The organism is Paraglaciecola mesophila KMM 241 (assembly GCF_000315015.1).
GTDB classification, from domain to species: domain Bacteria; phylum Pseudomonadota; class Gammaproteobacteria; order Enterobacterales; family Alteromonadaceae; genus Paraglaciecola; species Paraglaciecola mesophila.
Window position 1 is genome coordinate 57672 of record NZ_BAEP01000023.1, and the last position, 57671, is coordinate 115342.

48 protein-coding genes and 2 pseudogenes (1 of these 50 only partly in view) are annotated in these 57671 nt (G+C 44.3%); 22 read left to right on the forward strand and 28 right to left on the reverse strand.

Annotated elements, in window-relative coordinates:
• Nucleotides 1-25 precede the first annotated feature (25 nt).
• The 4 genes from GMES_RS05230 to GMES_RS05245 all read left to right on the forward strand — a co-directional run bounded on the left by GMES_RS05230 (nt 26) and on the right by GMES_RS05245 (nt 3641).
• Entirely contained in the window at nt 26-205 is a 180-nt protein-coding gene (locus GMES_RS05230; protein ID WP_006991546.1) for a hypothetical protein, read from the forward strand.
• Between the two features lie 140 nt (nt 206-345).
• Nucleotides 346-1701: a DUF2254 domain-containing protein gene (locus GMES_RS05235; protein WP_226990251.1), complete on the forward strand. Its 1356-nt coding sequence runs from the start codon at nt 346-348 to the stop codon at nt 1699-1701.
• A gap of 227 nt (nt 1702-1928) precedes the next feature.
• Nucleotides 1929-2735, forward strand: a complete 807-nt coding sequence (gene dkgB / locus GMES_RS05240) for a 2,5-didehydrogluconate reductase DkgB (RefSeq protein ID WP_006991548.1) — start codon at nt 1929-1931, stop codon at nt 2733-2735.
• A gap of 339 nt (nt 2736-3074) precedes the next feature.
• Nucleotides 3075-3641 carry a BON domain-containing protein gene (locus GMES_RS05245; protein WP_006991549.1) on the forward strand — a complete coding sequence of 189 codons (567 nt, stop codon included), beginning with the start codon at nt 3075-3077 and terminating at the stop codon, nt 3639-3641.
• 98 nt (nt 3642-3739) lie between these two features.
• On the opposite strand, the pseudogene GMES_RS22780 reads toward GMES_RS05245, so the two are convergent.
• The 3 genes and pseudogenes from GMES_RS22780 to GMES_RS05255 form a co-directional block, all read right to left on the reverse strand.
• Nucleotides 3740-3855, reverse strand: a pseudogene (locus tag GMES_RS22780) (IS982 family transposase); the annotation flags it as partial.
• Nucleotides 3856-4002: 147 nt separating this feature from the next.
• Nucleotides 4003-4281: a helix-turn-helix transcriptional regulator gene (locus GMES_RS05250; RefSeq protein ID WP_006991550.1), complete on the reverse strand. Its 279-nt coding sequence runs from the start codon at nt 4279-4281 to the stop codon at nt 4003-4005.
• On the reverse strand, nt 4274-5605 hold the full coding sequence (locus GMES_RS05255) for a HipA domain-containing protein (protein ID WP_006991551.1): 1332 nt from the start codon (nt 5603-5605) through the stop codon (nt 4274-4276). The genes GMES_RS05250 and GMES_RS05255 overlap by 8 nt, the downstream gene beginning before the upstream one ends.
• Nucleotides 5606-6108: 503 nt before the next feature.
• On the opposite strand from GMES_RS05255, the gene GMES_RS05260 reads away from it, so the two are divergent.
• From GMES_RS05260 to GMES_RS05270, 3 genes are all read left to right on the forward strand, one after another.
• A complete protein-coding gene (locus tag GMES_RS05260; RefSeq protein ID WP_006991552.1) occupies nt 6109-6612 on the forward strand; it encodes a hypothetical protein in 504 nt (167 codons plus the stop codon).
• 154 nt (nt 6613-6766) lie between these two features.
• Nucleotides 6767-6997 carry a hypothetical protein gene (locus tag GMES_RS05265; protein ID WP_039986670.1) on the forward strand — a complete coding sequence of 77 codons (231 nt, stop codon included), beginning with the start codon at nt 6767-6769 and terminating at the stop codon, nt 6995-6997.
• Nucleotides 6998-7083: 86 nt separating this feature from the next.
• Complete coding sequence (locus GMES_RS05270) at nt 7084-7329, forward strand: hypothetical protein (RefSeq protein WP_226990252.1); 246 nt, start codon at nt 7084-7086, stop codon at nt 7327-7329.
• Between the two features lie 157 nt (nt 7330-7486).
• Here the strand turns inward: GMES_RS05270 and GMES_RS05275 are convergent, their stop codons facing one another.
• Nucleotides 7487-8194: a cupin domain-containing protein gene (locus GMES_RS05275; protein WP_006991554.1), complete on the reverse strand. Its 708-nt coding sequence runs from the start codon at nt 8192-8194 to the stop codon at nt 7487-7489.
• 44 nt (nt 8195-8238) lie between these two features.
• The gene (locus GMES_RS05280; protein ID WP_006991555.1) at nt 8239-8859 is read right to left on the reverse strand and encodes a glutathione S-transferase family protein; all 621 of its coding nucleotides are present in this window, start codon (nt 8857-8859) and stop codon (nt 8239-8241) included.
• Between the two features lie 448 nt (nt 8860-9307).
• On the opposite strand from GMES_RS05280, the gene GMES_RS05285 reads away from it, so the two are divergent.
• Together GMES_RS05285 and GMES_RS05290 are read left to right on the forward strand one after the other, a co-directional pair.
• The gene (locus tag GMES_RS05285; RefSeq protein WP_006991556.1) at nt 9308-9853 is read left to right on the forward strand and encodes a TetR/AcrR family transcriptional regulator; all 546 of its coding nucleotides are present in this window, start codon (nt 9308-9310) and stop codon (nt 9851-9853) included.
• Nucleotides 9854-10134: 281 nt separating this feature from the next.
• A complete protein-coding gene (locus GMES_RS05290) occupies nt 10135-11322 on the forward strand; it encodes an MFS transporter (protein WP_006991557.1) in 1188 nt (395 codons plus the stop codon).
• Between the two features lie 85 nt (nt 11323-11407).
• Here the strand turns inward: GMES_RS05290 and GMES_RS05295 are convergent, their stop codons facing one another.
• From GMES_RS05295 to GMES_RS05305, 3 genes are read right to left on the reverse strand one after another with little or no spacing between them, the layout of a single operon-like run.
• Nucleotides 11408-12790: an efflux transporter outer membrane subunit gene (locus tag GMES_RS05295; protein ID WP_006991558.1), complete on the reverse strand. Its 1383-nt coding sequence runs from the start codon at nt 12788-12790 to the stop codon at nt 11408-11410.
• On the reverse strand, nt 12783-15962 hold the full coding sequence (locus tag GMES_RS05300) for an efflux RND transporter permease subunit (protein ID WP_006991559.1): 3180 nt from the start codon (nt 15960-15962) through the stop codon (nt 12783-12785). The genes GMES_RS05295 and GMES_RS05300 overlap by 8 nt, the downstream gene beginning before the upstream one ends.
• A 10-nt stretch (nt 15963-15972) precedes the next feature.
• Nucleotides 15973-17220, reverse strand: coding sequence for an efflux RND transporter periplasmic adaptor subunit (locus GMES_RS05305; RefSeq protein WP_006991560.1), 1248 nt, complete (start codon nt 17218-17220; stop codon nt 15973-15975).
• A gap of 417 nt (nt 17221-17637) precedes the next feature.
• Between GMES_RS05305 and GMES_RS05310 the strand changes: the two genes are divergently transcribed.
• A complete protein-coding gene (locus GMES_RS05310) occupies nt 17638-18252 on the forward strand; it encodes a TetR/AcrR family transcriptional regulator (RefSeq protein WP_006991562.1) in 615 nt (204 codons plus the stop codon).
• A gap of 508 nt (nt 18253-18760) precedes the next feature.
• A complete protein-coding gene (locus GMES_RS05315) occupies nt 18761-19723 on the forward strand; it encodes a carbohydrate kinase family protein (protein WP_006991563.1) in 963 nt (320 codons plus the stop codon).
• Nucleotides 19724-19858: 135 nt separating this feature from the next.
• On the opposite strand, the gene GMES_RS05320 is transcribed toward GMES_RS05315, so the two are convergent.
• The 7 genes from GMES_RS05320 to GMES_RS05350 form a co-directional block, all read right to left on the reverse strand.
• Entirely contained in the window at nt 19859-20818 is a 960-nt protein-coding gene (locus tag GMES_RS05320) for a sugar-binding transcriptional regulator (protein WP_006991564.1), read from the reverse strand.
• Nucleotides 20811-21533 carry an HAD family hydrolase gene (locus GMES_RS05325; RefSeq protein WP_006991565.1) on the reverse strand — a complete coding sequence of 241 codons (723 nt, stop codon included), beginning with the start codon at nt 21531-21533 and terminating at the stop codon, nt 20811-20813. Before GMES_RS05325 ends, GMES_RS05320 begins: the two co-directional genes overlap by 8 nt.
• A 241-nt stretch (nt 21534-21774) precedes the next feature.
• Nucleotides 21775-22791: an ABC transporter ATP-binding protein gene (locus GMES_RS05330; protein ID WP_006991566.1), complete on the reverse strand. Its 1017-nt coding sequence runs from the start codon at nt 22789-22791 to the stop codon at nt 21775-21777.
• A gap of 10 nt (nt 22792-22801) precedes the next feature.
• On the reverse strand, nt 22802-23632 hold the full coding sequence (locus GMES_RS05335; protein ID WP_006991567.1) for a carbohydrate ABC transporter permease: 831 nt from the start codon (nt 23630-23632) through the stop codon (nt 22802-22804).
• Between the two features lie 2 nt (nt 23633-23634).
• Nucleotides 23635-24507: a carbohydrate ABC transporter permease gene (locus GMES_RS05340; RefSeq protein ID WP_006991568.1), complete on the reverse strand. Its 873-nt coding sequence runs from the start codon at nt 24505-24507 to the stop codon at nt 23635-23637.
• 68 nt (nt 24508-24575) lie between these two features.
• On the reverse strand, nt 24576-25901 hold the full coding sequence (locus tag GMES_RS05345) for an ABC transporter substrate-binding protein (protein ID WP_006991569.1): 1326 nt from the start codon (nt 25899-25901) through the stop codon (nt 24576-24578).
• A gap of 109 nt (nt 25902-26010) precedes the next feature.
• The gene (locus GMES_RS05350; protein ID WP_006991570.1) at nt 26011-27426 is read right to left on the reverse strand and encodes a hypothetical protein; all 1416 of its coding nucleotides are present in this window, start codon (nt 27424-27426) and stop codon (nt 26011-26013) included.
• A 664-nt stretch (nt 27427-28090) separates the two neighbouring features.
• Between GMES_RS05350 and GMES_RS05355 the strand changes: the two genes are divergently transcribed.
• Complete coding sequence (locus GMES_RS05355) at nt 28091-30136, forward strand: putative bifunctional diguanylate cyclase/phosphodiesterase (protein WP_006991572.1); 2046 nt, start codon at nt 28091-28093, stop codon at nt 30134-30136.
• 23 nt (nt 30137-30159) lie between these two features.
• Here GMES_RS05355 and GMES_RS05360 read toward each other — a convergent pair whose 3' ends face one another.
• The 8 genes and pseudogenes from GMES_RS05360 to GMES_RS05395 form a co-directional block, all read right to left on the reverse strand.
• Complete coding sequence (locus GMES_RS05360) at nt 30160-30576, reverse strand: type 2 periplasmic-binding domain-containing protein (RefSeq protein WP_006991573.1); 417 nt, start codon at nt 30574-30576, stop codon at nt 30160-30162.
• Nucleotides 30576-31775: a hypothetical protein gene (locus GMES_RS05365; protein WP_039986675.1), complete on the reverse strand. Its 1200-nt coding sequence runs from the start codon at nt 31773-31775 to the stop codon at nt 30576-30578. The genes GMES_RS05360 and GMES_RS05365 overlap by 1 nt, the downstream gene beginning before the upstream one ends.
• A gap of 97 nt (nt 31776-31872) precedes the next feature.
• Entirely contained in the window at nt 31873-32289 is a 417-nt protein-coding gene (locus GMES_RS05370; RefSeq protein WP_006991575.1) for a hypothetical protein, read from the reverse strand.
• The gene (locus tag GMES_RS05375) at nt 32289-33488 is read right to left on the reverse strand and encodes a hypothetical protein (RefSeq protein ID WP_006991576.1); all 1200 of its coding nucleotides are present in this window, start codon (nt 33486-33488) and stop codon (nt 32289-32291) included. Before GMES_RS05375 ends, GMES_RS05370 begins: the two co-directional genes overlap by 1 nt.
• Nucleotides 33489-33755: 267 nt before the next feature.
• Nucleotides 33756-34175, reverse strand: a complete 420-nt coding sequence (locus tag GMES_RS05380) for a hypothetical protein (RefSeq protein WP_033185047.1) — start codon at nt 34173-34175, stop codon at nt 33756-33758.
• Nucleotides 34175-35375: pseudogene (locus tag GMES_RS05385) on the reverse strand (porin). The gene GMES_RS05380 and the pseudogene GMES_RS05385 overlap by 1 nt, the downstream one beginning before the upstream one ends.
• A 205-nt stretch (nt 35376-35580) precedes the next feature.
• A complete protein-coding gene (locus GMES_RS05390) occupies nt 35581-36000 on the reverse strand; it encodes a hypothetical protein (protein ID WP_006991578.1) in 420 nt (139 codons plus the stop codon).
• The gene (locus GMES_RS05395; RefSeq protein WP_006991579.1) at nt 36000-37196 is read right to left on the reverse strand and encodes a hypothetical protein; all 1197 of its coding nucleotides are present in this window, start codon (nt 37194-37196) and stop codon (nt 36000-36002) included. The genes GMES_RS05390 and GMES_RS05395 overlap by 1 nt, the downstream gene beginning before the upstream one ends.
• 432 nt (nt 37197-37628) lie before the next feature.
• On the opposite strand from GMES_RS05395, the gene GMES_RS05400 reads away from it, so the two are divergent.
• Nucleotides 37629-38387, forward strand: a complete 759-nt coding sequence (locus GMES_RS05400; RefSeq protein WP_006991580.1) for a sulfite exporter TauE/SafE family protein — start codon at nt 37629-37631, stop codon at nt 38385-38387.
• Nucleotides 38388-38457: 70 nt separating this feature from the next.
• On the opposite strand, the gene GMES_RS05405 is transcribed toward GMES_RS05400, so the two are convergent.
• The 3 genes from GMES_RS05405 to GMES_RS05415 form a co-directional block, all read right to left on the reverse strand.
• Entirely contained in the window at nt 38458-39324 is an 867-nt protein-coding gene (locus GMES_RS05405; protein WP_006991581.1) for a hypothetical protein, read from the reverse strand.
• Between the two features lie 276 nt (nt 39325-39600).
• Nucleotides 39601-40839, reverse strand: coding sequence for a type II toxin-antitoxin system HipA family toxin (locus GMES_RS05410; protein WP_006991583.1), 1239 nt, complete (start codon nt 40837-40839; stop codon nt 39601-39603).
• Between the two features lie 12 nt (nt 40840-40851).
• Nucleotides 40852-41166, reverse strand: a complete 315-nt coding sequence (locus tag GMES_RS05415; protein WP_039986680.1) for a helix-turn-helix domain-containing protein — start codon at nt 41164-41166, stop codon at nt 40852-40854.
• Nucleotides 41167-41833: 667 nt separating this feature from the next.
• Between GMES_RS05415 and GMES_RS05420 the strand changes: the two genes are divergently transcribed.
• From GMES_RS05420 to GMES_RS05445, 6 genes are all read left to right on the forward strand, one after another.
• On the forward strand, nt 41834-43594 hold the full coding sequence (locus GMES_RS05420) for a class I SAM-dependent methyltransferase (RefSeq protein WP_006991585.1): 1761 nt from the start codon (nt 41834-41836) through the stop codon (nt 43592-43594).
• A gap of 556 nt (nt 43595-44150) precedes the next feature.
• Nucleotides 44151-44384: an HVO_A0114 family putative DNA-binding protein gene (locus GMES_RS22995; protein WP_006991586.1), complete on the forward strand. Its 234-nt coding sequence runs from the start codon at nt 44151-44153 to the stop codon at nt 44382-44384.
• Nucleotides 44374-45666, forward strand: coding sequence for a DNA cytosine methyltransferase (locus GMES_RS05430; RefSeq protein ID WP_006991587.1), 1293 nt, complete (start codon nt 44374-44376; stop codon nt 45664-45666). Before GMES_RS22995 ends, GMES_RS05430 begins: the two co-directional genes overlap by 11 nt.
• 12 nt (nt 45667-45678) lie before the next feature.
• The gene (locus tag GMES_RS22785; RefSeq protein ID WP_006991588.1) at nt 45679-47910 is read left to right on the forward strand and encodes an McrB family protein; all 2232 of its coding nucleotides are present in this window, start codon (nt 45679-45681) and stop codon (nt 47908-47910) included.
• An 85-nt stretch (nt 47911-47995) separates the two neighbouring features.
• Nucleotides 47996-50587, forward strand: coding sequence for a restriction endonuclease-like protein (locus GMES_RS05440; protein WP_006991589.1), 2592 nt, complete (start codon nt 47996-47998; stop codon nt 50585-50587).
• A gap of 160 nt (nt 50588-50747) precedes the next feature.
• Complete coding sequence (locus tag GMES_RS05445; RefSeq protein WP_006991590.1) at nt 50748-51254, forward strand: hypothetical protein; 507 nt, start codon at nt 50748-50750, stop codon at nt 51252-51254.
• Between the two features lie 47 nt (nt 51255-51301).
• Here the strand turns inward: GMES_RS05445 and GMES_RS22010 are convergent, their stop codons facing one another.
• Both GMES_RS22010 and GMES_RS05455 read right to left on the reverse strand, forming a co-directional pair.
• The gene (locus tag GMES_RS22010) at nt 51302-52471 is read right to left on the reverse strand and encodes a HupE/UreJ family protein (protein WP_006991591.1); all 1170 of its coding nucleotides are present in this window, start codon (nt 52469-52471) and stop codon (nt 51302-51304) included.
• A gap of 20 nt (nt 52472-52491) precedes the next feature.
• The gene (locus GMES_RS05455) at nt 52492-54441 is read right to left on the reverse strand and encodes an adenine deaminase (protein ID WP_006991592.1); all 1950 of its coding nucleotides are present in this window, start codon (nt 54439-54441) and stop codon (nt 52492-52494) included.
• A gap of 481 nt (nt 54442-54922) precedes the next feature.
• Here GMES_RS05455 and GMES_RS05460 point away from each other — a divergent pair, with 481 nt between their 5' ends.
• The 3 genes from GMES_RS05460 to GMES_RS05470 form a co-directional block, all read left to right on the forward strand.
• On the forward strand, nt 54923-55339 hold the full coding sequence (locus GMES_RS05460) for an MAPEG family protein (protein WP_006991594.1): 417 nt from the start codon (nt 54923-54925) through the stop codon (nt 55337-55339).
• 336 nt (nt 55340-55675) lie between these two features.
• On the forward strand, nt 55676-56755 hold the full coding sequence (locus GMES_RS05465) for a hypothetical protein (protein ID WP_226990253.1): 1080 nt from the start codon (nt 55676-55678) through the stop codon (nt 56753-56755).
• Between the two features lie 2 nt (nt 56756-56757).
• Nucleotides 56758-57671, forward strand: the beginning of a protein-coding gene (locus GMES_RS05470) for a hypothetical protein (RefSeq protein ID WP_006991596.1). It continues 1657 nt past the right edge of the window; only the first 914 of its 2571 coding nucleotides appear in the window; it begins with the start codon at nt 56758-56760; its stop codon lies off the right edge, out of view.

The following is a 57671-nucleotide window of genomic DNA, read 5'->3' on the forward strand; positions in this document are numbered from 1 at the left end:
CTAATAGAGCCTAGGAGTGTGCAAAATGTTGATGCAAATCACTATCGTGTTTTTAATTATCGCAGTCGGTGCCATTGTTGCCTTGTCGGGTGCAATGAGCGGCGGCTTTCTTACTACTTTTTTTATCGCATTTGGGCTTTTTGTGGTCGTAGCCCTAGGCGCAGCAATGGTGGCAGCAAAAAAGAAAAATACAAACAATCAGTAACCGCTGGGGCGGGTAAATGGCCGGAGCGGGTTAAAAGCTCGGCCGCCGATAATCGCTCCAGCGTATCAAAAGCCCAGAACGACAAAGACGCAGCTCTGTTTGGCGCTCGGTAACCTCTCATCAAAATAGGTACACATTGGATGTCAGTACATATGAACACACGGATCATCACGCTATGGGAAACCATCCGTACTAGCTTTTGGTTCGTGCCATCAATTATGGCGCTTATTGCCATTGGGTTGTCGCAAGCTGGCCTCGCTTTTGACCGTTTCGGCGCTGACAGTGAGTTAGAGATACTCGCCGATTTCTATCAGACCACCCCTGAATCAGCCCGCGCTTTGTTAACGACCATTGCTACCGCCATGATAACGGTAACCAGCATTGCCTTTTCGATTACTGTTGTGGCATTGACTTTAGCCTCTTCGCAATTCGGCCCTCGGCTTATTCGAAACTTTATGATGGATACAGGCACCCAATGTGTATTGGGCTTTTTCTTGTCTACGTTCATTTATTGCCTACTGATTATCCAGGCCACCAAGTCTTTTGAGCAACAAGAATTCGTACCTGGCATCAGCATTCTGACCTCTGTGATACTGGCAATCGTCGGGGTAGGGGTATTGATTTATTTCATTCATCATGTGGCAAGGGCAATTCAAGCTGACAACGTTATTGATAACGTTTATCGTGAGCTTAACGACATCATTGAACGTTTATTCCCGAAAATTGAAGAGCAAGATGAGGTTGATACAACTGCAGAACAGGGCGTCAACACACCTCCAGATTTCACCCAAATTTACCTTAATAGCCAAGATATCGAATCAGCGAGCAGCGGATACGTGCAAACTCTCGACATGGGCCAGCTGCGTGCCTTAAGCGAAAATAGTGATATGGCGCTGAGCGTACAATACATGCCAGGGGATTTTGTGGTGCGGGGCTCTGTGCTCGTCACCGCCTATTTCAATGGTGCAACCCTGCCATGTGAGTCACAAAAAATTGCCGAGCTGGTGCGCCTAGGCTCTCATCGGACACCCGTGCAAGATGTAGAGTTTGCTATTCGACAATTAGTTGAAATTGCAGTAAGAGCATTATCTCCCGGTATTAACGACCCGTACTCAGCTGTTACCGTGGTAGACAAGCTTAGCGCAGTGCTGTGCACCTTGACTGATAAACCGTTTCCCCCTTCGACATATGAGGATGTCCAAGGAATTATTCGGCTTCAATGTAAGCCGGTTGCTTTCACAGGACTAGGTGAGGCGGCATTTAATCAGATCCGCCAATATTCCAAAGGTAGCTTAGCGGTCACTATTCGGTTATTGGAAGGGCTAAGCAGTATTTTGCGTTTTAGTCGCAGCCCAGAGCATAAACAGTTCGTTCGTCAACAGGCTGCTATGATCGAACAAATTCAAAGCAGTTCAAAGCTAGGAGAGCGCGATTGGCAGGATATAAAGCGCCGCTTAGATGACATTAAGCGCAATCTAGACAGTGACAACAACTAATTGAGCGTGACATTAATTAGCAGAGCATTATGAGGGGTAGGTAGTCAGTAATGGCTGCAAATAGCGTTGAAAATATTTCATGTTAATTTGCTTCGTCTCACATTACTCATTATTTATTCTATACATATCAACTGGTTACTTTGTGGCATGGTATTCGAATAGATTAGTCCACATGCTCACTGCGTTTACTTGCAATAAGTTAACGCCATCAACAGAAGGACTCATTTATGCACTCTTTAACACTACCTACGCCGGGGTTCGGTACATACCGCTTAAAAGGTGATGACGCCAAACTGGCGGTAGAGAACGCGCTTGATGTGGGTTACCGTCACATTGATACCGCACAAGCTTATGAAAATGAAGCAGAAGTCGGCGATGCCATTTCCGCCTCTAAGATCCCTAGAGGTGAGCTTTTCGTCACCACTAAGGTGTGGTTTGATAACCTCAGTGCCGACAAATTCATCACCAGCGTGCAAAACAGCCTGACTCAGCTCAATACGGACTATGTGGATCTGCTACTTATTCACTGGCCGTCACCCGACAACAAGGTGCCTATGGAAGAATATCTGCACGAGCTAAAGGCCTGTAAAGAGCGAGGTTTAACTGAACATATTGGCGTATCTAACTTTACCCAAAGCCAGCTCGATCAGGCGCTGTCTATTTTAGGTAAAGATCATATTCTGACTAACCAAATAGAAGTGCACCCTCATTTTCAAAATAAAGAACTAGTGGCTTACTGCCAACGTAACAATATTCAGGTTACAGCTTATATGCCCTTAGGAGTGGGTAAAGTGATGGAAAACGATGTGTTAAATGATATCGCCAGTGCCCACGATACAACACCATCCGCAGTTACCTTAGCGTGGTTAAGTCATAAGAAAATCGTGGCGATCCCTTCATCTACAAATGTGAACCACATGCGTGACAACCTCACTGCCAAGCAGATGATGTTAACCGCCGAAGAGATCGAGAAAATCGATGCGATTGAACCGCAAGAACGCATTGTTGACCCTGATTTCGCACCGGACTGGTAAGAGAAAACAATATGCAAGTACCGTTAATCCTAATTACAGCCTAGGGCTATTGAAGCGGTAGTTCAATTGCACCAGCGCCTCTGCCTCTTGTGAGTCAGAGGCGTTTTTATGTGTGTAGCGGTTGTACTTTTATCATTTGAGCGCAAACCAAGACAGCACTTACACGCATTATAAATCGCAATATTATTGAAGAACTATTTACAACTCTCTGGTAAGAATTTTCACGAGTGAATCAGATGAAATCTATCTTTATTAACACAAAACCCTTATTTATCAACATTTTATTTGATTGGCATTGAACTAGCATTAACCACTGTGAATCTTAAAAAGGAGATATTTATGAAAAATTCAATCATTTCAGTATTAGTAGCCGCAACACTTGGTACAGCTTCTCTAGCTGCGAATGCAGAGAATACTTGGAAGGATACAGCGAGCGATGCCTGGATAGACGGCAAAGCAGAAACAACATTAATGCTTAACGGCAACCTCGACTCGTTTGACATCAACACCGATGTCAAAAACGGCAAAGTCACCCTAACCGGTAAGGTTGACCGTGAAGTAGATAAAGCTTTAGCAACCGAGCTTGTGATGTCGCTTGATGGCGTCAAAGACGTAGATAACCAATTAACGGTTATCGAAGAGCTAGATGAAGAACAAGACGGCGAAGTTATGCAGACCCTTAACGATGCAAAAATTGAAACGGTTGTGAAGACCCGCTTAATGTTTGAATCAGAAGTCAGTGGCATGGACATCGAAGTCGAATCAAAAATGGGTGAAGTTACCCTTTCAGGCATGGTAGAAAGCGACGCTGAGCGTCAATTGGCGATTAAAATCGCTGAAAATACCAACGACGTGAAAACCGTTGTTGATATGCTTAAAACAGCTGAACAAGGCGGTAACGCATAATATTTGCGCCACGCAAGCTAGTTGAAAACACCTGCTACGGCGGGTGTTTTTGTTTGTACCCTATGATGGCATGGAGCTATTTGCACCCGAGATCTGCTTTGCCCTTTTCGTTGGCGTTTATTCGTACCATCCTCTAGCAGTTGTTTTGCCATTGTCGAATAAATACTTTGCAAAAGTCATCAACATCGCAATACAACTCAACTAAATTCCTCATGCCTGTTACTTGTTTAAATCAGATGTTTTTTGGTCGAAAGATAGATCGTATCTTTGTTTGGATAAGAAAAAACAGATCGGCATATTTTGTATTGTACGATATGAATTTTATGAACTTAAGGGAGTTAATCTCCTTGTTCGTATAATGTTAAACGATGCGTTGAACTCTATGAGCACTCACTTTAAAGCCACCAGGGGCAAGGAGTTTGTTGAGTACTGATAGGCGGGGATCGGTGTTGCCTTTTTCTACATCTCGTAGGGTTTTGTCAGATATTTTTATAAATTTAGCGTATTGAGTTTGGGTCATGCCGTATAGGTTGGTGCGGATCTGCTTTATCGCTTCTCCAAGTGAAATGACATTATTTGCTAAGTTTTCTTCGATTTTAGCTAAGGCTTCTTTGCGTTGCTCAGCGGTTAAATTAGCCATGGTAGACTCCCATTTCAGCTAGTTTGGTTTTTATATTGTGAAAGCCAATTGCTGGAAAGTTTAATATTTCCTCAGGGCAATTTAATTGCTCAAGTAATTCTGGTAACTCGATTAGTTTTAGGGCTAGTTGTTTCAAATAGTCAATTAATACTGCAGGTTGGCAAAAATCCCCTAACTCGTTGGCTACTTGCTCAAAGTTAACTTGTCCACCATTTTCGCAGTTTCGTTTCCATTTAAATAAGCGAGTTATCATTTCTAGATCGGCCTTCATTGGCGCAAAGTCGTAAATTGGAGCAAAGCGAATATCGCCATCAAATTTCAAGAACGAAATATTACGACCATGGTTGTCTGAATTACCAAATACTAAATTTAAAAAGTCTCTTACTACGTATTGCTTAGCAAATTCAGCAGCACTCATTTGAGTGGTATCTTGTATACGATCCCACACCTCTCTCATGACGGTAAAATGATCATGATGGCTACCAGGAACAGCATTGATGATGGAGTAAATGCTTTCTAAACCAATACGAGTTGCTATGCCATTTTCGCTGCGAACATCAAATCTAGGTAGCCATAAACTTACTTGGCCTTGGTGCTCCAAAATTTTCATTTTTGCAACGTCGATAGTTTCAATGTTTGTGCCTTTAAGTATATGGGTTAAGGCTTGGTAGTAGATGCCCTCAGTTTTTAAAATGCTGTTGTCTCTGGCTGTACGAGTATTTCTGGCAAATTTTGTTAAGTAGGGCACTGCTCTCAGTGGCTTACCTGCAAAGTCGGCATCGATGTAGACTTGATCTTCTTCAAGCATTAATAACAATTTAGGTGCTACTCCACCCGCTCCTGTGGCGCCACCAACAGCCGCTCCATGTTCATTGGCGTATTCTAAAAAGTTATGCTGAAGCTGAATGACATCATTGATAGAAAAGCGGATTTTCGTGTCGTCATTACTTGAAAGTACTGATTCTTTAATGCGCAAGTTGCCTACCGGAGACATGCAGGCATTGGTTAATAAAGCATAGTTTTGCTCAAAGTCACCTGAGCGGCTTACATTGAGGTACTGTAACCACCAATCTCTTGATTTACCCACGGGTAATATATCGTCTAATAAGGCCGGCCAGTTTGGATAATCAGTAGGGATAATGCTAATAGGGGCATTCACCGTGCACGCCCAGCAGTCTTTAACCTCATAACTAGCTACAGCTGCAATATATTCTGAGTAGTAACTGAGCGCTGCCGTGGCACTTAGTTTATTACCTGCGAAGCTAAGTGTGGCTGCATCCCACCACTTGCCCTGGTTAAATAATTGAAGTGTGACATTTTGCATGTAGTAGCCAGCAGTTTGTTACCGTTAATACTTTAATAATAACAGCTAAACGGTAGAGTTCTACTGTTTATGCTCGGTTTCTTATGAATAAACGGTAGTAAACTTTTGTTTCATAACGATTTCACCTACGTGTGTCTGTGAGTTTGTAAGAAGAGTACGAAAGTATTCCATATCTACTCAGCTTGAATAATGTGCGTGAAACGTTCGATAGGTGAAAGCGGTAATCTATTACCGTAAAAAAGCACAATACTCATATTTAAACGGTAGGGTGCTACCGTTTGTACATCGAGTAATCCTTATTATCTTTAGATAATAAGTCGCTAAAATGTATCGTCATTCCCGTAGTTGTGTCTTTTTGTGGTAATTAATTTAACCTATGCAATGGGTTTTATCTTATGCTAAAACACCTCCTCTAACGAGAGAGGGAACTTCAAATATTTATACCTGTATTTCTAAAACTGTGTCCTTCTCTTGTCGCCACTCTCAAAACATAAGGACATGCTTTGAAAACATTAGCGCTGCTGCTTCCTTTTTTATCTTTAAATTGCTTCGCAGAGGAAGAAAACCACGATAAAGGTTTTTCAATTGGCTTAGGTTTAGGTTCGATGTACACCGGCATCGGGGGAAACCTGTCGTTAATGTCTGAATATGATTTGAAGTATGTTTCTATCGGTTGTGTTGAATACAGTTCTCGTTTTGGCTCAACTTGCGGGTTTGGAGCGGGTTGGACTAAAACAGACTTATTCGACTTCGATTCTAATAAGCATGGTTTTGGCGTTTATATAAGTTTGGTGGGTCATGAGTCTTATGTGGGTTACACGTCGACGACCGAAGGGGTAAAGGCGTATTTTCATGACGATGACATCTATGGTGCTGGTATCAGCTATACCTACTTCATGAATGGTATAAACCAAAGTGGGACAACTTTCGGTGCTTCAATTCACGCTACTAATGCAAGCGTTGAATCAAAATATGGCGGCTTCCTTCAAGTTGGTTACCAGTTTTAATAGGAGTGCGTGAGTATGGCAGTAAGAGTCGCGCAACAAATGTAAAATACGCAAGTTCAAAATTAAGGTGTAACAGCGGGATCAGATACATCGAAACTAATTTTTGTGACAGAAACCCTCGGCTAATAGAGGCATTTTTCATACAAGGTAGTTTATGCAAATAAAAAAATTATTCATCCTAGCGATATCCTTTACATTAGGGAGTTGCTCAACGCTTCCCTTCAAACAACAAGTTGCAGAAGAAGCGATATTTTATGGCCTTGGGATTGACCCTGGTCATAGCAAAGGGCAGTGTAATCTTATTCGAAGTCGATGTGACAAAGTCGGCTATTCACAGTGGGAAAATAACGATGGAGAGACCCATTGCTCCTGCAAAGAAAACTAAAAATAATGCCAAAACCGAGCGAAAAGCAAGTGGCCTACATGATGCTTTCGTTTGTTTTACCTTTAATGAACTTTAGAGGATTAACCGTGAAATACATATTATTAATCAGCCTTTTGGCAGCTGTGCTTACGGGTTGCAGTGTTACGGGTGATTCGAAAGATATCGCTGATTGCTGGGACGTTGCTGATAAACGAGGTGTCGATAAAGGTAGAGCCTTAGATTCAACCTATAATTCCTGTGTTGACTCCAGAGCAAAGGTTCGCCATGAGAAAGATCGCAGCGATACAGCAGCGATTTGGTTAGATTTTCTGTTTGGTTCTTCGAAAGACTGAGTTCGCTAACAGAATCAATAAATTGGGCAGAGTAGGTTCAAAGCTCACTCTAGCCCTACTTTTTCTCTTTCCTCTTCTCTTATTCGTGCAACCAACCCTGCAATATTGAAAGCTTCCAGTTATCCCTCCCTGTAACGCTCCAGCCAGCCAGATATCACTATTTGGCGTTTTGAACGCGCGCTATTTGCTCATCTGCAAACGGCAGATGCTCGGTTTTTATCCAGACCCGTGCGCCGGTTCTACCGGCTTTAGCTTTAAATTGACTGCCTACGGGCAGGCGCAGCCAGCTGTGCTTTTCTAGGTTGTCGTTACCTTCACTCATATCGCCCGCAAGCACTAGGGCCTCAAGGCCTTTGCTGGCTTCAAGTTCAAGCACGCTGTCGGGCGCTAATTCATACACGCTGACTGCTTCGTACTCATCACGATAGAGTACTTTGCTTACTACGCCTGTCGCGGGCGCGGTGAATTCAGATGATGGTGTGATGTCATCTGCTCTGGCAGATATGTTCACTTGTAATCTGTCATCAGGGTTGAATTGCCATAACTTGACGAAAATTACACAGCCTTCATCAGAGCCAGGTTTATGTGACGATTGAGGCGGGTTGCGAACATAGGAGCCTGCAGGAAAGTCACCATGCTGATCTTGAAACACGCCCTCAAGAACGATGAATTCTTCGCCGCCGGTATGCACATGAGGCGAAAATTCACTGCCTGGTGCATAGCGCACTATGGTGGTTGCCCGGGCGACTTCATTGCCGACGCGGTCTAGCGGTCTACGGTCAACCCCTGGCATCGGTGAAGCTAGCCAAGGTTGCTGTTGGCTGTGAACAACCACACGCTGGCTAAAATCAGCATTAATATTCATATTTAGGCTCCTATTCTTGCATCAATCATATAGTTGTTAGCGTATTAAGCCGCGATACTCGGGCGCTTAGCTACTCGGTCGTGCCATGCTTGTAGGTGCGCTAAGTTAGTAGGAATACCGACATTACAAAAACCACCGAATACTAAGCCACACCACAGGGTAATGTCGGCCACAGTAAATGCCTCACCCGCTACATAGCTTTGTTCGGCCAATACACTGTCAAAATAAGCTAAACCTGCTATTGCACGTGCATGTTGTTTTTGACCCCAATCACTATTTTGATACGTCTCTAACTCAGGGCCTAAACCGTCGGTTGCATGATGAAAGTAAGTGGCGATAGCGTCAAGCACTTGGGTTTCAGCGCGACGCTGCATCATGCTGATTACTGCACGCTCTTTGGCGGTTTCACCTGTCAATGAAGGGCCAGCAAAATGGTGATCAATGTATTCGGTGATCGCTGGGGATTCAGAGATATAAGTGCCGTCGTCTAGTTCAAGCACGGGCACGCCGGCAAAGGGGTTTTTACGTAAAAAGGCTGCATTTCTGTGCTCAGCATTCATTAAGTCTACTGGTTTAAAAGTAGCGCTATCAAGGGCGTTTTTCTCGGCTAATGCGATACGTACGCGAAGCGGGTTAGGGAAGTTTTCAACGTCATATATGATCATGGCTATCTCTTTGTTATTTATTACAGTTTGTTAAAGGCTTAATCACTTTGGGTGCTCTCGGGCTACTGAGACTGATGCTACTCATATTAGTTATATGAATTACATTAATCTACCTACTGATAGGTAGTTATAGTGATCGAACCGATACCTGTCAACTACTTTAGGTTTATCTTGTTCTACAAAAAAACACGATACGCTCTAAGTTTAGAGTTTTTATCTATTTAATTCAGTTGTTTACAATGCCGTTGCGGGGATTACTGACGTGTTCCTTTTTTAGATAGTATAAGCGGGCTAACCTCAAGAACCAGATTAGCGAAGTACATATTAATCTGGTTATTTGCACAAATAACGGTGTTTAACCGATTATAGGGAGCCACCAGCTCAATTAGTCTTTAGCGACTTGTACCTATGTATCTACTGATAGATAATGTGAAAAATAGGAGCACTTATGAGCAAGAAACAACTTTTACTCAAGGCCGCTGAAGCCAAAGTAAGAACCGGTGGTTACAACAACTTTAGCTTTCGCGAATTGGCCGACGAAATCGGCATTAAAAGCTCAAGTGTGCATTATCACTTCCCTACAAAAGCGGACTTAGGCGCTGAATTGGCGCGTCAATATACAGACAATTTCTTGACCAATTTAGGGGCGCCAGAAGCGCTTATTGCTGAGGGTAAAAAACCTATTGAGGTGTATTTACAACAATTTCAGTGTGCCCTAACTGAAGACAAAAAAATGTGCCTTTGTGGCTTGCTAGGTGCTGAAACCGACGCTTTACCCGAGAAGGTAAAAGCGCAAACGCAGCGATTCTTTGAGCAAAATATTAACTGGTTAACCCAAGCTTATCAGCAAGTCGATGGCATTAGCGAGCAAGCAGCTAATGGCCAAGCTATTGCGACCCTATCTTTGCTTGAGGGGGCGATGCTAGTGAGTAAAGCAATGAACGACACCGCGATTTTTGCCACGGCGAGTGCAGGGTTATTAATCAAACGATAATGATGACATTCGCTGTGTAGCAATAAAATCATCATTGACACCTTCGCTAGCAGGAGAGTCGGTCGCAAACATAAATTCAAATCCGTTAACATCACCGAGCTAGCAATTCAATTAACTCTGTCGTTATTCCTTACACCCAATATTATTGTTGTTTTCGATAAAGTATTTTGTAATTGATGATATTTTTGCAAGTAAAATAAAGGAGCATAATCCGCCGTAAATTCATTGCTTAAAGCGTTTTTGCTTACAGAGCATCCTCAGAATCACTACGGAGTTACATTATGCCACTTGCTTTATGGGCCTTAACACTAAGTGCCTTCGCTATTGGTACCACCGAATTTGTTATTGTCGGGCTGGTACCTACTATCGCTCAAGACCTGAGCGTATCACTACCTTCTGCTGGCTTATTAGTTAGTTTGTACGCCTTAGGTGTTGCCATTGGTGCACCAGTGCTAACCGCTTTAACCGGTCGCTGGAATCGCAAAGTCGTATTGCTTGCGCTTATGTCCCTGTTTATTGGGGGCAATATACTGGCGTGGTTAGCACCTAGCTATGAGTCTCTGATTGCCGCGCGTATTCTAACGGGGTTAGCCCACGGAGTATTCTTTTCGATAGGTTCAACTATTGCGACTAGCCTGGTCAGCAAAGACAAAGAAGCCAGCGCGATCGCTATTATGTTCACGGGTTTGACCGTTGCTTTAGTGACAGGAGTGCCATTAGGTACTTGGATCGGGCAAATGTTCGGATGGCGTGCAACGTTTTTAATTGTCGCTTTACTCGGATTAGTTGCACTGATAGGTAGCGCAATACTGTTGCCAAATAAGCTGAAAAAATCTGCTCCAGCCACAATTGCTCAGCAATTGAAAGTACTGACTCAGCCACGATTACTCTTGGTGTACGCTATGACAGCAGTGGGTTATGGCGGCACATTTGTCGCCTTTACCTACCTTGCACCTATGCTGCAACAAGTGTCAGGCTTTTCGGCTAGTGCCATAAGCTTAATACTCTTGGTATACGGGGTGTCAGTGGCATTTGGCAATATCTGGGGGGGGAAGCTTGCAGATAAACACGGCCCAGTGAAAGCCTTGCAGTTTATTTTCGCAGCGCTGGCAGTGGTGCTGTTTATTTTTACCTTTACCGCAGGCAACCCAATTACTGCCGTACTAACCGTATTGGTCTGGGGAGCGTTCGCATTTGGTAACGTGCCAGGCTTGCAGGTTTACGTGGTGCAACTGGCCGAAAAGCACTCACCAAACGCGGTAGATGTAGCTTCAGGGCTAAACATTGCAGCGTTTAATGTGGGTATTGCTATAGGCTCGATTATCGGTGGTAGCGTGGTAGAAAACATGCAACTTACTGATACCCCTTGGATAGGTGGGTTGATCGTTGTGTTTGCATGGCTACTAACGTCGTGGTCGGGCTCGCTTGATAAGAAGCAACCTCCAGCGACTCAAGCGCAAGCAATGTAAAATAAATAGCAGTCGTACAAAAGCCGGAGTTCGCTCCGGCTTTTGTGTTGCGAAACTCACAACGGAGCCCCTAGCGGTTTCTATGTTAAATAACGCTGATCCCGCCACCGAATGCTCGGTAAATATCCACTAATCGATTAAAACTTTGTTGCTCGAGTAAGGCAAGTTGATCTCGGCTTTGCAGGGCATCACGTTGGGCTTCTAATAATTCAAGAAACTCACCGCTGCCTGCCTCGAAACGTTGGCGTGCTAATGTCATCGCTCTTTCACTAGCTTGCCATTGGTGTTCAGTGCTTTGCTGTTGCTGGCGGCTAAAGTTATAGCTTTGCAGTGAAAATTGCATGTCAGCAAGGGCATCAAACACTTGTTGTTCAAACTGTGCTAAGGCGATCTCAGAGCTGGCCTTGGCTTGACCAATACGCGCCTTAACCGAAGCTAAATCAGCTGCTTGCCAACTGATTGTAGGGGCGACACTCCAACTTTTTGTATTACCACCGAGTGTTAATCCTGGGCCAGACAAAAAGCCTAGGAAACCACTGACCGATACATTCGGGTACAAATCAGCGGTGGCTACACCAATGCGCGCAGTGCTGGCCGCTAATGCACGCTCTGAGCTTGCCACATCAGCTCGATAGCGTAAGTAGTTTTCCCCAGGTATGAGTGCCACAGGTTGCGTTAACTGAGGCAAATCTGGCTCAGCGTTAAGGGAGAGCTCGCCAGGCTTTTTGGCCAATAGCGCTGAGAGCGTAGCATCGGCACGAGCCAGCAAGGTACGCATTTGCGGTACTGTGGCTTCAACCTCGAAAACTTGGGCATCAATACGCGCCATTTCTAACTCAGAGGCAAACCCAGCTTGGTAACGTGCTTTTACAATCGTGTGGGTTTGGCGTAAGTTCGCTAAGTTTTGCTCGGCTACTCTCAGGCGGAACTGGGCACCGCGATAGTCACCATAGCTAGAGGCTACCTGGCTGATAATTTGTAGTTGAGCGTCATGCCACAAAATATCGGCTTGCTCAGCTTCAGCCAGCGATGCCTCAATGGCTCGGCGTACCTTGCCGAACAAGTCCACATCCCAGGTTAAGTTGGCACCTGTGTTGTAACCTCGGGCAATCGTGTCATCGTCAGCCTTAAGCACAGTCTGATTTTTCGATGCTGAATAACCCGCATTTAGCGTACCCTTTGGCAGCAAGTCATTTTGACTGTCACGAAAGATGGAGTAAGCCCGTAGAACGTTAGCTTGAGCTTGAAACAAGGTACGGTTTTCTTTAAGCGCTTCATCAATTAAATGATTTAGGTCTTCGTCACCGAAGGCTTGCCACCAGTTAGTTAGCTTTTCCGCTTTCTCGTATGTGCTGGCTAGTTCGACATTATTCGCTTTAGTAGGGGCCTGATAATCAGGACCCACAGCACAGGCACTAAGGGTAGCTATAAATGCTGCGAGTGTGCCGATTTTCAAGATATTACCCATGGTCAGCCTCCTGTTGGGCAGTGTTTACTAGAGTTGTGTCGTTGGATTGGCGTTCGCCGCGTTTAGCGAGCACGTAGTAAAATAATGGGGTGAGTAGTAGGCCAAATACGGTGACACCTATCATCCCTGAGAACACTGCAATGCCCATGGCTTGGCGCATCTCAGCACCAGCGCCACTTGAGAACACCATAGGCACCACACCCATGATGAACGCAATAGAGGTCATTAGTATCGGGCGTAGTCGCAAGCGACCGGCTTCAAGGATCGCCTCATAAGCGGTTCTGCCTTCGTCTTGCAATTCTTTGGCGAACTCGACAATTAAAATGGCATTCTTGGTTGCCAGCCCCACCAGCACAATAAAGCCAATTTGGGTGAATATGTTGTTGTCACCCCCGGCGATAAGCACGCCGCTCAATGCTGATAGTAGCGTCATTGGGATGATCAAAATGATTGCCAAAGGTAGGCTCAAACTTTCATATTGTGCGGCTAACACCATGAACACCAACAAGATAATTAACGGGAAGATGTACATACCCGCATTGCCTGCCAGTATTTGTTGATAGGTCAACTCGGTCCACTCGTAAGTCATGCCATTAGGCAGCGTTTCCGCTAATATTCTCTCAATCGCAGCCTGTGCTTCACCCGAACTATAGCCAGGTGCAGCGCCACCATTAATCTCAGCCGTGGTAAAACCGTTGTAATGCATTACGCGGTCCGGGCCTGCAGTGTTATTCACGTTAATGAATGAGCCAATTGGCACCATATCACCATTGTTGTTACGCACTTTTAGCTGAGCAATCTGCTCAGGGGTTTGTCTGAATTGCTCATCCGCTTGTACATTGACTTGATACGTGCGGCCAAACTGGTTGAAGTCATTGGCGTATACTGAGCCCATATATCCTTGCAAGGTACTGAACAGCTCATCTAGCGAAACAGATTGTTGCTTGGCCTTGGTGCGGTCAATATCTACATCTAGCTGTGGCACATTGATTTGGTAACTTGAGAACACACCCGCTAACTCAGGTGTCGCCCATGCTTTTTGCATCACCTGCATAGTAATTTTATATAGCTCATCGTAACCGTAATTTGCCCGGTCTTGGATTTGCAGTCTAAATCCCCCTATAGTGCCCAAACCTTGTACAGGCGGTGGCGGGAAAATAGCGATGTACGCATCCTCAATCGCCGCAAATTTTTGGTTAAGCTCAGCAGCAATAGCGCCCGCTGAAAGTGAGGGGTCTTTACGGTCTGCGAAGTCATCAAGAGGGGTAAATACAATGCCGCTGTTCGTGCTATTGGTAAAACCGTTAATACTCAAACCAGGGAAAGCCACGGAATGGGCAACGCCGGGTTGCTCAAGGGCAATACGCGACATCTCTTTGATCACTTCTTCAGTGCGATCAAGCGAAGCGGCATCAGGCAATTGGGCAAATGCCACCAAATATTGCTTGTCTTGACCAGGCACATACCCTGTTGGCGTGGTGGTGAACTGCAACCCAGTTACACCTACCAAGGCAACGTAAATCACACCGACGAGCAAGCCAAAGCGCAGTACTTTTTTGACCACCCAGCCGTAACCGTCTGATAAACGCGCAAAGAAGCGGTTAAACGGGTTAAACAACCAACCGCCTAGGAGTTTGTCCATTCCACGGGTGAGGGCGTCTTTCTTGCTATCGTGGCCTTTAAGTAGCAAAGCTGACAAGGCAGGGCTTAGGGTGAGCGAGTTGATCGCCGAGATAAAGGTCGAAATTGTGATAGTCAGCGCGAATTGCTTGTAAAACTGACCAGTCAAACCAGACATGAACGCCGTTGGAATAAACACTGCTGCCAATACCAAAGTGGTGGCAACGATGGGGCCTGTTACTTCTTTCATCGCTTTTTGTGTTGCAGCAACTGGCGATAAACCATCTGCGATATTTCGTTCGACGTTTTCTACCACCACTATGGCGTCATCCACAACTATGCCAATGGCGAGTACCAAGCCAAATAGCGATAAAGCGTTAAGTGAGAAGCCCAGTAAGTGCATGAATGCGAAGGTGCCCACTAACGATACGGGGACCGCTACTAAAGGAATGATTGAGGCACGCCACGTTTGCAAAAATAGCACGACAACCAATACAACGAGCAGCACTGCTTCAAGTAGTGTTTTCATCACAGCTTCAATCGAGCCGCGAACAAATACCGTTGGGTCGTAAACAATGTCGTAACTCAAGCCTTCTGGAAAGGTTTTTGATAGCTCGGCCATTTTATTACGTACGTCATCAGAAATTTGAATAGCGTTAGAACCCGATGCTTGAAACACAGGCATGGCGACGGCATCTTGATTGTCCAGCATCGAGCGCAGCGCATAAGTTGATGCACCTAGCTCCACACGCGCTACATCTTTTAGGCGACTAATTTGCCCCTGTTCGCCTACTTTGATGATGATGTCTTCAAATTCTTGCACGTCGGTCAATCGACCTTTGACATTAATAAGCAGTTGAAAGTCGCTATCGCCACTGGGCTGAGCGCCTAAACTACCGGCAGCAGCCTGCTGATTTTGCTCGCGTATAGCGGCAATAATATTAGCGGGAGATAAACTAAGTGCCGCGACCTTGTTCGGATCTAACCATACCCGCATGCTGTAATCGCCAGCGCCAAATATGCGAACTTGCCCGACACCTTCAATCCTTGCTAATTCGTCTTTGACGTTGAGCACCGCATAGTTTGACAAGTAAAGCATGTCGTATCGTTCATCAGGTGAGGTTAAATGCACCACCATGGTTAAGTCAGGCGATGACTTTTCGGTGACTATCCCCAAACGTTGTACCTCTTCAGGTAAACGGGGCTTGGCTCGCTCTACTCGGCTTTGTACTTGGGTTTGGGCTAAATCCACATCACTGCCTATCGCGAACGTGATAGTGAGGGTCATACGACCATCCGATGTGGCCTGAGAAGACATGTACAACATGTTTTCTACACCATTTATTTCTTGTTCAAGTGGTGAAGCAACGGTTTCAGCAATCACCTTGGGGTTGGCTCCCGGGTAATTAGCGGTAACCACCACTGTAGGAGGAACAACTTCTGGATACTCTGTTATGGGCAGTAGCCATACTGATATGGCTCCTACGATAAAGAAAATCAGCGAGATAACCCCCGCAAATATTGGGCGGCGTATAAAAAACTGCGAAAACATGGTTGGCCCCTTAGCCGCGTTCTGCGAATGATTCGTTGGCTTGTGCCGTCAATGCATTGCTAGTTTGGTCGAGTGATTTTTGTTGTTGACGAAGTGCAGTCAGGGCTTCTTGAGTTGTCATATCAACGACATTCGGTTGAACTTGCATGTTCGGACGCACGCGCTGTAAGCCATTAACAACTATAGTGTCATCAGGGGATAAACCATCAGTCACTATGCGTAAACCGTTGATTTTCTCGCCTAAAACGACGTTACGGTATTCCAATCGGTTGTCTTGGTTGACGACCAGCACAAACTTTCTGTTGAGATCAGTACCGATGGCTTTTTCATCAATCAAAATACCTTGATATGAGTTACTGCCAATCAGTTTTACCCGAGCAAATAATCCAGGCAGTAAGGTATGTGCATCATTGGCGAAAGTCGCGCGAATACGAATAGTGCCGGTCTGCTGATTGACTGCGTTATCAACAAAATCGATATTGCCGGTATGAGAGAAATTCGCGTCGTTGGCTAGTGCCATATAAACAGGGTTACCTGTTGTGTCGCGCGTATCAGAGCGTTGGCCTGATTCTGCCAATTGGGCGTACTTTAAGTAAGTTTGCTCGTCTACATCAAAGTAGGCGTACATTTTATCCATCGACACTAAGCTCGTAAGCTGACTTTGCCCAGCATTGACGAAGTTACCTTCGGTGATAAGCGCATATGATACGCGCCCAGCAATTGGCGCAGTGACTTGGGTGTAAGACAAGTCTAATTCGGCGCGCTCTAGTGCAGCTGATACCGAGGCAACTGTAGCGGTAGTTTGTTGTTTGCGCGCTAATCGACCGTCCAAAATTTCAATGGAAACAGCGCGTTGTTCGCTAAGTGTTTTGGCGCGTTCGAAATCATTTTGCGCCTGAACAGATGCACTTTTTGCACTTTGTAATTCTGCTTTGAGGCGATCAACTTCTGCTTTAAATGGGCGTGCGTCAATCTGAAATAAAACATCACCCTTGGCAACAACAGCACCTTCATCAAACAACACTTTTTCGATATAACCTGATACACGTGGCATGAGCGTGACGGTTTGTGGTGCCTGTAAGCGGCCGGTGAATTCGTCCCACTCGGTTATGCGCTCATTTACCACTTGTGCCACGCTGACTTGAGGTGCAATAAGGGCCGCAGGTTGGTTTGACGTATCTGGATTGCCACAAGCGACCAACACAACGCTGGCGATCCCGCCTAGTACCCAATTTTTGAAGGTGTGTTTTGTACTCATGAGATTTATGTCCTTTGATTTAACCTGATTAAAAATGTTGTTCTTAATAAACGTTGCTATTTATGTACTGGTCGGTAAGAATATAGATGAACAGTATTTAGTCAATCTATTTTTATACCGATCGGTAAGTTATTTTGGTTCTATTTAATATCAGTTTTTTATAGCCGCCACCAACGCGCTGGCATGTACTTGAGAAAAGCAGTGAGATTTGAACTTTGTGCAGACGAGAGTGCCTAACCACACGATACATAATACGCGGGCAAACGAGTTATCTGAATGTCGAAAACTTCAGTAATCTTGCCTGATCCTGCACATTGATTGTGCTACTTGTATTGTACTAAAGAGTATATAACCCCATATAGACAGGGGTTAATTACCTGTTTACTATGTGAGCATATTTACATCAGGAGCTAAATAATGAGTGCTGTTAGTTGTACTGCCGCAGTGGGTAGGCCACGGGCTTTTGACATGCAAACTGCGCTTGAAAAAGCGTTAGACGTATTCTGGACCAAAGGGTACGACGGTGCCTCTTTGTCTGACTTGACCAGTGCAATGGGGATTAATAAACCCAGTTTGTATTCTGCATTTGGCAACAAAGAGCAGCTGTTTTTAAAGGCTATCGAGTTTTATGAAAGTCGCCCGTGTGGTTTTTTCAAACCTGCGTTAGAGCAGCCCACTGCTTATGAGGTCGCTGAATGTATGTTGTTAGGCGCGGCGAAAAGTATGTCAGATACATCTCACCCTCAGGGGTGCGTGATGGTACAAGGCGCTCTATCATGTAGTGAAGCTGCCGCTGGCGTCAAAGAAGTACTTATTGACCGCCGTCAACAGAGTGAATCAGAAGTACGTGACCGTTTCGAACTTGCAAAAAACCAAGGTGACTTATCAAAGGATGAAGATTCAGAAGCATTGGCTCGTTATTTATGTACTGTGATCAATGGTATTGCTATTCAAGCCAGCAGCGGGGCAACTGAAAAGCAATTAGTGGATGTGGCCCACATGGCGTTAAAGAGTTTCCCCCGTAATTCGTAGCTCACACTCTTCATTCGTATCTATATGCCTATTCCATACCTTTGAATAGGCAATACTCCTCTTGTTACCACTTCAAATTTTAGTGCCTCTTGGGTCAATCTTAGTCAATATGACTGATGTACTTAAAATCGATTAATATCGGATATATTGCAGCTAACGTCGGCTAAAAATCAGGTAAGCGAACAATGTAGTTATTGCCAGTTTTCAACGGTTGGTTTATCTCAATTTTAGGCTGCCTTTTCATCATATAAATTATGTTAATTTATAGAGAAACAGAGGGCTGCAAAGATGTTAATTACTTTGGCTTGTAGGTATAATCAATGTCAGTTCAAGTCGCGAAAAACGAACACGTTTGATTAAGTGTCATAGGCGATATTTCGCTTACAGTTTTATTCAAGCGAAGAAAATGCAGCTAGTATGCAAAGGGGTATAATACCGACGTGTTCGGTGTCCTTTAATACGTTTCTCGTCAAATCAATTTTATACGATTTTTATACGGAAGAAAGTTATGAAGATAGTTTGCGTTGGTGAAATGCTCATCGATTTTGTGTGTACAGATACCAACAAAGGTTTGGTCAACGGCGTTAATTACGTGAAAAAATCCGGTGGGGCACCGGCCAATGTGGCTGCCTGTATTGGTAAGTTAGGAGGCGATGCCGTTTTAGTCGGCTCTGTAGGCAATGACCCCTTCGGTGAGTTTTTAATTAACGAAGTTAAAGGGTACGGCGTAAATACCGATCAAGTGGCTTCATTATCTTCATCGACTACTCTAGCGTTTGTATCATTAGGGGATAACGGCGAGCGTGAATTTGCCTTTAACCGCGGTGCTGATGAACAACTCAGTCTCGATGATTCAACCATTAATGCTTTGTTAGAAGATTCAATCTTGCATCTTGGTTCAGCCACAGCCTTACTGGGCGGTGAGTTAGGGGATAGCTATTTACGCTTGGCTGAGCAAGGGAAGAAAAATGGCAACGTTATTTGTTTCGACCCAAATTACCGCGTGGATTTGTGGCGCGGCCGTGATGCCGAATTTAGAGAAATCTGTAATACCTACTTCGCTTTAGCAGACATGGTTAAAGTCAGTGATGAAGAGCTAGTTTTGTTGTCACAGCAAGACGATATGGCAGCAGGGTGCCAGTATTTTCATGACCTAGGTGTGAAGGTGGTATTAGTGACGCTTGGTCCAGAAGGCTGTTTAATTTCACAAAACGGCCAGCAGTATATTGTGCCGGCGTATGAAATTAACGCGGTTGACACCACAGGCGCAGGTGACTCGTTTATTGGTGCTATCTTGTTCCAAATGGCCAATAGCCAGCCTGGGGACAACTTTTTCCAAGATGAATTTAAAGGGTTTATCGAGTTTGCTGGTAAAGTCAGTGGCTTAGTGTGCGCCAAAATTGGTGCAATGACGGCGCTGCCCACCTTACCTGAAGTTAATGCCATGACGTTCGTGGTTAAAAAGAAGTAATCAATAAACTTTAGCTTCAAGGTATCACACATTAGAAAGGGACCAAATGGTCCCTTTTTTGTACCCACATTCTAGGCTGTGATCTGTGTTTGCGTTGAAGTTTGGTGCTTTGAGTGAAGCTAGCCAAGCCGTGCGCTAATCGATACTTAATAAACGCTCTGCGGTGTATTCGTTGGTGATCAAGGAATTGACCAGTTTTGAGCGCAGCGCGCCTAAAATGGAATACACTTTTTCTTCGCCCGCAGCCAATGCAAATACTAATTTATCAGATCCGACAATAAGCGGAGTACTGGCGACACGCTCGTTTATAGCGCAGTCGAGTAATTTACCGTTTTTATCAAATACCCAGCTGATCATTTCACCCACAGCCCCGCCCGCTTGTAACTCATCTAATTCTTTGGGAGTTACAAAGCCGTCGAGATGTAACGGTGAATTCGCGCCTAAATTACCCACGCCAACAAAGGTTACGTCAGCTTGCTGAGCCAATTGCATGTTTTGCGAGATGTGCGGCATGGCATGTAACTGATTCTTTGCTTTAACGGTTTCAGGTAACACCGGCAGCGGCATGGGGTAATGTTTAGCGTTCACCCGCTCAGCCATGCGAACTACTACATCATAAGGGGAGGCTGAACCGTCTGATGCCATATTACCCAATAGCGCTACAACCTTATGATCAGGACAATTCAAAGGGGCGAGTTCATCAACACACGCACGAAGCACTCGCCCGGTGCCCATAGCCAGTGTTTTTGGCTGTTCAGATTTTAAATGGCGTTCAATCTCGTTCGCGCCTGCCTGAGCTAAGCCCACCGTTGATGAGGGGTCACTAGGGTCGCTAGGCACCACTTCGCATGATTGCAAACCAAAGCGACTGGCAATTTTGTCGGCTAAATCCATACATTTTGCAATGGGGTGATCCAAACGTACCTTTACTAACTTTTCGCTAACAGATAAGGCAACCATGCGCTGGGCTGATTGACGTGATACCCCTAGCTTTTTGGCAATTTCATCTTGGGTATTTCCGGCAACGTAGTACATCCAGCCAGCGCGTGCGGCATCATCTAATCGTCTGTTTTCGGCGTTGGAAAGCTTAACCACGGTTACCTCTCGATTTCATTGTGTTTGTTAATGCAGGGGCGAGTGAATACAGGTCTTGCCATTGGCTAATGGTCGTTACATCGTCAGATAATGGGTCGACGGCTCTGCGCCAAGGCCCCATGTGACTGGCACCGGCAAAACGGATTACCTGCATGTTAGCCGCTTTTGCAGCCTGCACGCCCGCGGGTGAGTCTTCAATAACTAGGCAGTGCTGGGTATCAACGCCCATGTTTTTAGCGGCATGCAAGAATAAATCTGGCGCGGGTTTGCCGTTTTCTACTTGTGAGGCGGTGAAAATATGCGGAGCAAAGTAGCGCTCCAACCCCGTGACTGACATGGCATGTCCTACACGAGTTGGTGAACTGCTCGTGGCAATGCAGCGCGGCACCGCTAGGGCATCGAGCATATCAGTTAACCCTGAGGTAGGTTGCAGCTCAGCAGTGAAGGCAGCGATCAAAGCTTTTTGATATTCGGGGCGAAAAGTAGCAGGCAAGGAGACATCAAAGTCTTGGTATATTTTGGCGGTGACGTGTTCAAAACTATGACCAAGAAAATGGGTTTCAAAGTAGCTATCGGTGATATCAACGCCTAGATTGCTAAGTAAAATCAGTAGCTCGCGTTTACTTAAGCCTTCACTATCAATCAATACGCCATCGCAATCGAAAATAACCAATTGTATGTCAGCTAATTCGGGTAATGCTTGTTTTACGTCCATTATTATTACCACTATCGTTGATTCAATATTAATGCCTGTTTTGCTACTTTTTAGAGCTCCGCTACTTCATGTAGCTTCGCTCATTTTGCAGCAATTGCTCATTAAGTAAATGAATATACGCACAAATATCACTTAATCATTAACTGATTTATTGCTCAAGCATGACTTAATCAGTTCAGCTGCGCTTTTGTTACAACACTTTCATTACCATGCTTTTCATCGATGGGCATAGTCGCAGCTGTTACTGATTTCCCTTGCTTGGCAATGTTATCCCTTGGTCATTGAAGCGCAGTATCTTGCTTTGATCGGCACTAAGTGAAATATCGTCACCATAGCTCAAGGGACAGTCTCCATTAGCTTTAACGGTCAATGTACCTATACCATCGACTTGCACATGCAAGAAGGTTTCTGAACCTAGATGTTCAACCACGCCTACTTTACCTGACCAAATACCTGCATCTGTTGTAATCTGGAAGTGCTCAGGGCGCACGCCTAAACAGGTTGCGCCGTCTTCTTTGGTTTGCTTCAACTCAATAAAATTCATTTTTGGTGAGCCAATAAAGCCCGCCACAAAACGATTCACAGGATGTTGGTAAAGCTCCAATGGCGTGCCGACTTGTTCGATAATTCCTGCATTAAATACCGCAATTCTGTCCGCCATGGTCATGGCTTCAACCTGATCGTGGGTCACGTAAATCATGGTGGTTTTCAGGCTTTTATGCAGCTCTGAAATTTCCAAACGCATATTAACGCGAAGTGATGCATCAAGGTTTGATAAAGGCTCATCAAACAAAAAAGCAGAAGGCTGGCGCACAATAGCGCGGCCAATCGCCACACGTTGGCGCTGACCACCGGAAAGTTGCCCTGGTTTGCGGTCTAGATAGTCGCCTAAATTCAGTATCTTCGCAGCTGAAGCAATTTTCTGCTCAATTTCTGCAGCCGGCACTTTGGCGCGCTTTAAAGGGAACGCGATATTGTTGCGCACCGACATATGCGGGTAGAGCGCATAAGATTGGAACACCATGGCAAGGCCGCGCTTAGCTGGGGGTGTACTTGTGGCGTCTTGGCCGTCAATATCGATATTGCCACTTGTGGTGTCTTCTAAGCCTGCGATCATGCGTAGCAAGGTTGATTTGCCACAACCAGATGGTCCAACGAACACGATAAACTCGCCATCTCTTATTTCTAAATCCAGCGGTTTAATAACATTCACTTCGTCGAAGTTTTTAGTGACCTGCTTTAAAGTAATACTGCCCATGATAATTCTCCTATTTCACCGCGCCGAAGGTTAATCCGCGTACGAGTTGTTTTTGGCTAAACCAACCAAGTATCAATATCGGCGCGATTGCCATCGCTGAGGCCGCTGATAGTTTGGCGTAAAATAAGCCCTCTGGGCTTGAGTAGCTGGCAATAAACGCGGTTAACGGTGCTGCGTTTGCTGCGGTTAAAATCAGTGTCCAGAATGCTTCGTTCCACGCGAGGATCACGTTAAGTAGTAAAGTTGATGCGATACCCGGCAAAGCGATAGGCAGTAATACGTGGAATATTTCTGCACTGATACTTGCGCCGTCCATACGGGATGCCTCGAGTATCTCGTTAGGGATTTCACGAAAGTAGGTATAAAGCATCCACACCATAATCGGCAGGTTAATTAGGGTCATCACAATGACCAAGCCCAGTTTGGTGTCCAGTAAGTCAAAGTCACGGAACAACAAATAAATAGGGATCAACACGCCAACTGGGGGCAACATTTTGGTGGAGAGCATCCACATCAATAGGTGCTTGGTGCGCTTAGATTGCACAAATGCCATGGACCATGCAGCAGGTATAGCGATAAGCAAACCAATTAAGCTTGACCCAACTGAGATAACTACTGAGTTCCAGAAGTGATCAAAGTAAGGCGAGCGCTCAAGCACGTCTCGGTAGTTTTCTAGCGTCCAGTCAAACATAAACAAACTTGGGTTAGCCGATATGGCCTCCGCTTCTGTTTTAAAACTGGTGAGTAAGGTCCACAAAATCGGAAAGAAGATAGCTGCGCTTATCGTCCACGCGAGTAGGGTATAAATAACTTTTGATTTACTGCTGCTGTTAGTAGCCATGATTAACCCTCTAAGTTCTTGCCGATAAGGCGCATAAGGAAGATGGCCACTATATTGGCGATAATGACAGCGATTATTCCACCTGCAGAGCCACCACCCACGTCAAACTGCAATAACGATTGAGTGTAAATAAGGTAAGTAATATTGGTGGACTCATACCCAGGACCACCGCTAGTGGTAACGAGTATTTCGGCAAAAATCGACAGCAAGAAAATTGTCTCAATTAATATGACTGCTGTGATCGCACGAGAAAGGTGAGGCAGCACAATGTAAAAGAACTTACTGAACGGCCCAGCACCATCTAAGTCCGCAGCTTCTAATTGTTCTCTGTCTAAAGATTGAATTGCCGTTAATAGTATTAGTGCCGCAAAAGGCAGCCACTGCCAAGACACGATAATGATGATGGATAACAAGGGTATTTGAGCAAAGAAGTCCACTGGATCAACGCCGATAAACGTCGCAAAGTGAGCGAACAAACCATTGACTGGGTTCATCAACATGTTCTTCCATACTAGAGCCGATACGGTAGGCATAACAAAGAACGGTGCTAACACCATAATGCGCACGTAATTTCGCCCCCAAATTGCTTGGTCCAGCAATATGGCCAAGCCAATGCCACCACAGATAGTGATAAGCAACACACCGCCGACTAAGAGCAGGGTGTTAAAGAATGATTCGAAGAAAGCCGGATCAGTAAGGAAAAACTCATAGTTAAGAAAACCAATGAATTCCTCTGTTCCCGGGCTAAGAAGGTTGTAATCTAAAAACGAGAAATACAAGGTCATGCACAGTGGCACTATCATCCAGGCAAGTAGCAATACTACCGAAGGAAAGAGCATGAACTGTGCAAGCGTACGTGAATGTGTAGTCGCCATAACTGAGTCCCATTACTGAAGTAAAAAGGGGGCAAGCACAGCACATCGTGCCTACCCCAAGCAGAACGCTATTTTGGGTAGCGAGCCTTGCGCATGGCGCGTTCAACTAACCGTTGAGCGTTTGCCAGAGCTTGGTCAACTGTCATTTTTCCTGCTAATGCCGCAGAAAATTGCTGACCGACCGCGGTGCCTATTCCTTGAAACTCAGGTATAGCCACAAATTGCACACCTACGTAAGGTACAGGTTTCACTGTAGGATTCTTCGGGTCTACTGACTCGATTGAAGCGAGGGTAATTTCAGCAAAAGGAGCAGCTTCCATATACTTAGGATTCTCATATAATGAGGTGCGTGTGCCTGGCGGCACCGCTGCCCAGCCTTTTTCTTTCGCTACTAAGGCTGAGTAATCTTTTGAGGTTGCCCAGCTAATGAACTTTTGCGCTGCATCCGCTTTTTTGCTGCTTGACGGTACTGCTAATGTCCATGCCCATAGCCAATTGCCACGCTTGCCAAGGTCCATGTCCGGCGCCATCGCAAAACCCACTTTGTCAGCGACTTCAGAGTCTTTTTTATTGGTGACAAACGCGCCTGCTACTGTGGCGTCAATCCAAATACCGCACTTACCTGTTTGGAATAAGGCTAAGTTTTCATTAAAGCCGTTTGATGATGCTCCTGGAGGACCAGATTCTTCCATCACATCAACATAGTATTGCAGGGTGTCTTTCCACTCTTGTGTATTGAACTGTGGTTTCCAGTTCTCGTCAAACCAGCGAGCGCCAAACGAGTTCGACATGGCTGTGATAAGCGCCGTGTTCTCGCCCCAACCGGCTTTGCCACGTAAGCAGATGCCATAAACACCTGTATCTTTATCTGTCATCGCTTTGGCAGCTTGACGGATAAACTTCCAGCTTGGCTTGGTTGGCATTTCAAGACCGGCTTTTTCGAGCAAGTCTTTGCGGTACATTACCATTGAACTTTCACCGTAGAATGGTGCGGCGTAAAGTTTGTTATTGAGTGATAAACCGCTTCTGATAGCAGGTAGCAAATCTTCTTCGTCGTAATCTGGGCCTAAGCCATCTAGCTCAGTTAGCCAGCCTTGCTTACCCCAAATCGGCACTTCATAGGTACCTATGGTCATGACATCATATTGTCCACCTTTGGTGGCTACATCTGTGGTAACGCGTTGGCGCAGAATATTCTCTTCGAGCGTCACCCATTTAAGATCGATGTCAGGGTGCTTAGCTTCAAAATCTGAGCTCAGCTCTTTCATGGTGATCATATCGCCGTTGTTTACAGTAGCGATGGTAATGGTTTCAGCATTGACCGCTGGGGCCATAAATAGTGCCGCGCTGATTGATAGCGCTGTACAGGTAGTTTTGGTTAACTTGTTCAACATCGGGATTCCCCTTATGTTTTTGCTGGGAGTTTCACTAAATCTTCTCTGCATGTTTTTGCACCTGAATACCTAGTGAAGTTCAAAGGGCCAGCGATAGCCAGCCGTATACTTAAAACTTAACTGAGATCTCTGACGTGATTCCATCAAACCCAGCGCCAATTTGGCCGCCAGAGTTAATGCCTTCGTCTTGATCCACGTATTCAACTTTCAATAGAGTTTTATCGTTAAACCAGTAACCCGCTGCAACTTGTAAGCGCTCTACTGTGTTATCTGTTTGGGCAATCAAGTCAGAGGTGTTTTCGGCTTCTCCGTAACGGGCAGCCAAGTAGAATTTGCCGGGAATTACGTAGTGCTGTGCTTCAACTGTCCAGTATTCTACTGAGGACTCACCTTTAATTACGCGATTGGAATCAAATGTTGTTCCCTCAGGGTCAACGACGCCATCGGTGCCGAAATAAGTAATACCAGCAACAGCATTACCCTCGGTATCTGCAAAGGTGTAATCATCGCTTGATTGCCCTAGCATCAAAATAACGCTGGTATTTTCATTTGGTTGATAAGCTAAGTTTAGTTGAATGGTCGTTTGGTCAAGGCCAGGCATAATGCCTACGTGAGTATCACGCTCACTGCTAGGGGAAGCAGAGAAGTTGTAGTTTTCACCGTCACCGAAGCGATAATTGGTAGTGGTTAGACCGTCAAGGCTGGCAACCCCATCTTCGAAACGCAGTTGGTCGCCCTGATTAGCTTGTAAAAAGTTCAAGCCAACTTTAAAGCCGCCAGTGAACTCTAAGGTACCTTGTAATAAGTAATTAAAACCGCGATCTTCTTGGAAAGCCTCACCAAAGCTCGAGGTAGTAATGTGACCCGTCACATTGTATGCGCGGATTACGCCGCTATCAAAGCGTTCGTTATAACGTAGTTGGGCTCCGTTTTCCGCGGTGGCGTAATCGGTCATCCAGTTACCAATAAGCGCATTGCCTTGGTTATCAGCCCCGTCTTGAAAGCCTTTGAACTGAAAAGGTGAGCCGCCAATGTTACCTAAACGAAGTGTCAAGTCAGCGTTCTCACGCTTGTATTCAGTTAGCCCGAATACATCAAATTCGATACCGGCGTAATCATTATGAAATGAAAAGTCCCGATCGCCATTGTTACCAAAGTCATTTGGCTCTTCTGCAATGTCTATATCGGCGGTGATGAAATCATTGATATGAAACTTAAACATCAGGTTGGCTCGAATACGGCCAAAACCTGACGACTGTTCTTCATCTTCTGGTCTGAATGCGCCTTCTTTGGCTTGAATCGCTTGATAGTTTTGCATCGCCAAAAAGTTCACATCTACCAGGCCATCAAGGAATGTAGCTGCATTAACCTGGGCAGGCATCGAAGCGGCCATAACTGCTGCCGCAATCACTCCTAGTTTATTAAATACAGATGCAGAACGTTTATTACAGGTCTTCGAGTTAGATGGATTGATAGCGATATTGGCTGCTGTCGAAACTAATGTTGTTTGTCTATTTTTTAACATCATTGTGTCCTAGTGAAAGTCATTAATGTGTGGCTCTAAGATTTCGAATCGAAATCATCTAACGTCGATACAACCGTAAACCGTCAATACAACTGTTAACCGCTAACACAATTTGGAGCAATAGCTCTAAATGTGGTTTAAATTGCTTTTGTGGGTATATGCCCGACTGGTGAGCATAATCCCAGATCAAATTAACATCGTCAATTATTTTTGCTTACAAAGTCTTCACAACTGCTCTTACTTTGTAACTTAACCACGCAATTCAATAAGTTAGTTGTGTAAAAAATGTTGCCTAAATGTTCGTTTTTTCAGTGCCAGCACGAAGATCGAGTAGCTATGAAGGGCGATATTGGCTTTGAAGGTATGAATTAAAGACGCAAGGCTGTGTACAAACAGCGAAACCAGAAATAGATTTTTGCTACACAAAGCTCAAAATTTGATACTCAACAATGGTTGACCTTGATGAGTCGTCTACAATGTTTAGGATAAAACTTAACCAATTGTTTAATATCAATACTTTGCAATCATCGTTATTATTTAGATAAAGTTGAGTGCAAGGTCAAAACGTTCTCAATGTATGAATTTTTGCTTTTCGTATTTGGTCGTAAAGCTCACTGGTTCAGCGATAATTGTTAATATTGAAGCGGTAAAAAGGGATTGATTAATGCTGTTTAGAACAATCAAGAACACAACGACCATGCTCACAGTGGTAGCGATCGTGTTAGTGTGTGCTGCCGTTGTCGCATTCTCCGTTGAGGAGTACGAACAGCTATATCTGGAAGCAACACGAGCGGATCTTGATGGGCTATCTGAAAATTTAGCCAGCGATCTTGTGCCTCTTATAGCCTCTGATCCTGATATCTTTGAGGTCACCACGACCCTGTTACGCTTAGATCGCTACGACAATGTCAAATATGCTGTTGTTTTTGACAAAAATTGGCAACGGCTAAACGTGTACTTCGGGACTTTGTTTGTGCCAGAAGAGCTCGATTCTGCAATTGATACCAACGAGCTTAGGCTTCAGCCTCATGGTGTCGATGTAAAACACGGTGAGCTTATCGCCTTAAAGCTAGTAGGTGATGCACGTCTGCCACTTGGCCACCTCCTTATCGTTAATGACTCCTCAGGTCCCTTATATAGCAGTAAACTAACACTTCTCAAACGTGTACTGCCTTTAGTGTTCTTGGTACTGTTTGTGACAATAGTTGGGTCCTTGTTTATTCAGCGGCGGTTGTTTTTACCTTTAAGTCGACTCTCTCAGGTTGCCAAAAAAATCCAAGTTACCCACGATTATTCACTGCGAATAGACACACGCGGAAAGCAAGAAGTTGCAGAGCTGAGCCGCGATATTAATAGCATGATGGAAACCATCAACGCTGAAACGCAAAAGAACGCCAAATACACCGAGCAGCTAAAAGAGCAGCAAAAAGCCATGGAGCGCTTAGCGAATTTTGATGGGTTGACTGGCCTACCTAATCGTCAATTTTTTATGGAAACGTTAAGATTAGAGTTAGCGAAAGCGAAGAGAGATGAGCGTAATCTCGTTTTAATGTACTTTGATTTAGACGGTTTCAAAGGAGTAAATGACTCATTTGGCCATGAAATTGGTGACTTAGTATTGATGGAAGTATGCCGACGGACCAAAGGTATTTTGCGCGAAGGCGATTTAATTTCTCGCTTAGGTGGGGATGAATTTCTTATATTACTGCATAACGAACCCAATGATTTGGAGCTGTTCGAAATTTCTGAGCGCTTAGTCAGTGGGCTTAATATGCCGTTTGAAATTCAATCGTGGGAAGTACAAGTCGGTGTCAGTATTGGGATTGCTCGCGCAAGTGACTCAAATTTTAATGTCAGTGAATTCGTCAGTAATGCCGACATCGCCATGTATCGCTCTAAACTAGCGGGTCGTAGTACTCACACTGTATTCGTGCCAGAAATGATGGAAGACAACAAACGCCGCCTGCTTATCGCTAATTCTATTGCTAACGCGATTAAGTTCAATGAATTCAGTATTCATTATCAAGGCAAAGTGGGCGCTGACGAAAAAATAGTCGGCTACGAAGCCTTAATACGCTGGAAAAGCGATGTACTGGGGTTAGTATCTCCAGCCGAATTTATACCCATTGCCGAGCAAAGCGGCAAAATTTTATCTATCACTAAGTGGGTAATTAAACGAGTCTGCCAAGAGCTAGAACAAGTTCAAGGGCTACAAAAAAATGAGGTGATGGTGTCAGTTAATTTGTCAGCTCATGACATCAAAAACACGGCCCTTGTTGATTATATTCGTAAGATGTTTGTACGCTACAACGTGAATAACGCCAGCATTGAATTTGAGGTGACTGAATCTGCCTATTTAGAAAACTTCGACGTCGCTAATTTATTTCTAACTCAGTTACGTGAGATGGGTTGCTCTATTGCCCTAGATGATTTTGGCGCTGGCTATTCTTCATTAGGCTACCTCACGCAAATCGAATTGAACACGCTAAAAATTGACAAGCAATTTGTGGATAACCTGAATGTATCTAAACGCAGTACTTTGGTGACTAAAACGATTATCGAAATGGCAAAGCAGTTAAATTTAAAAATTTGCGCTGAAGGTGTAGAAACCCGTGAACAAGCCGAGTTTTTAATCGAAAACGGTTGCCACCAATTACAAGGCTATTTGTTCTCAAAACCCAAGAGCTTACTTGAAATGCTCAATATCTAAATCGTGATGAGCACCTGTGTTATTCAAGGTGTGCTATACAGCACTGTGAGTTCGTCAGGGATAGAAACTCCCACTGGTAAGTAGCCAACGGCACCTGGGTGACTTTTGATGTACTCCAAGACTGCTTTCTCAGAGGCAACTTCTTTAGGGGCTTTTTTACGCCCGGTAAATCGCATCTGAGCCCAGTAAGACTGAATTCGAGATTCAGTTAATCCAACTACTTTCGTGTTGAATAGCACACGAGTTTGATTCTTGGGAGGTAGAGAAATTGCCTCTAAATCATAAGAGAGCGCTCCGCCCATGAATAAGTTGCGTACTTGTTGGCGATTCAGTTGAATGTCTTTGTTTTCCGTATTGGCCACTACAACGATTGAGGTATTCGCAGCGGCAGGAAATCCAATAACAATGCTAATAATGAGAGAGAAAAATAAGGTCTTCATCAGAATACCCACTCCAAGGCTAACTGATAAAACATGGCTTTGCCGTCAAAAGTTTGATCACGATAGGTAAATAACCCATGGTATCCATCTCTTTCTTTTAACAGAGTAGCTTGCGCTTTGAACGCCAAATTATCCCTGTAATCCCAGCGCCCTCCGATACTGTAGCTTACAGTGCTATTGCTGCCAATTAGACTAACAATCTCTTGGTAGCCAAAAGCTAATTGATCGAGTTGAGCGTTGGCCCCAATAGGGATTTCCGAAACTGAAGCGCTGTATTTATTGGTGTCGCGGGACACTGAAGCGTATATAGAGAAGGGGGAGAAGTTCAGGCCTCCTGAGACAAAGTAACCGTTTGAATCGGGCGCAAGAAATAACTCGGTTCTTAATCTTGTGACCTCAGAGCGAAAGAAATAATCTAAGTCTTCGTAGAAAGCGCTGAGTTGGTAAAACTCGGCCTCGCCTACGTTAGTAAGCGAATCTGCGCTCTGGGTAAATCCCACTCCGCGTAATATATCACTAAAGTCGGACAATTCTTGTTGGGTAACATCGACGTCTCCTCGGTGATAGGAGGCGCGCAATGTCCAACTTTCATAACCCAATGTGCTGACGATGCCGTGGATGTTATCAACATTGACATTCAAGCTGTCACCTTGAAACATATACTTCCGATCTATCTCACCGAAGTAGGCTTCAACACTCAATGATACATTTTCACCTATGTGCTCATAGTTGGCGTGTAGTCCATCAAAGTTCGGAAACAAAAACTGCTGATAAACCTGCTGAGGTAACGACACCCAATTGTAGGCAAAGCCAACATCTGAAAAATCGCTATAACTAAACACTGGGGTACGTTGTCGGCCTAGTTTGAGTCTTAACGCTTTGGTTGGTGCGTAAGTTAAATAAAGCCACTCTATACCTGAATCGTTATCATCCCCTGTACGCCCAATCACTTGTGCTGTTGCTGAAAGATTATCGATAATCTGATAATCAACTTGCAACCCAATAAGCGATTGCTGGTTAAGGCTTACCTTATTTTCATAGCCATTAAATTCAGCATGTTCATCATCTATATAGCCCGCAACGATTCGCGCAAATCCTGAAAACTCCAGATCATCTAATACTTCTGCTTGCACCGTTGGCATGATGATCATGCTGGCTAGTCCACAAGCTAATAATGAATTTGAAATACTCTTTTTCATGATGTAAATGGCTATTTTTCCGTTTTTGCAATAAATATCATTTTCACTATCTCACTACATAGGATACCACTAGTATCCTGATGAAAACCCGTAGGTTTCAGAGAATGGTATAAATGACGGTTAAGTCATCGGGTAGCGTCAAGCTAGCGGGCAGGTATCCCACAGCTCCTTTGTTGTTCTGAAGGTATTCAAGCATCAACTGTTCGCTAGCGACTTCTCTGGGAATCTTTTTACGGCCAGTAAAGCGCATCTGTGCCCAATATGACTGAATACGCGACTCCGTTAGGCCGATAACTTTGGTGTTGAATATGACACGAGTTTGGTTTTCTGGTGGCAACGTTATGGCAATAAAATTATAACCAAGGCGTGTACCCATAAATAAATTACGCACTTCATGGCGGCTCAACAACATGCCTCGGTCTTGTGTGTTGGCAACAACGGTAATCGCATTATTGGCAAAACAAATACTTCCACTTAAACTGATAAAACCAACAATAATGAGCAGAATTTTCATCAAAATACCCACTCCAACGCAATTAAATACAACAAAGCTTCTCGGTCAAACGCGGTATCTTTAATATTAAAAAATGCGCTTTCATTGTCAGCTCCCTTGATTAAACTAACTTCCCCTTTTAATGCTAAGCCTGGCTGAAGATCCCAGCGCGTACCTAGGGTATAAGCTTCAGAACTGTTAACCGGTAGCTGTTCAAATATATTCAAGTAGCTATAAGCCAGCCCATCTAATACTGGACTAAGGCCAATCGGAATGTCACTGGCCGGTTGCTCATAATCAGTGGTGTTCTTCGAGTACGAAATATAAGAAGAAAACGGAAAGTAATTATACCCAGTAGAAAGAAAATACCCGTCTGTATCGGGTACAAAAATAAAATCCGCCTTGATTCGATTCAGCTCTCCTCGAACAAAGTAATCTACTGTTTCGTAATTAGCGCTGAATTGAAATACCTCCGTTACCCCAGTTGTGGCTAAACTATCAGCGCTCTGACTGAAGCCCAGTTGACTGAGGAGGCCGCTAAATTGCGTTACATCATCTAACGTTACACTGGTCGTACCTTGATGATAAGAGCCCCTCAAGTTCCAGTTTTTAAAGCTGATATGGCTAATTAATCCATGAAATCCTGTCGTTTTTGCTTCCATTTCGCGCTCTGAAACGACCACTTTGTCTTTGAAGTACCCCCAATAACCTTCAATATTCATCAAAAATAAGGTGCTTGGTATCTCGTAGCTTGCCATCAGCCCATCAAAGTTTGAAAAAAAGTGACGAGGGTAGGTTTGTTGGGGTAATGTCGCCCAGGGGTAGGCGTATCCCACATCTATGACATCGCTGTAATTTAGAAACGGCGTGCGCTGGCGACCGAGCTTGAGTTTGAGGGCATTAGTAGGAGTGTAAGTTAAATATAGCCATTCAATACCTGAGTCTCTTTGTTCGCCGCTGTGACCTATCAGTTGTCCAGTTACTGCCAGGCTATCCATCATCTGATAATCGGCTTGCAACCCGATTAGACTTTCATTATCAATACTGAGGGAATTGTCGTAGTTGAGGTATTCCGCATTTTTATCGTCCAAATAGCCCAAAACAACTCTGGCAAAGCCAGAAAATTGCAGTTTATCCGAGGTCTCCGCGTAAATTGGATGGGCATTGCAAAGTAAAGCCAAGCCGAACACCAATACAAAATTCCATAATCGCCAAGGCATATTCAACTAAGACCTTTATTATTTAAGGTTAAATAAAGTACCTAATGAACAAAGTACTATAGACGAGTTAAGAATCAAATAAATTTGCCTGAAAAGCTAGTATACAAAAGGATGACAAATTTATTGTTGTGTCATTATTAACGGCAAATTTTGATAAAGCTTTGATTGTTGGGGGTTGCATGATACTTCAAGAAAGAGTGATTAGGGGGTAAGTACCATCTTGACATGAAAGGTGTGCTCAATTGCAAGCTCAGTCAATAACCACCGCTAGGGAATAGTATAAATTACTGTTAATTGCTCCGGAACATCCATGCCAGCAGGTAAGTACCCTGTCGCGCCAACATTGCGCAAAAGGAATTGCAGCAACGAGGTTTCGTTTTCAAATTCCCTAGGGGCGCGTTTGCGTCCAGTGAAACGCATTTGCGCCCAGTAGGATTGAATTCGAGATTCAGTTAAACCGATTATCTTAGTGTTAAATAGTACTCGGGTATGATTTTCTGGCGGTAGCGCCACAGCTTTTAATTGATAGGGTATAACGCCGCCCATAAACAAGCTTCGCACTTGCTGACGGTTAAGTTGAATGGATTGGTCTCCGGTGTTTGCTACAACCATGACGGACTGAGCAGCGTGGGCAGCCGTTGAAAACACGAAGTACCATAGAACAAGGCAAGCAAGATACTTTTTCACTAAAATACCCACTCTAATCCAAACTGATAGAGAACAGCATGACCGTCGAAGCCACCTAAATCCCTAACGGCGTAGTCATTACTGATGGCGTTATTAGCTTCAACAAAGGTCATTTCAGCCTTTAGTGCCACGTTATACTGCCAATCCCACCGAATTCCTATTTTTGTTCCCTTTGATTCATCGTCAGGGAAGAAATCTAAGATCCCAAGATAAGTTGCTGCCAGTAAATCTAGCTCAGGTGATACGCCAAAAGGGATCTCATTGGCTAGATGCTCAAAGTGTAAGTCTTTTTTCCCATACGAAATATATACCGTGTAGGGGTAAAAGTTATAACCCGCAGAGATATAAAAGCTATCGATATCAGCGAACAGCCCCCCCAGCGCCAGTCATTTTGGTAACTTCACTGCGTAAAAAATAATCCAAATCTTCGTAATTAGCGCTGAGTTGATAAAATTGCAGCAACCCATTTGCGTTTAACCAGTCAGCATTGTTTGTAAATCCGAATTGACGAAGTAATTGAGCGAATTGCGTAGCCTCGTCCTGTTCTATATCAATGTCTCCTTGACCATACGAACCACGTAAGTTGAAGTTTCTATAGCTCACACTGGCGTTAACGCCAAAAAGCCCGATCACTTGGGTGTCTAAATCCTGGCTATCTAAATGTATTTCATCGTCGAACCTGCCCCAATAGCCCTCATAGCTGATCTGCCAATCATTCAAGGTAAATTGATAATTAGCTAAAACACCGTCGAAAGTAGAGAAAAAAGCCGTGTCGTAGACTTGTTGCGGAAGGGTTAACCAAGGATAAGCAAAGCCCACATCGAGACTGTCGCTGTGGTTAAAAAAAGGTATGCGCTGTCTGCCAAGTTTAACTTGTAAGGCGCTATTAGGGGTGTAAGTGAGGTAGAGCCATTCTAATCCTGAGGAGCGCTGATCATCTGTGTAACCAACGACTTGCCCGGTAAATGCTATTTCTTCACTCAGTCTATAGTCTGCTTGTAACCCCAAAAGTGATTGCTGGTCGATACTAATGCTGTTGTCGTAGCCTACATACTCAGCATTCTCATCATCAAGGTATCCCATTATCACTCGGGCAAAACCAGAAAATTCTAGCGGGTTTGGTGTGGCTGCGCTGGCTAAAAAAGTACTCAGACTAAATGAAAGACAGACCACTGAAGCACGCAATACTACAAGATCCATATGGTGGTAACCCTTACATTAAAATTTTTATACTATTTTACACTTGGGGGGGTTAACTGCGAAAACGGTAATGAAAAACACTAATATATTGCTTTAGTTCGTTTTTTAAGTCGTATTCCATTAAATCACTTTCAATCCCGCATTGCATTGATAATGCACGCAATAAACTATCAGGGATACTCCTTTTAGATATGCCCGTAACAATTTACCTAACCGTATACAAAACAGTCAACTCATTAGGAACTGATATTCCTTCAGGCAAGTAGCCCACAGCACCAGCATTATCGATTAGATAATCTAACATTGACTGTTCGTTGCTAAATTCTCTTGGTGCTTTTTTACGTCCAGTAAAGCGCATTTGCGCCCAATAGGATTGAATACGTGATTCTGTAAGGCCGATCACCTTGGTATTAAACAAAACGCGCGTTTGGTTTTCCGGTGGTAAAGCGATGGCATCTAAGTCATAAGGCAAAGCGCCACCCATAAAAAGGTTGCGTACTTGTAGACGATTCAGTTGCAGGGACTTATCAGAGGTATTAGCCACCACAATAATTGCTTCGGCGGCTTTCAACGAAGGGATTGACGCCAGCCAGCATGTGATAAATAGAGCGAGGAGTTTTTTCATTAAAACACCCACTCAATGCCAAGTTGATACAAGACCGCACTTCCATCGAAGTTGCCTAAGTCTTTTAGGGCAAAATCATTACTGACTTTGTCGGCATGTACATAGGTTACTTCGCCTTTTAGTGCTAGGTTGTAGCGCCAGTCCCAGCGAAGGCCGATTTTTGTCCCTTGGCTCTTATCATCCGGAAAGCCAGCAAGTACAGACTCGTAAGTGGCTGCGAGCACGTCTAAATCGGGGGATATACCGTACGGAATTTCATTCGCTGGATGATCGTAATAAACATCTCGTTCACCGTACGAAATGTAGAGAGTGTAAGGGTAAAAGTTATAGCCGGCTGAAATATAAAAGCTGTCTATGTCTGGAACAGGGCCGCTTTCCCCCACCATTTTGGCTACTTCGCTGCGAACAAAGTAATTAAGGTTTTCGTAGTTGGCACTCAATTGATAAAAGCGTATCAAGCCATCTGGGTTAAGGGTTTCCGCGCTTTGGCTGAAGCCAAATTGATTCAACACTTCTACAAACTGCGCCGCGCCAGGTAGGGTGAGGTTGGCATTACCTTCGTTGTAGGCCGCCCGAAACGTCCAGTTGTTATATGCTGCGCTAGTATTAAAGCCATATAAGCCAGTCACTTGGGTGTCAATTTCCCCGCTGGCTAAATATATTTTGTCATCGTAGCGACCCCAATAACCTTCGAAATTCATCACCCAGTTATCAAAAACGTACTCGTAGTTAGCCAATACCCCTTCGAATGTAGAGAAAAAAGCCGTGTCGTAAAACTGTTGGGGCAAGGTTAGCCAAGGGTAGGCAAAGCCAACATCTAAACTATCACTGTAGTTAAAAAAAGGTATGCGCTGTTTGCCCAGCTTAATGCGCAGGGCTTTACTAGGGGTGTAAGTTAGATAAAGCCATTCTAGCCCTGAGGAGCGTTGCTCACCCGTGTGGCCAATAACTTGGCCAGTAAGGGATAGTTGATCGTTAAAGGTGTAATCTGCTTGTAACCCAAGAAGTGATTGCTGATCAAAGCTTATGCTGTTGTCGTACCCAACATACTCAGCGTTTTTGTCGTCCAAATAGCCTAAAACCACCCGGGTAAAACCGGAAAACTTAAGTTTATCTTCTTCTTCGGCTTCGGCGTAATGCGCAACGCCGGGGAGCAATAATGAAATAAGTAATGCGAATATGTTAGCTGTTTTCATGACGCAGATAATTAGCTCATTATGGTTGTGATATGAAACATCTTTACAGTAAAAGTACTAGAGCATCGCCTAGTGTCAAACTCTTTTGAAGGAAAAGTCGAGCTGCGTCAACGCCTTTTACTTAGTGAAATGAGTGGTTAAATCGGTACTTTACCACGTTGACAATATTTCCCTAACATTAAGGCTGGCACGGCGTGAAGAAGCTTTTATTTTCAATTATCTACATCGGCAGAGTGAAGGAATTCATAAGCGTTAATACATGTTGTATTAGTCTAAAGTGCTAGGCTGAAATACATTTTTTTCAGAAAAAATGGTGTCTGAGACCTTGAGGTTCCTTGCCGGATTATTGCGAACTGCTTAAAAAACGTCTGTTGCCCATAGATGTTTCAAGATAGGCTATCGCTCAAATATGTCAGTTTTAAGCAAAACCACATGGAGCTTTTTAGCAGTGAGCTGGTCAGCCCAGCACTTTCCTTATTCTTAATTATTCTCGCGGGTTTCACCTCATTTCTAACCGCTGCAATGGGTGCCGGTGGGGGGCTATTGTTGCTGGTGGCGATGGCATCTTTTATGCCAATGGCCGCGGTAATCCCGGTGCATGGGTTGGTACAGCTTGGCTCAAACGCCAATCGCATGTTGTTAACCTTCCGGTATATCGATAAAAATATGCTCATGTATTTCGCGTTAGGCGGTTTGGTTGGCGCCTTGGTGTCATCTTTTGTGGTGCACGATTTACCGCTGGAGTGGATGAAACTCGCCGTTGGCGGGTTTGTACTTTTTTTACTGTGGGGCAAAAAACCTCGTATCAAAGAATCAAGCCCTTTTGGGAAAACAATGGCTGGGCTTATCACCACGTTTTTATCCATGTTCGTGGGCGCAAGTGGGCCATTAGTCGGTAGCTACTTGCATACTAAGGGCTACGACAAAATGCGTTTTACCGCCACGTTCTCATCCAGCATGACCATGCAACACACCCTAAAAGCCGTCGTTTACGGTGTGGCTGGTTTCGCGTTTTGGCAATGGTTGCCCTTAGTTGTTGCTATGATCGCCGCAGGGGCCTTAGGTACATGGTTAGGGCTAAAATTGCTACACAAAATACCCGCCGCAAAGTTTCAGCGTTTAGTGCAAATTGTGCTATCTGTGTTATCGCTTAACCTGATGTGGCAAGCGATTGAGGTATTGTTTTTATAATCGAACACTTTGACTTCTTGGATCTAGACCCAGCTTTAAACTTAGCTCCGATGCTGAATAGGACTAATCGTTAGTTAGAGCGAGCGCGCATAAAATGAATCTTTTTGCGCCGTGCTAATAAGTGGTCACTAGGGCAATACAGCTCGCCCAAAATCCAGCCACCTTGGCCACCATCCACTGCTTTTATATCACTCGCGTCATAAACCGTGTCACAGCTTTTACAATGCACTTGCCCTTTACCCGCTTCAATCATATCGGCGGCGATATACTCAAAACGGTCAAACGAAGTGGGCACCACGTTACACACAAAAAGCGCCGGGTCGTAGGTGCGCAGCCAGCGATGAATATAATGCTCTTGAGTGTTTGGGAGGTTAGGCGTGTTTACCCAACTGCTTGTTTGCGAGTCAATTTCAGCTTCGCCGTCACTCGCCTCGCACTCAGCATCTAGGCTGTCGTTTGCGCTGTCGGTATCATCGAAAGAAACCGGCTTAGGGTTTAGCTTATCGAAAACCAAGGGTAGCAAATCAGCGGTTTCAAAAATAAAACGCCCATCAAGCCTTTCACCGTAAATATCTGTGCCCTTGTACATAATATGCGAGCCACACTGGGGCAGTGTATCTACAAATGAGAGCCATTCTTGATGCAATGTTTGGGCTTCACGCTCGGCATTGCGCGCGCTGTTTTTCACTATGTTTGGGTCAACTGGCCTTTGCTCAGGCGCAACAAGCTCTGGTTCAGTAATAAAACGTGTTTTGTCTTCACTTTTAAACCACTTCCAGAACAACACAGGCCACACAAAGATATAGGCAGTCGCTCGAATCAGCATCAGGTTGAGTGACGCGGGAATATCGACCCTGTCTTTGTACAGCCACCAATAGCCCACAAACACAAAAGCAGAAAATATCCCAATCGAGAAATAGAAATTGAAAAGATACACAGTGTTGTTACTCCTTTAACGTACTGAACAGTAATACCGGCAAGACATCAGAGCATTTAAAGATGTGCTGTATCTGAAAATGCTGAGTGTGTTAATCCGTTATCAAACAAGCGCTTGAGTTAGGGTCTCTAAACTGCGTGCCAATGTAAAATAAGAATAATTAATTTTTCAGGTGTTCCCGTATTGCGTGCTCCGCGCAGTACAAAGGGTAAACGAAACTCTGCGGTTCTAATGCTGATGAACCTCGACCACACTGGCATAGAAGTGTTTGCCGCTCTAGTCGAGTATAAAGCAGTCCCTCAACAGCTCTCTTTCCTCTTTGCTGATACCTGCTTGTTGAGCAAGGTTTTCCCACTTTGAGACAGTATTTAACAATCTTTGGTGGATGCTATTGGCGGTACTGTCATTAACGTGAAAGTACTCTGCAACCTCAAATGCCAAGCCTATCGAGAGCGCGTTACTCACATCATTAATATTAAGGTGTAGGCCAGTGGCATATAACATGGGGTTGATATCGTAGGCTGGAGATAACCGCCAGCCAGTGGGCTGCAGAATGAATCCGTGATTTCTCAGGTGATCATCGCAATTCGAGACCATGATGTTAAACAGCATTCTTGTCCAAAGTTGTTCAAGATCGTGCTGAGTATTAGAGCCGTGTTGTATGAGAAATTCTGCAAGTTCCAAGTAGCTTGCACCATCATCCTGCCCATCAAAGTATTCTAGCTGAGTCATCGCGGAACTGAAGTGAAGCCGTTTCCCTGAATCGGTGCGGTCGAACCTTTTCGTTAAAAAAATATGATGTCTGCCAATGGCTTCAACTTTGGACTCTGCCATTTCGATGCCTGACTCAATCGCCATTTGGTATACGACGAACTCCCATAGGCCAATATCGTAATCATCATGACGACTGGGAAACTTGGCTAACCACAAACTATTATCGTGATTTCTTATCGATGCCTTTGGTCTGGCTCCACCTAATGATGAACCCGGTGAAATCAGCATATTGAGCCATTTTAGATAATCTGGATTATCTAAATCTGGTTTTTCTTCTATTTTATTTGCAGCTTGTAATAGCTCGGGTAGGTTGGTTATTGCTGGCGCAGATAGCTCATGATTATCGTCTAAGAATGGACCTGTTAATGATGTGCGAAAGCGCAGTGCACCCATGCGAAATGAGTCGTGAACGCCCAGCAAGTAATCTGTCTCGTATAAACTTTTAGCTCGTCGTTTCTCTCGTCGAGCGATAACGGCTTCTCTACGTTGCATCAGCAACCGCCCCCATCGATCAGGGCATGAATCGAGGAATACTTTGAAATTTTTATCGCTCTGCGCATGTTGCTCTCCAACGAATAACGTTAGAGAAGGATCAATCTGGAGAACATAGTCGGAGGCTAACCACTTTTCATCATAACTAAAGCTGAAATGCTCTTTTCCTCTTATTTCAGACGAGCGTAATGTGCCGACTAACATAGGGTCAGTGGATTCAGTCCAATAAGCATAAACGTGGATTTCCATAATGCGACGCTCTTATTTTTTATTCAGCAATTGGATGTCTTGCAGCTTTCTTCCTAGCTCGTCATCAAATGCGATTTTAGTTAGGTCGTCTACTAGGCCCAGGGAGGCTAAAACGTTGACGTAGTGCCCAAGCGAAACGGAAGGGTCACCCTTTAAGATTTTTCGTAACGTCGGTTTAGATATCCCTGTTCTACTGTACATCACTTCTTGGGTAATACCGCGTCGCTTCATCGCCAGAGTTAAGTTTTCGCCCAAGATGCTTAATACCTTTTTGTGTTTTGGGAAAACGACAGCAGAGCGCTTTGTCTTTGATTTAATAGCATTCATAGTGAAACTATATTTTCTTTAATCCGTAATTTATAAAATTATAGTTTCATTTTAATATTAAAGAAAGTGATATATCGACCCTCCCAATTGTCTGCATATGAAACTAAAATTACTTTTTTAGTAAAATTGTGAAACTATAGTTTCATGTTTATGGGGTTTAACATCATTAATTTACCCAAACAAGTCCTTATCAATAAGATCACATACCATCCCTCGCGCATTTCGGGGCAGTATGGCAGGGCCTTGATTCACGGTACTTAGCAATTACTCAAAATTGGCCGCAACGCTTTTATTACTTGGGGCATCGTTGAAAAAATTGAGTAGGTACCTACCAATACCTTTAGGCAGCAGCAAGGGCTTGGCCTTTATCTGGCTACTGCGTCAATAGCAGCAAATAACCCAATCGAGAAATAAAAATTGAAAAGAACCACAGTGTTGTTACTCCTTTAACGTACTGAAAACCCTGAGGTAAGTGTTCTTTATACAGATTGCTTGTTTATTGGAATTGGTATAACTAAGAAAGACAAATCATTTTGCATCGGGTACATTTTGTTACGTAAAGTTCAAGCTGTTGCCTGTGCTTACACTTTAAGTATTTTACCCTCAGCGATATTATGAAATTCGCACTGCCGTAAAAATAGCCAGTTGATGTGTCACAAGGATTAATGTGTCTAACGATTATTACAACAGTAAAGTTCAAGAAATCGCGCCGCAATATTTATCGTTGTCGTTTGACCAAGTGCACGAAAACTGGATTCACTATTTACCTGCTATTTTAGATAAACCCAATGCGAGCATTCTTGATGTTGGGGCAGGTGTTGGCCGAGATGTTAGTCATATCGCCAATCTGCTAGCCGAAAAATATCAAAGTGACAATCAGTGCCGTGTATATGCGGTAGAGCCCGCAATACAAATGCTGAAAAAAGGGCAAGCTACAACCAAAGGGCAAAATGTTCATTGGCTGCAAGATTCATTACCCGCATTAGATAAAACCACCCGCTTAGAAATTAGCTTTGACCTCATATTACTCAGTGCTGTTTGGATGCACATTCCCGTTACTCAAAGAAGCCGCTCATTAAGAAAACTAGCCAATTTGCTTAAACCCGGCGGTAAAATCGTTATATCGCTGAAATTTGGTATGACAGCCGAAGAGCAGCATGAAAGGAAAATGTTCGACGTCAGCGTTGAAGAGGTAGAGGCACTAGCGCAAAACCTGGGTTTGTTCTCCAAGTTTGAAGCGCAAAACTCAGAAGACCAGCTAGGGCGTGATGGTGTTTACTGGCAAACCCTTGTATTGCAAATGCCAGACGATGGCACAGGTGCCTTCCCGTTTATACGCCATGTGGCTATTAATGACGGCAAATCTGCTACGCACAAATTGGCATTGTTAAGAGTCTTATTAAGAATTGCTGATGGCCATGCCGGTGCGGTACTAAGGCGTGAAACCTCTGCAAACGGTGACAGAGTCATATTGCCGCTAGGATTGGTGGCTTTGTATTGGGTACACCAATACAAAGATTTAATCGATTATCATGGGTTATTTCAAACGCCGAATAAAAGCCCCAATATGGGTTTTATGAAAGACGACGGCTGGAGGCAACTAACTCACAGAACCTCAGCTGATTTTCGTATTGGTAACTTATTTATCGGTGCTGACGCGAAAGCGTTATACCGAACCCTCACGGCCAGTGCGCAAAATATAAGAGACATGCCATGCACGCACATTACGCTACCCAACAGTGATACTCAGGTGTTTGAAGTAGACGCCAAAACAGTTCGAGCAAAAGACAGTATATTTCTCGACTTAGATTCCCTAACTAAGTGGGGCGAGTTCTCATTACCTGAAACAACTTGGCTAGCGCTTAGCCGATATGCCTGTTGGATAGAGCCCGTATTAGTCTGCGAATGGGCAAAAACCATGGCCAGCTACCAAGGCAATAAACGCTTCAATTCACCATACAAACAACACGCGCTGTACCAAGCATTAAAATGGGAAGAGCCAGTGCGCTCAACGATAGACGTACGCAAACGGTTCGACGCACTTGCGACCACCCAACAGATGCAATGTGTCTGGTCAGCCAAACCCCTGAAACATGAATACGACATCGATCACAGTATGCCTTTTTCCCGCTGGCCAAATAATGATTTATGGAACCTAGTGCCCAGCGACAGTAAAGAGAACAATAGTAAAAGAGATAAATTACCCTCGGAAAAAAGACTCAATGCCGCCAAAGAGCGTATGCAACACTGGTGGGCTACAGCGTGGTTAAACGACAATAGTCACAACCAGAAACAACGATTCTTCGCCGAAGCGAATATCGCACTCCCGGGACTCAGCGCACAAAACGACTCTATCGATGATGTATTTGAAGCCCTACTGCTACAAAGAGGGCGCTTGAAGGATATGCAGCAATTGAGTGAGTGGTAGGGTGGATAATAGCTTTCAGTCACTGAAGCTTTCCACAATTCCCAAAGAGCCCCTATCTGCTTACAGGCATCGAAATTTTCCAACGGATCGTATTATTAGATTTCTTACCAATGAATTAACCAAGACGGCTTATTAATTATTAACTGCTGCTAATAAAAATATTTTGGACTTGGTATCACGCCCAACGTTGATCATACCGAGAAAATGTTTGTGGCCTGCTACTAGCGCAAAGCTAGTGTTATCGTACTATACGGAATATATCCTTGCTCTATTATCAGCAGTTGATAAGATGTGCCGCTTATGTATAAGCGTACAGTCTTTTGATTGACTGAGCGCTGGACTTAAAATGAAGGGCTCAATAAACAAGGGTACTTGTTAGTTTCATAATTAATTAGCATTGCACCGTTTATCCGAGCTGGGGTGTATGAAATGTTGCGAGAACAGTACTTGTGTAAACAATGAAAAACGCAAAACAATTGCGCTGCGTTATTGGGATTAAAGGGCAAAGCCCCGAACCCGATTACCCCGTGACATCTGGTTTGATTCGCTGAAATCCGTGGCTAACGCGCTGTCGAAAGAAAACCAGCAACTGTTAAAAGTAATTGCCGAGCATCAGCCGCAATCAGTGACGGAGCTAGCCACGCTTACCGGTCGGGCGGTGAGTGAATGTGTCAAGAACACTGAAAACATTGGGCAAGTACAATTTGCTTGGAATGCAAAGCACAAAAACATGCTTCGCCCTACAATCATCCATCTAAAATTTTTAGTAGTAGTTAATAATGAACAATAAAACTATCGTCCTTTTACAAGCAGAAGAAATTATTAAGCCCTTAGCACTTGAGCATGTACCACAAGACAGTGACGTTGAAGCGGTAATCGATCAATGGTTACACGCCATTGCAACCGATAGCCAGTTTTACTGTAACCCAGATATCAGCAAGCCAGAGAAGCTTAAAGAAAGTGTAATTAGCCAGTTGAAACTACGTGGTTTATACACAACACGAGACGCGTTTTTTAATGAGGTATTTGGTGTTTTAAAGCTAAAACCTGATTGTGATAATAAATTTCGCTTTATCGATTTATTTGCTGGGATAGGTGGGATAAGGCTGGGAGCTCAATCCAATGGAGGGATTTGTGTCTTTTCTTCTGAGTTCGATTCTTTTGCTCAAAATACATATTCATACAATCATGGAGAGCACCCATTTGGTGACATAACAAAAATTCAAGAAAGAAATATTCCTGATCATGATGTACTGCTGGCGGGGTTTCCTTGTCAACCATTTAGTTATTCAGGGCGCTGCGAAGGTTTTGAGGATAAAACAAGAGGCACGTTATTTTTCGATGTTCTGAGAATATTGGAGAAAAAAAGACCTAAGTTTGCCCTTTTAGAGAACGTGAAAGGTTTTAAATCCCATAACAAAGGGGAGACTATGTTTATAGCGCTCAAAGCTTTAGAGGAAGCAGGTTATGAACCTTATTGGACCATTCTGAATAGCTACGATTATGGTGTGCCTCAATATCGTGAAAGATGGTACTGTGTTGCTATTCGAAAGGATCTAGGTATTACTGATTTTTCATTTCCAGATTTAAAAGATAGGAAAACTAAACTTAAAGATATAATTAATTTAAGCGAAGATGACCAATCTTTATCTATTACAGATTTTGAAAAAGAAAGAATTAAATATCATTTTGATAATTATCATAAACAGGAAAGAGTTCAGCACGACAACTCAATGTATGAACCTCACACGAAAAAGGGGAGACATGGAGTATTTTCATTTTTGAAAGCTGACGGTTCGCTAAGGTTTCATGTCGGAGACGTTGCAAAAACTCAGATACAAGAAGCGTTTTACGCTAGCTTAGAAACTTATGCACCCACGATTATTGCAAATCGTGTCCCCAAATTATGGGATATCCAGAGAAAACTATCTGTAACTGAATCGCTACGTCTTCAGGGCTTCCCAGATGAATTTCATTTCAGAGTATCTAAAGCACAAGCCTATAAGCAATTAGGTAACTCAGTCACAGTGAATGTTGTTCAAGCAATTATTGAAAATATTATAAAAAATTAAGGACTGATTATTATGACATACTTGTCTTTAGATAAAATCCGAGAAGCAAGAACCTATGTTGAACAAAATATAAAAAAGCCCGATACATTCATGGGATTAGTGTTGCTTTTGATATGTGTTGTAGAAAGAAAGAGAAATGGTTCTTATCTAAAGTCAGATATGAAGCGGTTTTCAGAGTTTGCAGATGATGCTTTCTATCTATCTGATGCACAGTCGTCATACTCAGATAAGTACTGGTTTGCACTGCTCACAAATGATTGGGTCGATCAAGTGAAAGATTACTTTCTCAGAGGAAATAAAGTTTCTGCAAATAAAGTTATGCAGTCACTTTTTTGGCTAGATAGCTTTGCCGAACTTAAATCAAAATCCAGTTTAATTCCAAGCGATATTTTCGAATCATTATTCATAGCGGATCTTGATGAATCAGATTTTAATCAAACCAGTCACGTAACAAAAGCTGATTTGTTATTAAGTTATGGCGGGACTCAAGAAGCATTAACCATCAAGTTTGATGGCTCTTTTGTAAAGAAAAAAGCGGGAGATTTGAGTGGTGCACCTTTTGGGCAGACACTGTATGCAGCTACGGAAATAAAAAAGATAATATCAATTTATGATTTTGACTTTATACAAAAATTTGACTTGTCTTTTACGGATGGAAGTCCAAAACTTAATGTTGATTTGGTTGTTAAATCGATTAAAGACAAATTTAAGTCATGGATGCTGAGTAAAGGCTTGTCTGAAAAAACGGCATCATCTTATTCAGGAGCAGGAATCGCGTATTGTGACAGGTTCATAAGTAATATCACCGCCAATGTACTTAGCTTTTATCAATTAGACTCTGAACAAATATTAAAGGCGTTAAGGGAACTTGAGCAAGTAGCTGAATGGTTGCAAGCCGATAAAAGTGGTAATTCTATGTATAGTTCAGCTTGCAAAAAATTAGCTGAGTTCTTGGCTGAAGAGCATTCCAGTTCATATACGATTTTATCCAAACCCTTCCTCCTTCTCGCTGGCATCTCTGGTACAGGTAAAACTCGTTTTGTGCGTGAACAAGCAAAAACTTCTGGCCAGTTTACTGAAACTTATTGTTTAACCTCGGTACGGCCCGACTGGCATGAGCCAAGCGATTTGCTTGGTTATATTTCTCGCCTTGGAAAAGACGGGAAAGCTGAATATATCACCACCGAAGTTTTGCAGTTTATTGCTAAAGCTTGGCGCGCCATTGCTGATTGCGGTCTAAACGTTGAGGTTCAAGATAGCGAAGATCAAGGCGAGCGATTAGTAGTAACAGGCGAGCGGGATGCGCTAGATAAGGTATTGCCTTACTGGCTGTGTTTGGATGAAATGAATCTAGCCCCCGTAGAGCAGTATTTTGCCGATTATTTATCGGTGCTAGAAACTCGCGAATGGGATTGGACGGGTGACAGCTTTACCTACAGCAGTGATGCCTTATTAAAACCCACCGCCATTAAAGAAGTCGCTGATAAAGAAAAGCTACGCGAAGCGCTAGGCTTTGATGGTGCGCAATTCGATGAGCTGTGGACACGTATTTGCCAATATGGCTTAGGCATTCCGTTTAACTTACTGGTCGCCGGCACGGTGAATATGGATGAAACCACCCATGGCTTTTCACGAAAAGTGATTGACCGTGCAATAAGCTTTGATTTTGGCGCGTTTTTCCCTAACGACTATCACGACTTTTTCACCCCTACCTGCTGTAATAAGCGTCTTAGCTATCCTATTTGGTCAAACGCCTGTAAAGCGGATTTGGCCAATACCTTTGATGCAGATGGCGCTAAAACTCTAGCGTTTTTATCGGCCGTTAATGCGGTGCTAAAAAGCACACCGTTTGAATTGGCCTTTCGCGCGCTTAATGAATTATTGCTTGCTGTTACCAGCAGCCAGCCACAAGACGACCTGACTTTAAAAGCCGTATGGGACGACTTTATGATGTGTAAGGTTTTGCCACGTATTGAAGGCGATACCGACAAACTGACTACATCAAATCGCAAGAATTTGCTGGAAGAACTTAGCGCTGTGCTGGCAGACCAGTTAGCGCCCATTTGGTTGGCGCCTGAAGTAGGCGAAGCAAATCAACGTCCGGACTTATATCGCGAGAAAATCGTGGCTGATGGTGCTACGGATGAGCAAAAAGTACTGCATATACCTTGCCGTTCAAAAGCTAAGTTGCAATGGATGAGCGATCGATTAGCCAGCGCCACCTTCACTAGTTTCTGGCCTTAATGGGTTGGTTTTGTTTGATGCTTTTTGCAATGAATGCAACCCATAAGCAGAACCCGTACAGCGATGGTGTAAGGAGTGGTAGGGAATGCCAGAGTTAATACGATTACACACCCCCGACTTTGAGTTTTTGGTTTGGGCGAATGATATTAGCCAGCGGTTGAGCGTGTACCAGAATACAATGGCGCACAGAGCGAGCGCTAATCATGCACAACCTAGCTACGAATTGCGCTTTGCGCCTGCGGCTGAACTGAATAACACTATTGAACCGCCAGGGCTTGTTGCAGGTGGTTTATTAAAAAGCGGGTTAGATGAAAGTGACTTAGCCGAAAACGACCTTGTTACCAATGGCTTAGCGAAACACGCTGAGCTGACATTAAATTCCCCGCTGTTTTTTGAGAATACTCAGTACCAGTTTGAGTGGGTCTTTTTTAGTGAAGTAACGAATGCGCGGTTAACCCATCGCAGCCAAAGCGTGAATAAGGCATTTCGTTTTTCCCCCGAAACAAAAACCGCAAGGGGCGTGGTGCCTGCACGTTTAACCGGCACCATCAATACCGGCAATAATGTGGGTTGGTTGCGCTTGCCACTTACCTTTGAGCTGAATGGCAAAACACAGACTCAACATATTGCGTTTGAAGTACTGCCAACCAAAATGGCACTGCACCAAGACTTGCCTGCTATGTACCAAGCCATCGACAAAGTTTATCCACTTTGGCGCTTTAGTTTGGTAGAAAAAACTGAACAAGACGCAGCAACCAGCCAGCATCATGGGCATTTTCCTCTCATGTGGTTGGCTAATTTTGCCGCGTTACGGGAGCGTTTTGAACAAGGCTTAAAAGTGATTTGTGCCGTACCGCATAGCCGTTTGCAACCCACAGTGGCTAATATTAAAGCCGCCAAATTAAAAGGCCGTTTGCCGCATAAATTAGCCGAGCAAGTAAAGCAAGACTTTGCAAATGGCCAGTACGATAAACGCTACGCAGTCGAAAAAAAGCAACTGAGTGTCGATACCCCTGAGAACCGCTTTATCAAAATGGCGGTGAGTAAAAGCAAGCGGCAATTAGCGGAATTTGAACAAAAGCTTAGGCAAAGTAACCAAGCGCCAGAGCGGCAACGGTTGTCGGATTCATTTTTAAATGAGCTACATAGTTGGCAGCAGCCACTGCAAAAAGTGTTAGGTCAAAGTTTTTTAAAAGAGGTGGGTGCATACACAGGGTTAAACCGTGAGTCGTTAGTGCTACAGCAAAAAAACGGTTACAGCGCGGTGTATCGTATTTGGCAGGAGCTGAAATTTTATTTAGATGTGTTTGGCAATCAGTCGAGCATTTCAATGAAGTCAGTGGCTGAGATATATGAAGTGTGGTGCTTTTTGTGTCTGAAACAGATTTTAGAGCACGATCTCGGTTTTGAATTGGTGGAAAACAGTGCGACGAAGCTCACTCAAAATAACTTTTTTGAGTACCAACTTAAAGATGGTTTTGCCGGTGCCTTTCGTTTTGAACGCAGCGATGGTGTGACCGCTAGGCTGGCACACGAGCCGATATTTACCAAAAAAGGAAAATCAATCCGCTCCTACTTGGTTAGCCAAGAGCCAGATATTGTGTTGGAAGTGACACTGCCTAAAAGCGCCCATTTAACAAAAGCAGGCTCATCAGAAGATAAGCAGTTTATTTGGTTATTTGATGCCAAGTACCGTATCAAAACCGAAAAAAGTCGCTTTGATGATAGCAATGAAGACGTCGAAAGTACTGATTATGTACCAGACGATGCCATTAACCAAATGCACCGTTATCGGGATGCTTTGATTCGCCTATCAGAGCCGCGCTTGTCTGAGTCTTCATTCGGTTCAATCGTAGGGCAACCAGCTAAAAAAAGCCGCCCGGTTTTTGGTGCGTTTGCTTTATATCCGGGCTTTTTTGATCAAGCCACAACACCCAACCCCTACGCAGCCGCGATAGAGGAAGTGGGTATTGGCGCATTTGCCCTCTTACCTAGCCAAAGTGAGTCTAGTCAAACTGATCTTACCCAGATTAAGAGCAGTTATTCCGGTCACCAGTGGTTGCTAGAGTTTTTGCAAGCGCAAATTGGCACAGCGCCGAATGCAAAAACAGGGCAAGGCAATAAGGTGATGTATCCTGTGGGCGGTATGGCGGACAGGCTCTACGTACAAGAAGCTGCACGCATACCGTATTATGGCATGCGCCAAGTGCTGTACCCTGATTTGACTATGACAGTGGCATTGGGTGGACAACGTGGCCGTGACACTGGCTACTTAGAAAAATTTGAGCAAGGCACAGCGCAGTGGTATCACCTGCCGCAAAGTACGTTTTTGCAGAAATTTAAGCAGCATATTGCCGAAGAAATTCGCTATTTAGCGTTGGCGTCTACCTCTGACACCCAAAGTTCAACCAAGCAAATTGACAAACTTTGGCCTGTTAAACGAGTCACATTGTTACCACGGTACGCCATTACCGAAGATCAGGCGGGTAAGAAATCAGGCTCTGCTGATTTGTATTATTTATTTGAGCTAGGCAAACCTCTCTCACTGCAAACGCCAGTGACCAATGTGCCACATCGTCCAATGAAAAACTCGATGAAACTCACAACCTTAACTCGCCTAGAGAGAGTAACTAAGTTTACCGAGGTCCAAAGAGTATATGAAAAGGCACTGGTGTAATAGTTTTACAAATTATAAGCACACCTATGTAACTAGAAATTTTTTTTGAAAATATACCAATCATGTTTTCCGGACACTTAATTTACCGTATTTAGCATTGATGCTGTCCTTAAAGCTGACATAATCGACTTTCTCAAGGTTGTTTACAGGATGTATTTGAGTGAAATTGTTAATGTCGGTTTTGATCGTATTTGTTGTAACCAGCGCAAATGTGAGTGCAAAGTGCGACTCCGAAAAGGAGAGAGCAGATTTCTGGAATAAGAAGCTCAAAGAAAAAGTGACGGAGAGAAGAAGAGAACGACATCGCGAGGCTAAAAACGAATTTTTAGCTTGCTTACGAGATGATAAGAACGACCAACAATCAAACAGTAATGCTAACTCGATTTACTTTAGTGATAGCAGACAATTGTCAATTTACCGCTCGTCTAGCAGCTATCAGCAAAAACGTTATCCACAAACTATGAATGTTCAGATCTCAAATTACGCTAATTTCAATGGGAAGAAAAAATTAGCATGGCAGCGCTATTTTAAAGAGTCTCCCCAGTGTTTATACAACAGCGGAAACATGAAAGTCTTTGTGGCATGTTCAAAAATTCGCAAGCGAGAGCTAAAGGCATTCAACGCTAGATGGAATGATAAGACCGGCAAGTTGAACCTAGTCGATTAAAATCGTTTATCAAGACACCCATGATTGAAAATGGCGCTCGGGTTTTATCACCCCCAAAGGCGCTGGCATAAAATAATGCCTGCGACTAATGCGATAGCCGTGGAGCCTGGGGTGACTATCATTGATTGCCATTTTGGGTGGTTGCGCCAGTTAGCGAGCAGTAAAAACGCCACGAGGATGATGCCGAGTTGGGCTAGTTCAACGCCGATATTAAAACTGATTAGGGCTAACACTAAACCTTGTGATGGTAGGCCGAGTTGACTTAATGCTGAGGCGAACCCTAGCCCGTGAATTAAGCCGAAAGTAATAACGATGGCGAGGCGCCACCATGCACTAGGCCGCCAAAAAATGTTTTCAACTGCGACCCAAAGAATCGATAACGCGGTAATTGGTTCAATGATACTTGCTGGTATGGCGATCGCTCCAAACGCTGCTAGGCCAAGGGTGAGTGTGTGGGCAATGGTGAAGCCGGTAACCCAAATGAGTAGATAGCGTACTCGAGTGATCCCCAAAAACAAACCGAGCACGAAGAGGGCGTGGTCCCACCCTTGGGGAATAATATGAATGATGCCTTGCCACATGTAATGTAGCCATTCGCTGGTGGTATCGCTATGTAGGTCGCGGGCTTTTGGCTGCAATTTGTCAGGTTGTAATGCGAAGGATGGGCTTTGTTGATCGCGCACCAGCCAGCGGTTCAAGCTGCGGCCACTTGATGTTTGTTTAATACTGATTGCTATGGGCTCTTCAAAGCTGAAGTTACCCGTAAATTTGGCGCTTAGTTCTGCTGGTGAGTCTTCGCCTGTAGTGGGCAGGGTTGCAGTGAATAGAAAGCGTGTCATGGGCCAATTGAGATCTGACATAAATTCACTTTTTGATATATCACTCGGTAAATCGACTTGCGCCAGTTGCCAATTCAGTAGTTGTTCGTCAAGTGTGATGTTCGTCGCTGATATTAGCTTTTGTGCCAGCGCGTTTATATTTGGATCGCTAAGGGGAGCTTGAATACGAGATAGCTGATAGTAGCTTTCGCTGCTGCCGGTTTCTCGGGTGAGGTCGACTGATATGTCTAGCTCGGCGTGTTGCGCGTCAACTTGGTTGAGTGTGATGCGGGTCATGTTGAGTAAATGCGCCTGTGCTTGGGGCGCAAAAACGAATATGACCAAATATAATGTAGCGAGCCATTTTGTGGCACGCCCCATGTGTTTGTTTAGTTGCATGCTTTGCAAATGCTGCTTGCTTACCAGATTACTGGGTGTGTTTCGCCAGTAGTGACGTTCACTAAGCCGCCTGGGTTACCTTTGTAAGGGGCGACGAGTTGCCATTTCCACGGTGCGGCGGTTAAAAAGGCAAAGCGCATACGCTCGGGCAGGCCGGGCATGCCAATCCACTCCATGTTGTCGGCTTGCTGTTGCAGGTGTTCCATTTCAGCGGCGACCTCGGTAACCGGCCTTGAGGTCATTAGACCGGCGATGTCTAGTTTCACCGTCGCAACGACTTTACCTTCTTTTACTAATGCCCAACCCCCGCCAAGCTCGGCGACTGTGTTTGCGGCTAACGCCATGGCGGCGTCGTCATTGCCAACACTCCATATGTTGTGCAAATCATGGGATTGTGAGCTGGCGAGGGCTGAGTTAGCGGTTTTGGGCCCAGCGTTTTGCCAAATCATTTTGGATACCGCCGCCGTGCCATGGTAGCGGTCTACTACGGCTACTTTTATTAAGTTATTGGCGGTATCTGCGTCGACTGTTCCTTGCGCCGAAACGGGCAGGCTTTTGGTGATGAAATCAGGTTTGAACCAGAAGGGCTGTAAAACCGCTGCTTGAACAGTTTTTTGGCCTTCGGGGGCATGAATGGCAAAGTCTTCTGCGCTGAGCGAGCGGCCAACATTCATGGTTTCGGTTAGCCATTGTGGGTATTCAATATCAGCAATGGGTAATTGGTATTTATCTTTGATGCCAGCTAGTAAACCGTTGGCATATACGCGCTCTATTGCCACGGTTTCTGGGTTGCTAAGTAACACAATATCGGCGTAACGACCTGGGGCGATTGAGCCCACTAAGTGGTCAATATTAAAGTGGCGAGCGGTGTTGTAGCTGCCAAGTTGATAAGCGATTTCGGTGGGTACGCCGCGCTGGATCACGTTTCGAATGTTGTAATCCATGGAGCCGAGTTGCAGGGTGGCGAACACGTCTCTATCGTCGGTGGTGACTGAGACGTTACTCCAATCTTGTAAATTCATTTCAAGCAGCTTAGGGATTAAGGTATCGAATGCTGCGTGTTTCACTTCTAAAAATATACCCCGGCGAAGCTTTTCAATGCCTTCTTCTGCGAGTCTGACTTCATGATCAGACGCTAAGCCTGCTGCGGCGAAGGCGCTGATATCGGTTTGCGAGGTTAGGTTCATACCGTGGCCTTCTACTACGCCGCGGTTGTCGTAGGTGGCTTGGATCATCTCCCAAATGCGTTGATGGCCACCGTTATCGGCATTGATAATAGCTGACCAATCCATGACTTCGCCTAACGCGACTACGCGTAGGTCTTGCTGCATAAAGTCGCTCATTTCTTGATAACCGTAATAGCCGCCGCCTGATTCATACACGGTAGGCGGTGTGGCTGAGCCAATAGCCGGGAATATTTTCAGTGGGCTGCCAGCGTGTTCGGCGGCTAGCCAAAAATCGACGTTGCGGGTGCCGATTACATTCGAGACCTCATGTGAGCCTTCAACCGTCCAAGTATTCCCTTGGGGAATTACCAAAGCCGCTTCGTATTCTGGGGTTAAGTATGAGCTTTCAATGTGTTTGTGCGACTCGCCAAAGCCAGGTACGGCCCATAGTCCGTTGGCATCAAATTGCTCTGTTGCTTGGCCTTGCCAAGTACCGCTATCACCGACCCAAGCGATGCGCCCTTTGGCGATAACAATGTCTTGCTTTGGCAGCCACTCTTGAGTGAACACGTTGAGCATAGTTGTATTGGTGATGATTAAATCTGCTGGCTCGCGGCCCAGCGCAACTTGGGTTAGAAACTGACGGGTTTTAATTTCCGGGCTGAATGCGACATCGGCTTCGGTTTTATCTTCTACTTCGCTAGCTGTTTTATCGTTCGATGTTGAAGGAGTACAAGCGGTAAACAACAAACTGCTTAAGCCGAAAAGGCTCGCGGTTAAAACCAAACGAAGAGTAGGGGTCACGGTTATCTCCTGAAATAAAACGCACTAACAACGGACTGAAGTGACGAATATGCATCATAAATGCCAGAAGTTGACCATTTGGACAGGTTCCCAAAGGACGAGGAACGTAGCGGGGATTACAGTGGAATATGGCTGATTAAACAGTTAACTCCACCTGACGTGTTCGGTTGGTTTGGGGAAATTGCACTAAATTAAGGCGGGGGATGACGCTTTATCGAACAGGGTGCTTTTAGGAATTAAAAAGAGAAATTGCAAAGACACCCATGATAAGGATGCAGCACTTTTGATTAAGATTTTGCCCTCAGCTGATAGTTTTTCGCACACTCGATGCACTGGTAATTCTTATAATTAACCCTGTATCAGTTACACTTCAACCTCAAGAAGACCTTTTAATAGGCTATATATCAATGAGTTAGACTGGGCATTAAGCTTGCAAACGCTACTGCTTTCATACTCATAAATTTATCAAGGGAAAGTAACAATGATCGACCTTACCTATTCGGCTTATACGGCGTTTTACTTATATTTAGTCATGCTACTAGTGCAGTGGGCGGTCGCGACGTTTAGTAAGGCTAAGCAGCCAAATGCGATCCCTGGGAAGATAGATGAAAACTTATCTCACGACAGTTTTGTGTTCAGAGCGCATCGTACTTTCCAAAATACCCTAGAGAACAGTGCTCTGTTCGTTGGTACGGTACTTTTCGCGTTTCTTCTTAATGTTCAAAGTCCAGTATTTGCTATTTGTGTGTGGGTTTATCTAGCCGCAAGAGTAGTGCATATGGTGTTGTACTATATAATTTCGACGGAAAAGAACCCCAGCCCACGTACCTACTTCTTTTTGATTGGTCTGTTGGCGAATGTGGTTATGTTAGTGATGCTGGGACTAAGGCTAATCTAGCGACAGCTCGTATTCGTGGCTCGTTAGCATGACACCCATGCTAACGCCATAACAACGAGGGCCTTCGGCTACTGCGCCGTGTTCGAGCGACTTGCGTGCCTCGTCTGTGTTGCTCGAGCTACATGCCTCTTTAGCCACATACCTAGTGATTGATTTACATACTTAATCTTAAGGCTGATATCGTTGATATTAGCCCGCTGTGTTTGGCATACTTCTAGCCATTTATTCTTCCCTAAAATGCCATAGACCCATCATCAGCTATTTAACACTTTGATTTGCAATAGGTTTTTAAGTGTTATAGTTTATTCGCAAATATCGATAAAAATGGAATTTTTGGTGATTTCGCGTCAATTCTCTCTGCTGTTTGTACTGGGTCTGTGTTCGGTTTTATTTGTGTCTGGTTGTGCTGTTGATAAACGGCCTGAGGCGTATTCGAATGCGATAGTGGTGAGCAGTGCCTTTCCTGCCCATGGTAGTTCACAACCTCAATATGCTGCTGTTCAGTCGGCGTTACTCAACCGAAATTTGCTCATTGCCGATAACGGCGATGTGTTACCTGTGATGAAGAGCATGTGCGAGACTGACATGCTGTATCGCGTTACGAGTACCAACTTGCCGAGTTATGTTGGCCGGCATCAAGATTTGTTCGCGGGCTTCTATCTTGATGTGGCATTCGTGAATGGCAGTTGGAAGGTGGTCAGCACTGATAACAACTTTGCCCAGGTTAATAGCGAGTTTGAGCTCAGTTTGTTAGCCAGCGTGTTAATACCACGGGTAACAACGAGTGATGTATTTATTGTTCGCCCCCAACCGAACATCAGCGCTAAGGCATTAAAGGATTTGCTGGCCTCGGTGCAAAGCCTATTGCCGGTAAAACGCACGCGATTTGTGGTCGAAAACAAATTAGCTAAGCAAGTGGAGCAAGCTGGGTTTAGGGCCGTGCTTGAGCACGCGGCGGCTAAATACTGGTACTTAGGGGATACTCTTAGCACCAGTGCGGCGCAAGATCGTACTTTTTTTGCTATCAACAGTAGCGCCAATGCTGAGTTAGTGGCATTTGCCACACGTAGCCAGCCCCTTATGGCGTGCATGCAAGCGCATAACTTTGTGCAGCCCCCAAATAAAAAATTCAATATAAAATCAAAGGCTACAGACTTGCCCAGCGTAGTGAGCATGTTACCTAGCAATGCAGATTTTAATCAATTAAGCGAGCAACAAAAGCTGTTTAGTTCGGGCAAGTACCTCACTATTAACGGTGATGTGCTCAAGTATTCTACATATCAAAAATTGCAGGCGGGTAGTCGCTGCAGCCGCCTCAGCCCGAGTGATCCTTTGTACAAGTATTGTGAAGACAGAAAGCAAGACGTTAGTGCAGATTTTAAACGCCGAAAAGCCACTATGAGAAAGCAGGATTAGTCATGTTACATAAGCTCTCTGGCCAGGCAAAAATATTGGTGTTACTTGGGTTATTCGTGGTGTACGTATGCCTTGAATTGTCACTCAATTTGCTGTTAATCGATATGTACGCCAAACCACTACAGGATGTCTTTGGTGAGTACCAACTGACCGCTGAGCGTTTGGAATTATTTGGCCGCACGCTATCAGGCTTTGGTTTGGCGCTGGGTATTATCTCGTTTGTACCCGGGCATTTGTTCAATTTTTTAGGTGGGGCTAATCGCGCCACGCTTCTCAGCGACGAACGTGTTATTAGCAAACAAGGTAAATGGCTGTTTAGGCCGATTGCCTTTGTTTTGTTGTGGGCGTTGATCATTCCGTTTTTACGCATTGCGATTGATGCCACCGTGGATGGCACCTCAAACGAGAAGAAGCTCAGTGCCGTGCGGGCGATTGTGTACAAAGAGGCGTATTTGGCAGAGTCGGTAACGATTGAAGGCTTCCCTGAATTTGATGAAATAGTCAGTGACCCACAACGTAAAGATTTGGTGGTGGCACTTATTCCGTCTTTGGCGTTTTTCTCAGGTGGGTTTAATCATTTGATTGAATCTAACCTTCAAAACATGGCGGACGTGTTTTTACAAAATCGCCAAGAAGAGGCTTTCAGCAAAGAAGCATTACCGCGTATTCGTGAGTTTGATGGTGCGTATAAATCCGAGTGGGCCAAATATAGAAAGGCCACACAGGAGTATGCCCAAGCAAGTCGACGCGAGAACAACTACGCCTTGATTGAGCAAGAACGTACCGAGCTATTAAATCAAGCCAATGGGCGGATCAATCAGCGCTGGCGCACCTTTTCAGATGAATTATTGAAAGCGGATGACTTTCGTAAAGACTACGCCGAGAACGAGACTATTGTGGGCGTATATCGGGACTT

Coding starts and splice junctions, on each gene's coding strand:
- GMES_RS05230 (WP_006991546.1), top strand. CDS start 26: ATGTTGATGCAAATCACTATCGTGTTTTTAATTATCGCAGTCGGTGCC.
- GMES_RS05235 (WP_226990251.1), top strand. CDS start 346: ATGTCAGTACATATGAACACACGGATCATCACGCTATGGGAAACCATC.
- dkgB (WP_006991548.1), top strand. CDS start 1,929: ATGCACTCTTTAACACTACCTACGCCGGGGTTCGGTACATACCGCTTA.
- GMES_RS05245 (WP_006991549.1), top strand. CDS start 3,075: ATGAAAAATTCAATCATTTCAGTATTAGTAGCCGCAACACTTGGTACA.
- GMES_RS05250 (WP_006991550.1), bottom strand. CDS start 4,281: ATGGCTAATTTAACCGCTGAGCAACGCAAAGAAGCCTTAGCTAAAATC.
- GMES_RS05255 (WP_006991551.1), bottom strand. CDS start 5,605: ATGCAAAATGTCACACTTCAATTATTTAACCAGGGCAAGTGGTGGGAT.
- GMES_RS05265 (WP_039986670.1), top strand. CDS start 6,767: ATGCAAATAAAAAAATTATTCATCCTAGCGATATCCTTTACATTAGGG.
- GMES_RS05275 (WP_006991554.1), bottom strand. CDS start 8,194: ATGAATATTAATGCTGATTTTAGCCAGCGTGTGGTTGTTCACAGCCAA.
- GMES_RS05280 (WP_006991555.1), bottom strand. CDS start 8,859: ATGATCATATATGACGTTGAAAACTTCCCTAACCCGCTTCGCGTACGT.
- GMES_RS05285 (WP_006991556.1), top strand. CDS start 9,308: ATGAGCAAGAAACAACTTTTACTCAAGGCCGCTGAAGCCAAAGTAAGA.
- GMES_RS05290 (WP_006991557.1), top strand. CDS start 10,135: ATGCCACTTGCTTTATGGGCCTTAACACTAAGTGCCTTCGCTATTGGT.
- GMES_RS05295 (WP_006991558.1), bottom strand. CDS start 12,790: ATGGGTAATATCTTGAAAATCGGCACACTCGCAGCATTTATAGCTACC.
- GMES_RS05300 (WP_006991559.1), bottom strand. CDS start 15,962: ATGTTTTCGCAGTTTTTTATACGCCGCCCAATATTTGCGGGGGTTATC.
- GMES_RS05305 (WP_006991560.1), bottom strand. CDS start 17,220: ATGAGTACAAAACACACCTTCAAAAATTGGGTACTAGGCGGGATCGCC.
- GMES_RS05310 (WP_006991562.1), top strand. CDS start 17,638: ATGAGTGCTGTTAGTTGTACTGCCGCAGTGGGTAGGCCACGGGCTTTT.
- GMES_RS05315 (WP_006991563.1), top strand. CDS start 18,761: ATGAAGATAGTTTGCGTTGGTGAAATGCTCATCGATTTTGTGTGTACA.
- GMES_RS05325 (WP_006991565.1), bottom strand. CDS start 21,533: ATGGACGTAAAACAAGCATTACCCGAATTAGCTGACATACAATTGGTT.
- GMES_RS05330 (WP_006991566.1), bottom strand. CDS start 22,791: ATGGGCAGTATTACTTTAAAGCAGGTCACTAAAAACTTCGACGAAGTG.
- GMES_RS05335 (WP_006991567.1), bottom strand. CDS start 23,632: ATGGCTACTAACAGCAGCAGTAAATCAAAAGTTATTTATACCCTACTC.
- GMES_RS05340 (WP_006991568.1), bottom strand. CDS start 24,507: ATGGCGACTACACATTCACGTACGCTTGCACAGTTCATGCTCTTTCCT.
- GMES_RS05345 (WP_006991569.1), bottom strand. CDS start 25,901: ATGTTGAACAAGTTAACCAAAACTACCTGTACAGCGCTATCAATCAGC.
- GMES_RS05350 (WP_006991570.1), bottom strand. CDS start 27,426: ATGTTAAAAAATAGACAAACAACATTAGTTTCGACAGCAGCCAATATC.
- GMES_RS05355 (WP_006991572.1), top strand. CDS start 28,091: ATGCTGTTTAGAACAATCAAGAACACAACGACCATGCTCACAGTGGTA.
- GMES_RS05360 (WP_006991573.1), bottom strand. CDS start 30,576: ATGAAGACCTTATTTTTCTCTCTCATTATTAGCATTGTTATTGGATTT.
- GMES_RS05365 (WP_039986675.1), bottom strand. CDS start 31,775: ATGAAAAAGAGTATTTCAAATTCATTATTAGCTTGTGGACTAGCCAGC.
- GMES_RS05370 (WP_006991575.1), bottom strand. CDS start 32,289: ATGAAAATTCTGCTCATTATTGTTGGTTTTATCAGTTTAAGTGGAAGT.
- GMES_RS05375 (WP_006991576.1), bottom strand. CDS start 33,488: ATGCCTTGGCGATTATGGAATTTTGTATTGGTGTTCGGCTTGGCTTTA.
- GMES_RS05390 (WP_006991578.1), bottom strand. CDS start 36,000: ATGAAAAAACTCCTCGCTCTATTTATCACATGCTGGCTGGCGTCAATC.
- GMES_RS05395 (WP_006991579.1), bottom strand. CDS start 37,196: ATGAAAACAGCTAACATATTCGCATTACTTATTTCATTATTGCTCCCC.
- GMES_RS05400 (WP_006991580.1), top strand. CDS start 37,629: ATGGAGCTTTTTAGCAGTGAGCTGGTCAGCCCAGCACTTTCCTTATTC.
- GMES_RS05410 (WP_006991583.1), bottom strand. CDS start 40,839: ATGGAAATCCACGTTTATGCTTATTGGACTGAATCCACTGACCCTATG.
- GMES_RS05415 (WP_039986680.1), bottom strand. CDS start 41,166: ATGAATGCTATTAAATCAAAGACAAAGCGCTCTGCTGTCGTTTTCCCA.
- GMES_RS05430 (WP_006991587.1), top strand. CDS start 44,374: ATGAACAATAAAACTATCGTCCTTTTACAAGCAGAAGAAATTATTAAG.
- GMES_RS22785 (WP_006991588.1), top strand. CDS start 45,679: ATGACATACTTGTCTTTAGATAAAATCCGAGAAGCAAGAACCTATGTT.
- GMES_RS05440 (WP_006991589.1), top strand. CDS start 47,996: ATGCCAGAGTTAATACGATTACACACCCCCGACTTTGAGTTTTTGGTT.
- GMES_RS22010 (WP_006991591.1), bottom strand. CDS start 52,471: ATGCAACTAAACAAACACATGGGGCGTGCCACAAAATGGCTCGCTACA.
- GMES_RS05460 (WP_006991594.1), top strand. CDS start 54,923: ATGATCGACCTTACCTATTCGGCTTATACGGCGTTTTACTTATATTTA.